Genomic DNA, 57,552 nt, shown 5'->3' with positions numbered 1-57,552 from the left:
CTGGTCGGGCGCCTGGCGGGCCTGCAGGCGATCGCGTTGACCCTCCTGATTCTGCTGATCGGCGCCGCCGCGATCGGCCTGCTGCGCGCCGGGCTTTTGATCGGCGAGTACGAAGGCAGCACGCTCGATACGCTGCGCGACGCCGTGATGCGCGATGAATCCGGCGGCGTGATGCTGCGCCAGACGCCGGAACTGGCCGCATTGCGCGCCGAGCACGCCGACCTCTGGTTCATCGTCCGCGATGCCGAAGGACGCCAGATCTCCGAAGGCGCGGTGCCGGCGCAGTTCGCGCCGATCGCCTCAGCGCTCGATCATGTCAGCGAGGCGCGGCTCAAATGGAACGCGGCGGAGGCGATGCGGCCCGCGGCTCTCGTCAAATGGGTCGACACATCGGCCGGACGGATCCAGATCCTGACCGGCACGTACGGCCAGCTTTCGATGTGGCGCGCGCTGGAGAGCACGCCGCTGCTGTTCCTCAACATGATCCTGCCGATCGTCGTGCTGATGACGCTGGCGACGCTGGTCGCAACTCCGTTCGTGGTGCGGCGGGCCATGACCGGCCTCGCCCAGGTCGCGGCGCAGGCCGAGCGCATCGACATCGACCAGCGCGGCGTGCAACTGCCGCTCGACAACGTCCCGGTCGAGATCACGCCGCTGGTCAAGGCGATCAATGCCGCGCTCGACCGGCTCGACCGGGGTTACGAGCGTCATCGCCGCTTCCTGGCCGACGCCGCGCACGAGCTGCGCACGCCGATCGCGATCCTCTCGACACGCGTCGCTTCATTGCAAGCCGGTCCGGAGAAGACCCATCTGCTCGAAGACGCCACAAGGCTGAGCGTGATGGCCGGTCAGCTATTGGACCTGCAACGGCTCGACCAGCGCACCGACACGTTCGGCCCGGTCAATCTCGTCGGCGTCGCGCGGCAGGTCGTGCTCGACATCGCACCGCTCGCTTTCGCGGCGGGATATGACATGTCCTTTGAGCAGGACGACGACGCGGTCGTGGTGACCGGCGACCAGACCGCGCTTGAGCGCGCCCTCACCAATCTCGTGCAGAATGCCATCGACCACGGGCAGCGCCGCGGCACGATCCTGGTTCGGGTGACGACAGCCGCGCGGATCGAGGTCTGCGACGACGGCGACGGTGTCCCGCCCGACGCGCGCGAGCAGATCCTGGAGCCGTTCCGCCGGCTGCATCCGGGTGGACGCGGCGCCGGCCTGGGCCTCGATCTGGTGCAGACCATCATGCGCCTGCACGGCGGCCGCATCGAGGTCGATCAGGCGCCGTCCGGCGGCGCCTGCATGCGCCTGGTATTCCCCGAGCTGCGGGGTTGAGCTCATACGGCCGGCGGGTTCAGGCGCGCGAAGCCCTCCTGGATGCGATAGGGGTAATATGGATAGGCCGGCATCATCGCGCTCGCTTTGTCGAGACGCGCGATCTGGTCCGGCGAGAGCGACCATCCGACCGCGCCGAGATTGTCGCGCAGCTGCGCCTCATCGCGCGCACCGATGATGACGGATGAAACGCTGGGGCGCGTGAGCAGCCAGCGAAGCGCGACCTGCGGCACGCTGCGGCCGGTCTCGGCGGCGACCATGTCCAGCGCATCCACGATCGCGTAGAGCTTCTCGTCGTCGACCGCCGGCCCGAACTGCGCCGTCTCATGCAAACGGCTGTTCGCCGGCAATGGCTTGCCGCGCCGGATCCTGCCGGTGAGCCGGCCCCAGCCGAGCGGGCTCCAGACCAGCGCGCCGACGCCCTGATCGAGCGCGAGCGGCATCAGCTCGGATTCATAGTCGCGGCCGACCAGCGAATAATAGACCTGGTGCGCCACATAGCGCGGCCAGCCGTGCCGCTCGGCGATGGCGAGCGATTTCATCAAATGCCAACCGGAGAAATTCGAGGCGCCGACATAACGCAGCTTGCCGGCGCGCACCAGCGTATCGAGCGTCGACAGCACCTCGTCGACCGGCGTGAAGGCGTCGAAGGCATGCAGCTGCAGCAGGTCGATATAGTCGGTACCAAGCCGGCGCAGCGCAGCGTCGACCGCCGCGACCAGGCGATATCGCGACGTGCCGGCATCGAGCGGGCCGTCGCCCATCGGCAGGCCGGTCTTGGTCGAGATCAAAACCTTGTCGCGGCGGCCCTTGATCGCGGCACCGAGGATTTCTTCCGACGCGCCGTTCGAATAGACATCAGCGGTGTCGAACAGATTGACGCCGGCCTCGAGACAGATGTCGATCAGCCGCCGCGCCTCGCTGGCGTCGCTGCGGCCCCAGGCCGAGAACAACGGTCCCTGGCCGCCGAAGGTGCCGGTGCCGAAGCTAAGCACCGGTACTTTGAGGCCGGAGGTGCCGAGATTGCGGTATTCCATGGTCATACTCCTTGTGATGCGGCTCATTCGGCCGGGCACTGCGCGGCCAGCACGGCCGGCCGGTCGAGGCGCAGGCTCCACAGCGCGAGCAGCAGTCCGACCGCGGTAATGATTGCGGCGACCAGCGGCAACGCGCCGAGCCCGAGGCCGCGATCGATGGTGACGCCGCCGGCCCAGGCGCCGAGCGCGTTGCCGAGATTGAAGGCTGCGATGTTCAGGCTGGAGGCCAGCGTCCGCCCTTCCGCGCCGGCGGACTCGAGCACGCGCAGCTGCAACGGCGCGACGGTCGCAAATGACGCGATGCCGAGCACGAACAGCAACGCCACGGCCAATGCCTTGATCGAGACCACCGCCACCAGCACGACGAGCACGGCGGCGAGGCCGCCGAGCGACACCAGCAGTGCACGCGCAAGTCCCTTGTCCGCGAGCTTCCCGCCGGCGACGTTGCCGATCGCAAGTCCGGCGCCGAACACCAGCAGGATCGGCGACACCGCGGCGTCGGAAAATCCGGTGAGCCGGGTCAGGATCGGCTGCACATAGGTGAACACCGCGAACAGCCCGCCGAAGCCGAACACCGTCATGGCAAGCCCGAGCAGCACCTGCGGGCGACCGAGCACGGCGAGCTCCTCGCGCAGCGGCGCCGGCTTGTCGTTGGCGCCGACATGACCGGGGACCAGCACCGCCAGCACGATGAACGCGATCACGCCGATCGCCGCCACCGCCCAGAATGCCGCGCGCCAACCGAGCATCAGGCCGAACCAGGCGCCAAAGGGAACACCGAGCAGGGTCGCGACCGTGAGGCCGATGAACATCGTCGAGATTGCCGACGCGCGCTTGTCCTCCGGGACGAGGCTGGTCGCGACCACCGAGCCGACGCCGAAGAAGGTACCGTGTGCCAGCGAGGTGAGGATGCGCGCCGCCATCAGGAGTTCGTAGTTCGGCGCCAGCGCGCAGGCGGCATTGCCGAGCGTAAAGATCGCCATCAGTGCCAGCAGCACCGCCTTGCGCGGCATCCGCCGCGTCCCGAGCGTCAGGATCGGCGCGCCGACGAACACGCCGAGCGCATAGCCGGAGATCAATAGGCCCGCCGCGGAGACCGAGACGTGCATGTCGGCGGCGACCTGCAGCAACAGCCCCATGATGAGGAATTCGGTGGTGCCGATGCCAAAGGCACCGGCGGTCAGGGCAAGGACTGCGAGAGGCATGTGTCGCTCCGGAAGGTGAAGATTCCGCAATGCGAGATAGCGGTCCAGGAAGGACTAGAATGGCCGCAATCCAATCATTTGTGACTTGAATTCAAGATGGCCCGAACAGATACCAACCGCTCCGGCGAGATGGACGTGTTCGTCCGCGTGGTCGATCTCGGCGGCTTCACCGCGGCCGCGAACAGCCTGCGCCTGACGCCGTCCGGCGTCAGCAAGCTGGTGTCCCGGCTGGAGACCCGGCTCGGCACGCGCCTGGTCAACCGCACCACCCGCAAGCTGCAACTGACAGAGGAAGGCCCAGGCCTTCTATCAGCGCGCCCAGCGTATCCTCGCCGACATCGACGAGGCCGAGCGCGAGGCCGCCTCCTGCGTGCCGCGCGGACATCTCACCGTGAACAGCAACATCCCGTTCGGCATGCTGCATGTGATGCCGCTGCTGCCGCGCTTCATGCGGGAGCATCCCGACATCACCCTCGACCTCGTGCTGACCGACACGCTGGTCGATCTGATGCAGGCGCGCGCCGACGTCGCGATCCGCGCCGGCCCGCTCGGCGCCTCACGGCTGATCGCGCGCAAGCTCGGCACCAGCCGGATGGCGGTGGTCGCCGCGCCCTCCTATCTCGCCCGCTTCGGCATGCCGAAGACCCCGGCCGACCTCGCCGCCCATCGCCGCATCGGCTGGACTTTTCCGCGCAGCATCCGCGGCTGGCCGTTCCGCCGCGCCGAAAAGATCGACGAGGCGTTGCCGCCGCCGGTCGCCCGCGCCAGCGACGGCGAGGCCGCGCGCCAGTTGACGCTCGGCGGCATCGGGGTGGCACGATTGGCACTGTTCCACATCGGCCCCGATATCGAGGCCGGGCGGCTGGTGCCGGTGCTGCAAAATCTCAATCCCGGCGACCGCGAGGACATCCACGCGGTCTATGTCGGGCACGCCGGTCCGCTGCCGGCGCGGGTGCGCGCCTTCATCGACTTTCTTGCGCAACACATCAGGGTCGGTGATCCGGCGCTGCGGCGTGGCGCGGATGGCAAATGGAAGATCGTGGGCGACAAGTGAGCATCCGATGACAAGCGAAACCCCGATCTTGCAGACGGTCACCGAGACGATCCGCATTGCCGCGCGGCCGGAACAGGTATGGGACGCGATCATGGCCGCCAATGCGGGCGAGACATGGCGCAATGCGCATTTCAAGACCGACTGGCAGATCGGCGCCCCGATCGAGATCGAGGCGGAGATCGGGGCGAAGCGCTATCGCGACAAGGGACGCGTGCTCCATGTCGAGCCGCCAATGCAGCTCGCATACGCCTATTGGTCACAGGTCTCCGGCCTGCCCGATGTTCCGCAATCCTATGCGACTGTCACGATGACGCTCGCAACTGAGGGCGATGAGACATTGCTGACCGTCACCCAGCAGGTGCCGCCGTCGCCGGTTCGCCGCGGGGACGGATGGGAAATCGGACCTGAGTCCGGCGCGAAGCATGTCGCCTTCTATTGGCGCATGACACTTCCCCGCCTGAAGCAGGCGGTCGAGGAAAGACGCGCTGCGGAGTAGCACGGTCTAGTCTTACTACATCACAGGCGCTTTCCGCTGGTCCTGCGAGGCTATGAACGAATCCAGCCGTCATTGCGAGCGAAGCGAAGCAATCCATCTGTCCGGAAACGCGGTTGGATGGATTGCTTCGTCGCTATCGCTCCTCGCAATGACGACGGAGCCAGAATCGTGACGCAGCAAGACTAGACCCGCTTCAGCAAAAAGAGCTGCGTGACATAAGGAAACACCACCTCGTCGGCCTGACCGAGGGCCGGCCTCGCGCAGGATATCGTCGGTCTTTCCCCGAAGCGCCGCCTTCTCCGCAGCGGGAAGATTGGCGACATAGCTGGTCGATGCGACGCGCTCGAACACGTCCTGGCGCGCCATCCGGTGCGGATGGTCCTGCACGATCTCCTTCTCGAGCACGAAGCGGGGATCCTTCAAGATCCAGCGCCAGCGTCCCGACCGTTGCCGCGGCGTATCTCCCGCGTATTCTTCAATCATGACGGACAACGCGTCGACCCACGGCGCGCGGTCATCCCTGTTGTTCCAGACCAGCGCAAGCGTTCCGCCGGGACGCAAAAGGCGCGCGATCTCGGCGACCGACGCCTCATTGTCGAACCAGTGGAACGCCTGGGCGCAGGTGACCAGATCGACGCTGCCGGTGTCGAGATCGATCGCGTCGGCATGCGTGTTGATGACCTCCACCCGCGCCTCCTTGGCCAGCCTGGCCGACATTTCCGCGACGGGCTCGACTGCGACCAGACGCGCGGTGGTGGGGAGATGCTGAAGCAGCAGGCGGGTGAACTTGCCGGTTCCGGCACCGAGGTCGACAACACAACCCGCGGACTGCAGCGGCAGCGCGGCGATGATCTCCGCAGGGTAGCTGGGCCGCCCCGCCTCATAGGCGGCGACAGCGACGCTGTAATTCCTGGCCGTAGGGTTCAGTGTCATGTGAGCTTCTCCTGCGAGCCGGCAAATCTGGCTGACGGTATAGAACAGTGCCTGCGCAGAACTGGAAGAGCGCGTCGATTCAAAATTCGCCGAAGCTTCGTCACCTTTGCGTCAGCGCGAGGCACCTGGCGTTGCTGCTTCTCGAACAACTGCGCGCAGTTTGAATGATCTTGCTTCGGCAAGCAGCGCAACTTTGCACGCCTGTGTTGCATCAACATCGCAGTTCCAGGTTGCAAGTTACCCATGATTGAACCACAGTTCCTGAAAGCGGACGTGGTCTGTTGCGCTTGCGCGGGACAAGCCCGGTGCCTCTTCCGCACTGGTGCAGCCATGCAGCGATCGCGGGCAATTTTCATCACAGCTATCGTCTACGCCGTGATCGGCGCGGTCATCGCGGGCGGCGGCATCTGGCTCGCCGCACTGGGTGGATCGATCTTCTACGTCATTCTCGGCATCGGCATTCTCGCCACCGCCGCGTTGTTGCTGGCGCAGCGCCGTCAGGCGCTCTGGCTGTTTGCGATCGTGCTGGTCGGCACGCTGGCATGGGCGGTTGCCGAGGTACGATTCGACTGGTGGCCGCTCGCGGCGCGCGGCGACGTCATCTTCCCGATGGCACTCTGGCTGCTGACGCCGGTGATCGTTCGCGGGCTCTCGCGACACCAGCCGGTGTCCTACGGGCGCGCGACCGCGCCGCTCTGGATCGGCGTGGTGGCGGCAGCCGCCGTGCTCGTCGTCGGACTGCTGTCGAGCTATCACGACATCAACGGCACGATTACCGAGGCCGGCGCGGCCGTGCAGCAAAGCGAAGCCGACCCGCAGCCGGATGGCGACTGGCGCGCCTATGGACGCACGCAGTTCGGACAACGTTACTCGCCGCTGAAGCAGATCACGCCCGACAATGTCGGCAAGCTCAAGGTCGCCTGGACTTTCCGCACCGGCGACGTGGCAACGCCGGAGGATTCCGGCGAGACGACCTTCGAGGTCACCCCGATCAAGGTGCGCGACACGCTCTATCTCTGCTCGCAACACCAGGTGCTGTTCGCGCTCGATGCCAAGACCGGCACGGAACGCTGGCGCTACGACCCCAAGCTCGTGCACAACAAGACCTTCCAGCACATGACCTGTCGCGGCGTCTCCTATCACGAGACTGCGGCCGGTGCCGTCGACTCCGGCGGCAGCCCGGCGCCGGCCGAATGCCCGCGCCGGATCTTCCTGCCGGTCAATGACGGCCGCATGATCGCGCTCGATGCCGACAGCGGCAAGCTGTGCGACGGCTTTGCCGATCACGGCATCCTCGACCTCCAGCAGGGCATGGGAATCAAGACCGCCGGCTTCTTCGAGCCGACCTCACCGCCTGTGGTCAGCGACAAGATCCTGGTCGTGGCCGCCGCGGTGATCGACAATTACGCGGTCGAGGTGCCGTCGGGCGTGATCCGCGGCTTCGATGTCTACACCGGCAAGCTGGTGTGGGCCTGGGACTCCGCCGCGGCCGACGAGAACGCGCTGCCGTCGCCGACGCGGCATTACACCAACGGCTCGCCGAACTCCTGGATCACCGCCTCGTTCGATCCGAAACTGAACCTGGTCTACATCCCGACCGGCAACAACGGACCTGATATCTGGGGCGGCAATCGCGATGCGCTGGTCGAGCGCTATTCGAGCTCGATCGTCGCGCTCGACGTCAACACCGGCAAGCGCGCCTGGTCGTACCAGACCGTGCATCATGACCTCTGGGACATGGACGTGCCCTCGCAGCCGAGCCTGGTCGATGTGACGACGGCCAAGGGCGTCGTTCCCGCGATCATCCAGCCGACCAAGGTCGGCAACATCTTCGTGCTCGACCGCAGGACCGGCGAATTGATCGTGCCGGCGCCGGAACGTCCGGTACCGCAAGGCGCCGCGCCCGGCGACCGCAGCGCGCCGACGCAGCCGTTCTCCGAGCTGACCTTCCGCCCCGAGGCAAAGCTGACCGGCGCCGACATGTGGGGCGGCACGATCTTCGACCAGTTGCTGTGCCGGATCATGTTCCACCGCTTGCGCTACGAGGGCACGTTCACGCCGCCGTCGTTGCAGGGCACGCTGGTCTTCCCGGGCAATCTCGGCATGTTCGAATGGGGCGGCATCGCCGTCGATCCCGTCAGGCAGATCGCGATCGCCAATCCGATGTCGCTGCCGTTTGCGTCAAAGCTCATTCCGCGCGGCCCGCAAAATCCACCGGCGCCGACCGCGGAGAAGCCGGTCGGCAGCGAGGTCGGGGTGCAGCCGATGTACGGCACGCCGTTCGGCGTCGATATTTCGAGCTTCCTGTCGCCGCTCTCCGTGCCGTGCTACCGGCCGCCATGGGGCTCGATGGCTGCGATCGACCTGAAGACGATGAAGATCGTCTGGCAGCATCCCAACGGCACGATCCGGGACACCACGCCGCTGCCGCTTCCGTTCAAGCTGGGCGTGCCGATGCTGGGCGGGCCGATCACCACCGCGGGCGGCGTCGCGTTCTACACCGGGACCTACGAGTACACGATCCGGGCCTACGACGTGCGTGACGGCAAGGTGCTGTGGGAAGATCGCCTGCCCGCCGGCGCGCAATCGACGCCGATGAGCTACGAGGCCGACGGCAAGCAATACATCGTCACCGCGGCCGGCGGCCACGGCTCGTTCGGCACCAAGCGCGGCGACTACGTCATCGCCTACGCATTGGGGGATTGAATCGCTTCATCGGGGCCGGGCTCTCTTCTCCTTCCCCTAAAACGGGGAAGGTCGGGATGGGTCAACCACAGGCAACGGTGCAAGTGGAGAGAGCAGATCCCCACCCGCTTTGCTCTGGCGGGCAAAGCGACCTCCCCTTTCCAAAGGGCGGTGGAACTGGCCCAACTCGGATAGCGTCGGCAAGGGTTGGCAAGTCCGGCCAAAGCCGCTAAAGGTCCGCCCCCTTTCACATCATATTCCGAGCATGACATGTCGAGCGCCCCGCCCGCCGTCTCGATTGGCGTCGATTTTGGCACCAGCAACACCGTGGTCGCGCTGTCCGATGCCGACGGCCGCGTTGAGGCCATCCGCTTCGACCATGGCGGCCGCACGCATAGCGTCTATGTGTCGGCGCTGTGCTTCTGGGAGGAGCGGCCCGGCGCCGGCCTGCATCCGCGCGCCGAGGGCGGCCCGTGGGCGATCGAGCAATTCCTCGAAGGGCGCACGATCCATCGCTTCATTCAGTCGTTCAAGACGTTTGCGGCAAGCTCGGCCTTCAACACCACGCAGATATTCCGGCAGCGCTACAAGTTCGAGGACCTGCTGGCGGCGTTCCTGCGCACGCTGACGCGCCATGCCGGCGACGGGTTCGATCTGGGCGCACCGACCATCATGGTCGGCCGCCCGGTGAAGTTCGCCGGCGGCAATCCCAACGACGAGCTCGCGATGCAGCGCTATCGCGCCGCGTTCGAGCGGCTCGGTGCCGGCCATGCGCGCTATGTCTACGAGCCGGTCGGCGCGGCGTTCTCCTTTGCGCGCAGCCTCGACCGCGACGCCACCGTGCTGGTCGCCGATTTCGGCGGCGGCACCAGCGATTTCTCCGTGATGCGGTTCTCGCGCAAGGGCGGCGTGCTGCGCGCCGAACCGCTGGGACATTCCGGCATCGGCATCGCCGGTGACACTTTCGACTACCGCATCGTCGACCACATCGTCTCGCCGCGGCTCGGCAAGGGCACCAACTACCGCTCGTTCGACAAGGTGCTGCCGATCCCCAATCACTATTATTCGAGCCTCGCGCGCTGGCACCAGCTCGCGATGATGCGGGGTAATGGCGATTTGCGCGAATTGCAGCAGCTGGCGCGCACCGCGCTCGATCCGGCGCCGCTGAACGATTTCATCACCATCGTCGACCACGATCTCGGCTTCGCGCTGTACCGCGCCGTCTCCGATACCAAAGTCGCGCTGTCGAGCCACGACCGCGTCGAGTTCCGCTTTGCCCGCGCCGGCATCGATATCGGCGCCACCGTGACGCGCGCCGATTTCGAATCCTGGATCGCCGACGATATCGAGCGGCTGGGCGCGACCGTCGACGAGGCGCTGGCGAAATCCGGCATCACCGCGCGCGACGTCGAGAAGGTGTTCTTGACCGGAGGCACCTCGTTCGTGCCGGCGGTGCAGCGCCTGTTCGCCGAGCGCTTCGGCGAGAGCCGGCTGACCTCGGCGGATCAATTCGAATCGATCGCCTATGGTCTCGCCTTGATCGGCCACACGCCTGATCCCGACCGCTGGACCTTCGCCGAAGCGGCGTGACGCTTCGCTCCGCGCCTTGATCCCGGCTCAATGCGGGATTACATCCATTCGATTATCAATCCCTGAGGATGCCGACGACCATGGATTTCACCCGGACCGCAATGCCCATCAGCCTTGCCCACGGGGATATCCATGCCAGCATCGATCGCGCTCTCCCATCTGACCCTGTCCGCGCCTGACGGCCGGGTTCTCCTTTCCAACATCGATCTCAGCTTCGGACCCGAGCGGACCGGTCTCGTCGGCCGCAACGGCGTCGGCAAGACGACGCTGCTCGGCCTGATCGCAGGCCGGCGCGCGCCGCACTCCGGCGCGGTCTCGGTGCAGGGACGTGTCGCGATGCTGCATCAGACGGTTCAGGTGCAGCCGGACCAATGCGTCATCGATCTGTTCGACGCGCGCGATGCGCTCACTGCACTGCGCCGTGCCGAGCAGGGCCTTGCGAGCACCGAGGAGCTTGCGGAGCTCGACTGGACGCTCGATACGCGCATCGCGGCTGCGCTCGCGCAGGTCGGACTGAGCGACGTGCTCGACGCGCCGCTGTCGATGCTGTCGGGCGGACAGGCCACCCGGGCGCGCCTCGCCGCGCTGACTTTTGCAGAACCCGACTTTCTGCTGCTCGACGAACCCACCAACAATCTCGACCGCCCGGGACGCCAGGCGGTGATCGACCCGCTCGCCGGGTGGCGGCATGGCGCCATCATCGTCAGCCACGACCGCGCGCTGCTCGAGACCATGGATGCGATCGTCGAGCTGACCTCGCTTGAAGCCCGGCGCTACGGCGGCAACTGGAGCCAGTACCGTCTGCGCAAGGCCGTCGAGCTGTCGGCCGCACGCCACGATCTGGCGGATGCCGAGAAGCGCGTCGCCGAGATCGACCGCAAGGCAAGGGAAACCTCCGAACGGCAAGCGCGCAAGGACGGCACCGGCGCGAAGAAGCGCGCCAAGGGCGACATCCCGCGGATCGCTGCCGGACTGCGCCGGGATCGCAGCGAAGACACCGGCGGCGAGAAGGTCCGCCTCGCCGAGCGCCGGCGGATCCAGGCGCTCGAACTGGCCGCCACGACGCGCCAGCGCATCGAGGTGCTGCAACCTTTCTCGGTGCAACTGCCGTCGACGCAGCTGCCGGCGGGCAGGATGGTACTGCGGATCGAGGCGGCCGACGCCGGCTACGCCGCGGACGCGCCGATCCTGCGTGATCTCACCTTCTCGATCTCAGGTCCGGAGCGCGTCGCGATCACCGGCCCCAACGGCGCCGGCAAGACGACGCTGCTCAGGCTCGTCAGCGGCGAGCTGGCGGCGACGCGCGGCAGCGTCGAGGTGATGACCCGCTTTGCGATGTTCGATCAGGCGGTCAGCCTGCTCGATGCACAGGCCCCGATCCTGGATAATTTCCGCCGCATCAATCCGGAGACGAACGAGAACGCGTGCCGCGCGGCGCTGGCGCGCTTCATGTTCCGCGCGGATGCTGCCTTGCAGATCGTTGCGAGCCTCAGCGGCGGCCAGCTGCTGCGTGCCGGCCTCGCCTGTGTGCTGGGCGGCCCAACGCCGCCGCCGCTGTTGATCCTCGACGAGCCGACCAATCATCTGGATATCGAATCGATGGAAGCGGTCGAGGCCGGGCTGTGCGCCTTTGACGGCGCGCTGCTGGTCGTCAGCCACGACGAAGCCTTCCTCGATGCGATCGCGATCACCCGCAGGTTCGAGCTCGGCACCCATCCCCGCCGACGATAGACGAGCCTCCCACCAAAATGGCGAAAACAACCCCATGCAAAGGAGTCCGCGGCGGCCGCGACTGATGGACCGGCGCGCTTCGCTGCCCCAGTGCGCGATTTCCTCGAGACACGCGGCCAGTACCTGGACCAGAAACCCTGCAATCCCTCGACAAGCCGTTCGGCACGAGGCTGTCACCCATGTCTTAGGTACGATCGGTTACCTATGTGTCCGGGCTGGACAGGGCGAAGGGTGGCGGAGAGGGAGGGATTCGAACCCCCGATAGGCTTGCACCTATGCCGCATTTCGAGTGCGGTGCATTCAACCACTCTGCCACCTCTCCAGTGGCCCGGGTGATTTGCGCCACCCGCGGTCGGGGCGTGTTCTAGGCGAGGTTGGCGGGACAGACAAGGCGCTGCAATAATATTTCCGTCACCGGCGGGCCACTCCACCGAAATGCCGGAGCGGCGCAAGAACGTGCGCGGAAACAACGCGCTAGCGGGACGGCGCTGATTCGATCGCCGCCGCGAACCGGAATGAGCAGGAGCGGACCATGGAGCATGTGACGATTCGAGCCAATGGCGCGGCGTTCCACGTCGCGCGGACCGGGAGCGGCAGGCCGCTGTTGCTGCTGCACGGCTGGCCTGAGTTCTGGCTGACCTGGGAGCCTGTCATGGCGCGGCTGGCCGACCGCTACACCCTGATCGCGCCCGACCTGCGCGGCTTCGGCGACAGCGACAAGCCGCAGGGGCCTTACGGTCCAGATCAGCATACCGACGACATGCTGGCGCTGCTGGATGGGCTCGGGATCGACAGAGCCGGCGTGGTCGGCCACGACGTCGGCGGCGCCGTGATGCAGCCGCTCGCCCGCAAGGCGCCCGAGCGAATCGCCGGGCTGTTCCTGTTCGATTTCGTCTATCCCGGCATCGGCCCACGAATGGCCGCGCCGGACCGGCTGAACCACATCTGGTACCAGTCGTTCCACCAGATGGAGATGGCGCCCACGCTGGTCGGCACGAGCCGCGAGAGCTGCCGCACTTACATCGGCCATTTCCTGCACAACTGGACCCACCGCAAGGCTGCGTTCGACGACGTGATCGAGGATTTCGCCGACAATTTCTTCAAGCCCGGCAACCTCGCCGGCGGCTTTGCGCATTACCGCGCCTCACATGCGGGTCGCGTCAAGATGATGCAGGGCGAGGCGCCGGCGCTGCCGCCGATCAATGTCCCGACCTGCATCCGCTGGGCCGAGCACGACCCGCTGTTTCCTTACTCATGGACCGACCGGCTGGGCGAGACCTTCTCCAATCTGGATCTGGAGATGTTTCCCGATGTCGGGCATTTCCCGCATCGCGAGGACCCAGACCGCGCGGCCGCCGAGATCGCCGGCTTCTTCGCGCGGATCAATTGGAAGTGAGAGAAGTGGTGGGACCGCCAGGACGCGACAAAAACTGGCGGTCCCGTGCCGCTTTTCAGTATTGCAGGCCGGGAAGTGCGGCTTCGCCGGTCGGCGGGAGCGACACGGTCCACGGTAGCGGCCGGTGTCGAAACGGCAACGCGAAGCCGATCTTAACCTAACCGATCAACCTTACCGCGCGTCATCGGCACGCAGTGGCCCGACCCGTTTGGCCGGGAGCGTCGCCTGCCCGGATTGCGCGGAGCCTGTCACCGGGCGCGCATTCGCGCGACCCGTTGGCTCCATCCAGGCTACAGGCTAGCCGATCGACCTTACGCGCGATCGCACGAGCACGCGCCGGCTCAGGCCTCGGCCTTCTTGGCTTTCTTGGCCTTTTTCTCGTTCTTGTCGTCGTCCTTGTCCTCGGCCTTCTCGCTTTTGCCGTTGTCCTTCTTGCGATTGGTGAAGCGGGCATTGCCGAGCCCGGTCCCGATGGTCAGCACGCCCCAGCGCGCGACATCCTGCATGAACGGGACCTCGGACAGCCCCTGCACCACGCCGTCATTGTGCATGACGATCGCGGTATCATGATCGCCGATCTGCGGGATCGCCTCGACGAGATTCGCCGGCAGGTTGAATTTGCTGCTCTCCCAATTGCCGGGCAGGTTCTGCGCGCCCTTCTCGATTCCGCCGTCCTCCTTGATGACGCCGGGACAGGCGATGCCGATGAATGGCGCGAGCTTGAGATTTTCCTTCTCGGCGGCGGCGATCAAGTCCTTCAGCATCTTCACCAGCCGCTTCACCGCGCCCTCGCGCGTCGGCTCGTCGTCGGCGTGGCGCCACAGGTCCGACTTCCAGACCGCCGCCTTGGAGAGATCGGGCGCCTTCTTCCAGCGCGTCTCGACGACGCCGCAACGGATATTGGTGCCGCCGATATCGACGGCGAGCACGCCGTCATGGGCCTCGAAGATCCACGAGGGCGCCAGATGCAGCGTGCCGATCAGGCCGGCGTCATCGGGATGAAAGCGGATCGGCGCCAGGTCGACCTTGAAGTCTTCCGACTTCAGGATGATGTCGGTGCGCGCGATGGCGAGCTCGCCGAGCCTGGAGTCGCGGAAGCCGCCGCCGACCACGATGCGCTCGGTCTTGGCCCAGGCCTTGGTGTTGAGGAAGCGCCGCGTCACATAGGCGAGCTCCTGGGCGAACTCCTCGATCGCGCTGTGCACGACCGCGGAGGCCTCGGTGTCGTCGCCGACCAGCATCTCGTCGAGCTTCTTCTTGCTGATCTTGTCCGACGGCTCGTCGCCGAACGGATCCTCGCCGGATTTGCGCAGCGGCTTGCGCCAGCGGTCGAGGATCTTGCGGAACGCGCCCTTGGAGGCGCGATCGCCGAGAAAGCCCTCGTCGTCCTTCAGCTCGATGTTGAAACTGTCGATATCGACGGATGGCAGCCGCGCGGCACCGTGGTGCGCGATGCCCGTGGTCAGTCCAGCCTCTTCTGCCATTCGCCCTTGCCTGCCCGAGAGATTTCCTCCACTAACCGCCGGGAACTCAAATGGTTGCTCTCCGCGCGGCGGAGCCGCCGGCAGCGCCGAGAGCTCCGGTCAAGGTGCCGAATTCGGGCAAAAACACGCCAAACCCTTCATCTTTGGCCGGTTTTTGCCCTGCTTTACCTTGACTCTCGGTGGTTTGCGGCTATAAGTCCGCCCATCCGGCGCGGGGATTTCTCGCGCCGATTGTTTTTGTGCGGGCCATTTGGGAATTCATTCCCTTTCGCGCGAAACACATAACCCATAGCGACTGAACAAAAAGCCGACCCGGGCCATCGGTCCGAGGCCGGAACCGAACACGAAGGAATCAAACGATGTTCGCAGTCATCAAAACCGGCGGCCGGCAGTACCGCGTCGTTCCGAATGATGTACTCGAGATTGGCAAGATCGCCGGCGACGTCGGCACGATCGTGCAGCTAGGCGAAGTTCTGGTGCTCGGCGGTGACACGCCGGTGCTGGGAACGCCCACCGTGGCAGGCGCCACCGTTGCGGCCGAAGTGCTGCAGCACAAGCGCGGCGCCAAGGTGATCGCGTTCAAGAAGCGTCGCCGCAAGAATTCACGCCGCAAGCGCGGCTATCGCGACGAACTCACGGTGCTTCGCATCACCGAGATCCTCGCCGATAACGCCAAGCCGACCATCGGCCCGCGGCCGAAGAAGGAAAAGGTCGCAGCGCCCGCCGATGGCGAGGACGCAGCACCGAAGGCGGCCAAGAAGAAGGCGCCCGCCGCGAAGAAGGCTCCGGCCAAGAAGGCCGCGGCCAAGGCCTAAGAACGCGGCCAAGGCCTAAGAAGAAGTGATCGTCGCGCTCTCGGATGTGAAGCGTGACAAAATGTGAAATGATTCCGTCAAGGAATTGATCTAGAGATCAAAGCGAAGTCGGAGACGAGCTATGGCTCACAAAAAAGCAGGCGGTTCATCGCGCAACGGACGTGATTCCAAGGGCAAACGCCTTGGCATCAAGGCGTTCGGCGGCGAGCGCGTGATCCCCGGAAACATCATCGCGCGTCAGCGCGGCACCACCTGGCATCCCGGCCTTAATGTCGGCATGGGCACCGATCATACCCTCTTCGCCAAGATCGAGGGTCATGTCGAGTTCCGTGCCAAAGCCAACGGCCGCACATTCGTATCGGTTATCCCGATGGCGGAAGCGGCCGAGTAGACGGTGGACACATACGAGTCCGCCGGGTCCTGTTGAACCGGCGGAGTCGCAAAGGGCTCCAAGGGGAGGCGGGATGACCGGCCTCCCCTTTTTGTTGCGCGCGATCCGGTTCGACCGCGCGTGACGTTCCAAGCGTTGCGTAACGATTTTCGCATCACAGGAGCTCGACATGCTGCAGGACATCCCGACGCCGACCTTGCGTGAGGCAAGAGCTTGCGTCCTCGAGACCGAACGGCTGACATTGCGCAAGCCGACGCTCGCGGACGTAAAAGCCATCGCACGCCTCGCCAATGACCGCCGCATCGCGGAGAACACCCGCCGCCTGCCGCATCCCTATACCCAGGATGACGCCATCGATTTCGTGCGCGCGCTCGGCGCCGGCGGACGCGAGACCGTTTTCCTGATCGAGAACAATCACACGCCGATCGGCATGGTCGGCATCGACTGGCGCGAGGAGACATCGGCCGAACTCGGCTACTGGCTCGGCGTCGATTATTGGGGCCAGGGCTTCGGCACCGAGGCCGCGCGCGCCGTGATCGACTACTTCTTCGAGGAGTTCGATCTCGACCAGCTGATCGCGGGCGCCCGCGTCGTCAACCCGTCGTCGCGCAACATCCTCGAGAAGTGCGGCTTCCAGTGGAGCGGCGTCGAGCTGCACCGCTTCGAGGCGCTGGGCTCATCGAGCCCGGTCGACGCCTTCCGCCTGTCACGCGGCGTCTGGACCTCGCTGAAGAGCTGGAACAACTCGACCCGGCGCGAGAGCTGAACACCAGCACATTGCGTAGGGTGGGCAAAGCGCGAGCGTGCCCACCCTCACGAGCACGATCGCGCCACAGGTCGTCGTCCCCGCGAAGGCGGGGACCCAGAGCCACAAATGGTCATTGTTTGGCGGAGCTGTGGCTCCAGCGCAGGTGACGACAAGCAACGGTGGTTATGGTCCCTGCGTTCGCAGGGACGGCAGCTGTTGTGCGGGCGCGCCGTTGCCCACCCTGCACCTTTACGCCGGCGGGTTCACCGCGGAGTCGGTGCGTCCGAGCTGCTGCTCGCGCACGAAGATGTAGAGGCCGGCCGCGATGATGATGGCGGCGCCGACGATGGTGGCCCAGGACGGCACGTCGCCGAACACCACGAAGCCGAAGATCACCGCCCAGACGATCATCGAATACTGATACGGCACCACCACGCTGGCCGGCGCGAGCTTCAGCGAGCGATTCACGCAGAGCAGCGCCGCAACCGAGATGATGCCGGCGGCGAAGAACAGCACCAGGCTGCCGGCCGACGGCGTCACCCAGCCGAACGGCGAGAGCACCAGGCCCAGGATGAAGGTGCCGCCGAATTGCGACGTCGCCAGCACGATATCGGGCGTCGCGCGCAGCGAGCGCGTGATCAGCATCAGCACCGCAAACGACAGGCTGCCGCCCAGCGCGATCATCGCCGGCCAGCTGATGGTCTGCGCCGATGGCCTGAGCGCGATCAGCACGCCGCAAAAGCCGACCAGGATCGCGGTCCAGCGCCGCCAGCCGATCTGCTCGCCGAGCACGAGGCCCGACATCGCGGTGACGAAGATCGGCCCGGCCAAATAGTAGGTGATGACGTCGGCGAGCGGCAGATAGACCGTCGCCAGGAAGAACGCCGCGACCTCCAGCGTCGACAGCGTGACCCGCAGCAATTGCAGCCACGGCCGCTCCAGATGCAGGAAATCCCCGCGCCGCTGCCACACGATCGGCAGCAGCACGAGCAGCGCCGCGCAGGCGCGCAGCCACAACAATTGCCCGACCGAATAGGTGGCGACGATGAATTTGCCCATCGCGTCGCCGAACGAGAACATGAAGATCGACAGCAGCATCAAGCCGATGCCGGCGAGCCGCGCCGATCGATCGTCGTAGGAGGACAGTTTTGCGAACAGGCTCATGGAAGGATTCCCGGGTCGTCCGGTTTAAGAGCCGTGGATGCCCGGGACAAGCCCGGGCATGACGAATTGAACGGATTGCCGCACCCGCATCGCTGCGATACCGGTAGCCGATCCCGGCAACAAAAAGAGCAGGAAACGCCGCATGAGCGAGTTCGACCCCACCCAGCATCGCATGGTCCCCGCGCAACGCTGGTTCGAGGATTTCGTGCTCGGCGAGCGCTTCGTGATCCCGAGCCGGACCCAGACGTCGGCGGTGTTCGCCGCGTTCCAGACCGCGAGCGGCGACACCCATCCGATCCATTACGACGTCGAATATTGCCGCAACCGCGGCATGCCCGATTTGCTGGCGCACGGCTTCCAGACCCTGGTGCATACCGCGCCCGGCGCGGGACTGTTTCCCTATGTCGTCGAGGAGTCGTTGGTCGGCTTCCTGGAGCAGTCGAGCAAGTTCCTCAAACCGGTCTATGCCGGCGACACCATCTACCCGGCGCTGGAGGTGACCGAGCTGTCGCCCGGCAAGACCACGGGCGTCGTGACACTGCGCTCGACCGTGCACAACCAGCGCCGCGAGCTGGTGCTGGAGGGCATGCAGAAATTCCTGGTCCGGCGGCGGCCTGCATAGCCTCTAAAGCGTGGTGATTTTGGCTGAGTCGGGCCGCAAACTCGTTTCGCCTCTCCCGCTTGCGGGGAAGGCCGACGCGCGTAGCGCGGCGGGTGGGGGCTCTCTCCACAATGGGATTCGCGGCGATACCCCCACCCCAGCCCACCCCGCAAGCGGGAGAGCGAGCGCAGCGTGTTCGCGGCGCCAGTTCAACCTAACTTCGTCACGCCTCAGGGCCGCAAAAAGGTCCGAAAATTAAGGCTTTTCGCTGATGTGAGGGCCTTTCCGGGTTGCCGCCGCGGCCACCCTGCCCTAACTAGTGAAAATCATGAAATTCCTCGATGAAGCCAAGGTCTATATTCGCTCGGGCGACGGCGGCAATGGCTGCGTTGCGTTCCGGCGCGAGAAGTTCATCGAGTTCGGCGGCCCCTCCGGCGGCAATGGTGGCCGCGGCGGCGACATCATCATCGAGTCCGTCGACGGGCTGAACACGCTGATCGACTACCGCTACCAGCAGCACTTCAAGGCGCCGAAGGGCGGCAATGGCATGGGCAAGGACCGCCACGGCGCCAACGGCAAGTCGATCGTGCTGAAGGTGCCGGTCGGCACCCAGGTGTTCGACGAGGACCGCGAGACCCTGCTGCACGACTTCACCGAGCTCGGCGAAACCTTCGTGCTCGCCAAGGGCGGCAATGGCGGCTTCGGCAATGCGCATTTCAAATCCTCCACCAACCGCGCGCCGCGCAACGCCAATCCCGGCGCGCCCGGCGAAGAGCGCTGGATCTGGCTGCGGCTGAAGCTAATCGCCGATGCCGGCCTGGTCGGCCTGCCCAATGCCGGCAAATCGACCTTCCTGTCGGCGGTGAGCGCGGCACGGCCGAAGATCGCCGACTATCCCTTCACCACGCTGCATCCGCAGCTCGGCGTCGTGAATTTCGGCGGCCGCGAATTCGTGCTCGCCGACATCCCCGGCCTGATCGAGGGCGCGCATGAAGGCGCCGGTCTCGGCGACCGCTTCCTCGGCCATGTCGAGCGCTGCCGAGTGCTGCTGCACCTGATCGATGCGACCTGCGAGCATGCCGGCAAGGCCTACAAGACGGTGCGCACCGAGCTCGAAGCCTATGCAGGGCAGCTCGCCGACAAGATCGAGATCGTCGCGCTCAACAAGATCGATGCTGTGATGCCCGACGAGCTGAAGAAGCAGAAGGACCGCCTCAAGCGGGCCGCGAAGAAGACGCCGCTGCTGCTGTCGGGTGCGACCGGTGAAGGCGTGCAGGATGCGCTGCGTGCGCTGGTCGACGTGATCGGCGAGGCGCCGGTGTCCAACAAGGCCAAGGGCGGCCAGGCGGAGCCGTGGGCGACGCCGCTGCCGCCGCAGGGCTGAGCGGCGCGAGCCGAACGCCCTTTGGACTTTCCATGCCACTCGTGGCGCCTCTTGCTTCCACCTTCCTGCCAGACCGAACCCATGAAACGCCCCGCGCTCAAGAACTTTCGCCGCATCGTCGTCAAGGTCGGCTCGTCGCTGCTGGTCGACTCGCAGGCCGGCGAGTTGCGCGCATCCTGGCTCGCCGCGCTGGTCGAGGACATCGCAAAACTCCACAAGCGCGGCTGCGAGGTCATGGTGGTGTCGTCGGGCTCGATCGCGCTCGGCCGCAGCCGGCTGAAGTTGCCGCGCGGCCCGCTGAAGCTCGAGGAGAGCCAGGCTGCCGCAGCGGTTGGCCAGATCGCGCTGGCGCGGATCTGGTCGGAGGTGCTCGGCCATCACGGCATCGGGGCCGGGCAGATCCTGGTCACGTTGCAGGACACCGAGGAGCGTCGCCGCTACCTCAATGCACGCTCGACCATCGCCAAGCTGCTGGAATGGGGCGCGGTGCCCGTGATCAACGAGAACGACACCGTCGCCACGACGGAAATCCGCTACGGCGACAATGACCGCCTCGCCGCCCGCGTCGCCACCATGGCGAGCGCGGATCTCTTGATCCTGCTGTCCGATATCGACGGCCTCTACACCGCGCCGCCGGCGCTCGATCCCGACGCCAGACTGATCCCGGTGGTCGAAAGCATCACTGCGGAGATCGAGGGGATGGCGGGCTCGGCCGGCTCCGAGCTGTCGCGCGGCGGCATGACCACCAAGATCGAGGCCGCGAAGATCGCGACCACTGCCGGCACCCACATGCTGATTGCCTCCGGCAAGATCGAGCATCCCTTGCAGGCGATCGCCGACGGCGGCCGCTGCACCTGGTTTCTCACTCCGGCCAATCCCGTCACCGCGCGCAAGCGCTGGATCGCGGGCTCGCTCGAGCCGAAGGGCACGCTGACCATCGATGCCGGTGCGGTGGCCGCGCTGCGCGCCGGCAAGAGCCTGCTGCCGGCCGGTGTTGTCAGGGTCGACGGCCAGTTCGCTCGCGGCGATGCCGTGGTGGTGCGCGGCCCCGACACCCACGAGATCGGCCGCGGCCTGGTCGCCTACGACGCCGAGAACGCAGAGAAGATCATGGGCCGCTCCTCGCCCGACGTGATGACCATTCTGGGCATCAGCGGCCGGTCCGAGATGATCCATCGCGACGACCTCGTGATCGGCCCAGCCGGCGCGATCCCGGCCAAATAGGCCATTGGGCAGGCATTGTGTGGGCCATCGGCCGAGCGCGGCGGCCGGCCGCCCATCTGCCATGCCGGTTCCGCGCCTCGCCACCCCTCAATTGCCATGCTAGAACATGGCCTTAGAGCATGATCCGGAAAAGTGGGCACCGGTTTTCCGAAGAGATCATGCTCAAACAAGAGCTGGGACTTCCATGAGCGCCCCCCTGAAGGCGATCGACGGCAACGCCGATCTCACCGTCCTGATGACCGACCTCGCCGCCAAGGCGCGCGCCGCCGCGCGCGTGCTGGCGCTGGCGCCGGCGGAGCAGAAGAACCGGGCGCTCACCGCGATCGAACGCGCCATCCGCGCAAATGCGCCGGCCATCCTTGCCGCCAATGCCGAGGACGTCGCCGAAGCCCGCGCGGGCGGCATGACCTCGGCCTTCGTCGACCGCCTGACCCTGACGCAGGCGCGCGTCGACGGCATGGCCGATGGCGTTGCGACCGTGCGCGAGATCATCGATCCGGTCGGCGCCGTCACCGAAAGCTGGCAGCGTCCGAACGGCATGACGATCGAGCGCGTCCGGGTGCCGCTCGGCGTCATCGGCGTGATCTTCGAGAGCCGTCCCAATGTCGCCGCCGACGCCGGCGTGCTGTGCCTGAAGTCCGGCAACGCGGTGATCCTGCGCGGCGGCTCCGACAGTTTCCGCTCCTGCCGCGCGATCCATGACTGCCTGGTGCAGGGCCTGCGTGAGGCCGGCTTGCCCGAGGCCGCGATCGCCCTGGTGCCGACCCGTGACCGCGCCGCCGTCGGCCTGATGCTGACCGGATTGAACGGCGGCATCGACGTCATCGTGCCGCGCGGCGGCAAGAGCCTGGTCGCGCGCGTCGAGGCCGAGGCGCGCGTGCCGGTGTTCGCGCATCTCGAGGGCGTCAACCACATCTATGTCGATGCCACTGCGAAGCTCGACATGGCCAAGTCGGTCGTGCTCAACGCCAAGATGCGCCGCCCCGGCGTCTGCGGCGCCGTCGAGACCCTGCTGATCGATCGCAACGCCGCCGCGACGAAACTGAAGCCGCTGGTCGCGCTGCTGCTCGACGCCGGCTGCGAGGTGCGCGGCGACGACGTCGTGCAGGGCGCCGACGCGAGGGTGAAGCCCGCGTCCGACGAGGACTGGAACACCGAATATGAGGACGCGATCATCTCGGCGAAGATCGTCGACGGCCTCGATCAAGCGATTGCGCATATTCAAAATCACGGCTCGCATCACACCGATGCGATCGTGACCGAGGATGCCGCTGCCGCGCAGCGTTTCCTCAACGAGGTCGATTCGGCGATCGTGCTGCATAACGCCTCGACCCAGTTCGCCGACGGCGGCGAGTTCGGCTTCGGCGCCGAGATCGGCATTGCCACCGGCAAATTCCACGCCCGCGGCCCGGTCGGCGCCGAGCAGTTGACCAGCTTCAAATACCGCGTCCACGGCACCGGGCAGACACGGCCGTGATCATTGTCGCACGCACACGGTAGATCCTTGCAGCAAGCTTCCACCGTGCCGTTGTCCGCAGCCCAGGCGCTTCCGTTCTATACCAACGGCATGCGCATCGGGCTGCTTGGCGGCTCGTTCAATCCGCCGCACGCCGCGCATCGCGCCATCAGCCTGTTCGCGCTGAAGCGCTTGCAACTCGATCGCGTGTGGTGGCTGCTGACGCCGGGCAATCCGCTGAAGAACCATGACGGCCTGCATGCGCTTGCCGAACGTGCCGAAGCGGCGCGCCGCGTCGCCGACGATCCGCGCATCGACATCAGCTGTCTCGAAGCTGTCATTGGCACCCGCTACACTGTCGACACGATCATCCACTTGCGCCGTCGTGTCTCCGGCGTGCACTTCGTATGGATCATGGGCGCTGACAATCTCGCGCAATTCCATCGCTGGAAGGATTGGCGGCGCATCGCGTCCGATGTGCCGATTGCCGTGATCGACCGGCCGCCCCAGAGCTTTCGCGCCCTTGCCGCACCGGCGGCGCAGGCGCTCTCGCGCTATCGCATGCCCGAAAATCAGGCGACACGGCTGGCCGACCAGCAGGCGCCGGCCTGGGTGTTCCTGACAGGAATGAAATCCAATCTGTCTTCGACCGGTCTGCGGAACCCGGACGGGAGCTGGAGAACGGCGTGAAGCGCAAAAGGGTTACTGGAATATTGAAACCATTAACCCCACATGCGTAGTATGGTGTGTGGGTGCCGAGGATTCGGCCCCCGCGATACAGTGAAAGGAAATGGTCCCTGGCCACATCTGTATTGTCAAAGTCTGTTTTACCCAAGGTTCCAAAGACTGCGCGTAAAACATCGACGAAAACCGCGGCCTTGCAGGCGCAACCGGACGCCGACAAACCGGATGCCAACAAGACGCTGAGCCTGATCCTCTCCCGCCTCGAGGACATGAAAGCGGAAGAGACGGTCACCATCGACCTCCGCGGCAAATCCGCATATTCCGACTACATGATCGTCACCACCGGCCGGGTGAACCGGCACGTTGGCGCGATCGCGGAAAATGTGACGAAGAGCCTCAAGGAAAACGGGGTCAAGAACATCCATGTCGAGGGCTTGCCCAATTGCGACTGGGTGCTGATCGATTCCGGCGAGGTGATCGTGCACGTGTTCAGGCCTGAGGTGCGCGAGTTCTACAATCTCGAACGGTTGTGGACTCAGAACCCGGCGGTCGCGGCGGTCTAAGGGGTGTCGAAGCCGATGCGAATCGGCTGCAGCGCAGATAGTTTGCGCTGATGCGCCTTGTCGTGATCTGCATCGGCCGCCTGAAGCAGGGCCCTGAACGGGAGCTCGCGGAGCGGTACCGCGAGCGCTTCGAGGATATCGGCCGCAAGCTCGGCTTTCGCGGCCTGGAGATTCATGAGATTGCGGAGAGCCGCGCGCGCGACACGGCTGCGCGGATCGCGGAAGAAGCTGCGGCGATCGCGGCGCTGCTGCCGGACAAGCACATGCTGGTCGCGCTCGACGAACGCGGCAAGAGCATCGACAGCGCAAGCTTCGCGCAGCAGCTCGGCCGCTGGCGCGACGAGGGACAGCCGCATACGGCTTTCGTGATCGGCGGCGCGGACGGACTTTCGCCGGAATTGCAGCGCAAGGCTTCGTTGCGAATTGCATTCGGCTCCGCGACCTGGCCGCATCAAATGGTCCGCGTCATGCTTCTGGAACAGATTTATCGGGCCGCAACCATTTTGGCCGGCCACCCCTATCATCGCGCGTAAGGCGCGGTGGCCGACAGTCGAAAGCGCTGAACGCACGCGAATGCAGCACAAGCGGGACACAGTTTCGTATTTCGGCACCGCGCGCCGCTGGCTGCCGGAGGCTTTGTCGGTCGCAATCTTCGCCGCTCAGCTGTCAGCAGCGCACGCGCAAACGACATCACCTGCGCAGCAACCCGCGCCGCCGGCGCAGCAGGCCGCAACGGCGGAGACCTCGCCCGACGCCATCAAGCAGCGCGAGCAGGAGCTCGAGGCCGCGCGCGAACAGCAGCGCAAGGCGGCCGAGCAGCAGGAGAAGCTGAAGGCCGACATCGCGGCGATCGGCCAGGACCGCAGCAAGCTCAATCAGGAGCTGATCGACATTGCCGGCCAGGTGCGTGGCGTCGAGACCCGGATCGCGGATGCCGAGGCACGCCTGCAGCCGCTCGACGGCCGCGAGCGCGAGATCCGCAGCTCGCTCGATTCACGCCGCTCCGACGTGATCGAGGTGCTGGCCGCGCTGCAACGCGCCGGACGGCGCACGCCGCCGGCGCTGCTGGTGCGGCCGGAGGACGCGCTGCAATCGCTGCGCACCGCGATGCTGCTCGGCGCCGTGGTGCCGGAGCTGCGGGTCCGCGCCGAGAAGCTTGCCGCCGACCTCGGCGAACTGGTCGCGCTGCGCAAGACCATCTCCGCCGAGCGCGATGCGCTGGCGGCCGACCGCGACAAGCTCAGAGAAGACCAGACCCGGCTTGCGGCGCTGGTCGACGAACGGCAACGGCAGCAGAGCGCGGCGGAAAAGGACATGGAGGCGGAAGGCGCGCGCGCCGTCGCGCTGGCCAAGCAGGCCGACAGCCTGCAGAGCCTGATCGCCAAGATGGAGCAGGACCTCAAGAGCGCGGCCAAGGCCGCCGCCACGGCGAGCCTCCAGGGGGCGCCGGCGACGGTTAACGGCAAGCCGAATCTGGGAGCCCTGAAGGATCCCGCCCGCATGAGCCCGGCGGTCGCCTTCGCCTCGGCCAAGGGCCTGTTCTCGTATCCCGTGAATGGCACCAAGATTCGCGAATTTGGCGGTTCCGATGGCGCGGGAGGCGTACAAAAAGGCATTTCTTTGGCGGCCAAGCCGGGCGCGCAGGTCACAACCCCGTGTGACGGCTGGGTAGTTTACGCTGGTCCTTTCCGCAGCTATGGACAACTCTTGATCCTCAATGCCGGGGGCGGGTATCATGTCCTGATCGCCGGGATGGAGCGTATTTCGGTAAACATCGGCCAGTTTGTACTGACGGGGGAGCCGGTTGCGACCATGGGGTCGACGTCCCAGGTTGCATCCATTCTCGCGACCAATGCGAGCCAGCCAGTGCTCTATGTCGAGTTCCGGAAAGACGGCACTCCAATCGATCCAGGTCCATGGTGGGCCGCAAATGAAGGCGAAAAGGTTCGCGGATGATGCGCAAGACTTCGGTAATTCTCCTGAGCGCCGCCACCGGCGCGGCCCTGACGCTTTTCGTCACGCAGCCCCGCGCTGTGCTGATGGGATCGAGCGCGCGCGCCGCGACGTCGGACACCTACCGCCAGCTCAATCTGTTCGGCGACGTGTTCGAGCGGGTGCGCAGCGACTATGTCGAGAAGCCGGATGATTCCAAGCTGGTCGAATCCGCGATCTCGGGCATGCTGTCCGGCCTCGATCCGCATTCGAGCTACATGGACGCCAAGAGCTTCCGCGACATGCAGGTGCAGACCCGCGGCGAATTCGGCGGCCTCGGCATCGAAGTCACGATGGAAGACGGCCTGATCAAAGTGGTCTCGCCGATCGACGACACTCCGGCCTCGAAGGCCGGCATCATGGCCAACGACATCATCACCACCCTCGACGACGAAGCCGTGCAGGGCCTGACCCTGAACCAGGCCGTCGAGAAGATGCGCGGTCCGGTCAACACCAAGATCAAGCTCAAGATCATCCGCAAGGGCCAGGACAATCCGATCGACGTCACGCTGGTGCGCGACAACATCCGCGTCCGCTCGGTGCGCGCGCGCGTCGAGGCCGACGACATCGCCTATATCCGCATCACCACCTTCAACGAGCAGACCACCGAAGGCCTGAAGAAGGAGGTCGCCAATCTGCAGGGCCAGATCGGCGACAAGCTGAAGGGCTATATCATCGACCTCAGAAACAACCCCGGCGGCCTGCTGGAAGAAGCGGTCACCGTGTCCGACTCCTTCCTGGAGCGTGGTGAGATCGTCTCGACCCGCGGCCGCAATGCCGAGGAAACCCAGCGCCGCGCCGCCCATCCGGGCGACCTGACCAAGGGCAAGCCGGTCATCGTGCTGATCAACGGCGGCTCGGCCTCGGCGTCTGAGATCGTCGCGGGCGCGCTGCAGGACCACAAGCGGGCAACGCTGGTCGGCACCCGTTCGTTCGGCAAGGGCTCGGTGCAGACCATCATCCCACTCGGCTCGGGCAACGGCGCACTGCGCCTGACCACCGCGCGCTATTACACGCCGTCGGGCAAGTCGATCCAGGCCAAGGGCATCGTGCCCGATATCGAGGTGCTGCAGGACGTGCCGGAAGAGCTGAAGGCGCGCACCGATACCAAGGGCGAGGCCTCGCTGCGCGGCCATCTGAAGAACGATGGCGACGAGAAGACCGGTTCGCAGTCCTACGTCCCGCCGGATGCCAAGGACGACAAGGCGCTGAAAATGGCCGACGATCTGCTGCACGGCATCAAGTCGACCTCGAACGCCACGCCGGCACCGGCCGGTGACAAGGCGCCCGGCGACAAGGCCGCGGCCGACAAGCCGGCCAACAAGTCCGCGAACTAATCCGATCCGATCGATTCGGTGAACAGGGCGGCCCTCGGGCCGCCCTTTCTGCTTTCGGATGTCCACCCGTAACCGTGCTTTGACGGGGCGGCCGGTGCGCGGGAATGCACCGCATCGTGCTATCGTTCGCGCTGTTGATTCGGGGAGGGTCATGGCAGAAGCGGCCGACGAACTGAGCACGCCGCTTGGGCAGAAGACCGTGGGCAGGACGCGCTGTATCCGCCTGCCATTCACGGCGATGCAGGCGCTCGCCGTGCTGCTGGGCCTCGTGCTGGTCGGCTTCGCCGGCGTCGCGCTGTTCAACGACAACCCGCTCGGCGGCGAGCCGATGGCCCGGATCGCGCTCCGCAATGCGCCGCCCGCAGCCGGCGACGACAAGCACGCCCCGGCCGCCCAGCCGGCCGAGCCGGCGGTCAAATCCGCCGCCAAGGCGCCGGCCGCATCGAGCGACGCCAGAACGGTCACCATCATCGACGGCTCCAGCGGCAAGCGCCAGGATGTCGTGATCGGCGCCGGCGATCCGGGGGACAAGGCCGATGGCGAGGCATCTCCGGTCGCGATGGCCGGGGTCGACCCGCGCCTGTTGGAAAAGTCGCGCTACGGCATGATCCCGATGGTCGCCGACGGCCTGAAGCCGTTCACGGTCTATGCGGCCGAGGCCGACCGTGCCAAGGCGGCCCGGATGCCCGTGGTTGCCATCGTGGTCGGCGGCCTCGGCGTCGGCGCCGCCAAGACCGCCGACGCCATCATGAAGCTGCCGCCGGCCGTGACGCTGGCCTTCACGCCCTATGGCGTCGACCCCGGCAAGCTTGCGGAACGCGCCCGCGCCCAGCGCCACGAGATCCTGCTGCAGATCCCGATGGAGCCGTTCGACTATCCCGACAACGATCCGGGCCCGCAGACCCTGCTGACCACCCTGGGCAGCGAGCAGAACCTCGACCGGCTCTATTGGCATCTGAGCCGCCTGCAGGGCTATGCCGGGATCGCCAATTTCATGGGGGCGCGGTTCGTCGCGACCGATCTCGTGATGCAGCCGATCGTGCGCGAAGCGGCCAAGCGCGGCCTGAGCTGGTTCGACGATGGTACCACCCCGCGCAGCGTGGCGCAGACGCTCTCCGCGGGCCAGTCGCTGCCGTTTGCCAAGGCCGATTTCGCCATCGACGCGGTGCCGACGTCGGCAGAAATCGACCGCGCACTGGTCAAGCTGGAAACCATCGCCAAGGAACGCGGCACCGCCGTGGGCGTCGCCTCGGCGCTGCCGGTCTCGATCGAGCGGCTCGGCGCCTGGCTCAAGACACTGGACTCCAAGGGCATCATGCTTGTGCCATTGACAACGGCGATGCTGAAATCAAAATCGGGCTAGAAGATCAATCTGTTGGTGCGACTTGAGACCTTGCCGGGGGGCCGGGTCTGGTGGCGCCGGGAACTGGGCGAGGTAGCGGCAGCATGGCACGTTATGAAGACCTGCCCTATCGAACCTGCGTCGGCATCATGCTGCTGAATACCGCCGGGCTGGTCTTCATCGGACGCCGCGCCGGCGGCATCGAGCATGTCGACGACGCCCATGTCTGGCAGATGCCGCAAGGCGGCGTCGATCCCGGCGAGGATACGTTTCAGGCGGCCAAGCGCGAGCTTTACGAGGAGACCAGCGTCAAATCGGTGGAGAAGCTCGGCGAGGTCGCGGACTGGCTGATCTACGACATCCCGCGCACCGTCGCCGGGCGCGCCTGGAAGGGCCGCTATCGCGGCCAGCGGCAGAAGTGGTTCGCGTTGCGCTTCACCGGCAAGGACAACGAGATCAACGTCGCCAACCCCGGCGGCGGCCACAAGGCCGAGTTCATCACCTGGCGCTGGGAGCCGATGAAGAATCTGCCGGAGCTGATTGTGCCGTTCAAGCGGCCGGTCTATGAGCGCGTCGTGAAGGAATTTGCCGCGCTGGCAGCCAAATAGACCCACGACGCAGCGCCGAAATGTCATCAGATAAGCCCTATCGGCCCAATGTGGGCATTGCGCTGTTCAACGCGGCCGGACGCGTGCTGATCGGCCACCGGATCAAGGACGACGGTCCGGAGATCGTGCTGCCCGGCCTCGACTGGCAGATGCCGCAGGGCGGCATCGACGACGGCGAGGATCCGCGCCAGGCCGTGATGCGCGAATTGTGGGAAGAGACCGGAGCGGTCAGCGCCGATTATCTCGGCGAGACCGACTGGATGACCTACGAATTCCCCGCCTATGACGGTCCGGCCTCGCACCGGCTGGCGAAATTCCGCGGCCAGCGGCAGAAATGGTTTGCGCTGCGCTTCACCGGACAAGACGCCGAGATCGATCCGTTGACGCCGCGCAACGGCCAGCCCGCCGAGTTCGATCAATGGCGCTGGGAGCGGCTCGACCGTGTCGCCGATCTGGTGGTGCCGTTCCGCCGCGACGTCTATCGCACGGTCGCGACCTGGTTCGCCGAATTCGCCGGCTGATCCGGCGGCGGAATCCGCCGCGCATCGCCCGGCGTCATGCCGTAGGTCGCGCGGAACACGCGATAGAAGGTCGCGATGCTGTCGAAGCCGCAGGAGAATGCGATCTCGTCGATGCCGCGCTCCCGCGTGGCATAGAGCAGCCGCCTCGCCTCTTTCAACCTCGCCGCCGTCAGCGTCCGCGCGAACGACAGGCCGGTCGGCTCGAATAGCGCATGCACTTGCCGCAGCGAAATGCCGAGCTCGGCGGCAACAGTGGCCGGCGAGAGCGAGGTGCGATGCAGATCGCGCAACAGGATTTCGCGCGCGGCGTGGAGGTAGCCGGCATGCAGCGCGGCCCGGACCTCATCCTGGCGCGGCCGCACGCGCCCGCGCGCGAGCAGCGCCAGGCGCACCATATGCGTGACCTCGGCAGTGAACTGGCCGGCTTGCGCCGGATGCTGCGTCATGGCGCGGAACATGGCGCCGACCAGCCGGGTCAGGCCCGCGCCCCGCGTCAGCATGACCGGCGGGGCATCCTCGATCCGCGCACCAAGGGCGAGGTCGGCGGTGACGGGGATCTTGAGGCTGAAGAAGTGGAAGCCATCGGTCCGGTCGGGCGTCGACGCAAACGGAAGATTGGAGTGGCCGAACACCAGATCCCCGTTGTCCACCCACTGAACACGATCGCGGCCGATATTCAGATGACCGGGGCCGCGCACCTGCCAGGCGAGTTGCAGGCTGTTGCTCGGGACGCGCGCGATATCGGACGACGTGCGGCTGACGCGATAGGACGACGCCGACATTTCCGCCAGCACGGCATCGCCGATCGGCGTCGCGGAAAAGCGCCCGCGGAAGTCGGGCCGTTTGTCGCGCTCGAGCTCGATGGTGACCCCGAACAGGCTCTTGCCGCGCACGTCGCACCAATGCTCGAAGCGGTCTTGCGGGCGGAGCGCGTCGGTGGAGAAAGTCAGCACTTCAGAATGACCCGTTACGTGGGAGAGACGTCGCGATGCTGCGAGGCCAGTTCGTCATCGCGCCGCAGCTTGTCATGTGTGCGTGATCCCTGCTGTAAGCTGCCTCACATTCGGATCATGTTCTAGTCTTGCTGAGGCACGATTCCTTCTCTTTCGCTCGCAATGACGGCAGGATTCGTTCAGAGCCTTTCGTGACCAAAAACCTCCATTGACGCAGTAAGATTAGTTCGGGCCGACCGTGAACGGGCCGATCGCGATGACATGGCAATCGCTGTCGCGCTTGACGCAGTCCGCGAGCGCGGCGTTGACCGCGCTTTGCTCGTTCTCCGCTTTCAGGCCCAGTCCGGGCCGTCCCTGGGTGCCGACCGCGACCGCATTCCAGCCGGTCGTCGCATCGGCAAGCTTGCGCACGACATCGCCGCGCTCGTTCGGCATGATGACCGAGCTGTCGGCGGGCTTGAAGAAGCCGGTCACGCGCAATGTGGCCGGGATCGGCACCACAAAGACGTCGTCGACCGCGACGATCGTGCACGGCACGCCCGCGACCGCGCCGCAGGCCTGCAGGTTGCGACGCGCGGATTCCTCCAGTGAATCGATGCCCGAATTGAAGAAGTAGTGGCCGCCCGGGCCGAGCGCGATGGTTCGCGTCTTGCGTCCCGGCACGAACAGGCTTTCGAGCCTTGCCCTGGCCGGCTCGCGCAGCAGCGGAACGTCCTTGGTCGTATACGGCTTCTCAACCAGCGCATCGCGCTTGACCCATGGCAAGGGCGGCACCGGCGGCAGGCCGTGGCTATACACGATCGTATTGCCGACGGCGTACAACTCGCATTTGCGCGGCGAGCCTGCATTGTCGGCGCGCTTCTGGCACAGGTCGAGCGCGGCCGTCTTCGCCGCGTCCTCGCTCGGCTGCGCCACGCTCCAGCCGACGAAACCATTGATGTTGAGGGCAAGCGCCTTGGAATCGCCCGCGGGCAGATATTCGGTCGCGAGCCCGTTGCGGGTGCGATCGCTGACAAAGGGTGTCATGCCGGCGACGAGCTTGTCGCCCGATGTGATCGATGGCGGCGGCTCGGACACTGGCGCGGCCAATGTGGGTGCCGGTGGGGGTTTGACAGACGGCGCCGCCGATGGCGACGGCGACGGTGCGACCAATGGTGCCGGTGCAGCCGAGACCAGGGACCCGGGCGCCGGCGTCGAGCTTGTCACGACCGCAGGCTTCGCCGCCGACGTTTCCAGCTTGGTGTAATACAGGAAGCCGCCGACGCCGATGGCGGCCAGCAGCACCAGCGTGATTGCGGCGGGCCACATCCAGGCCGGTGCGGCCGCACGCGCGGCCTTGGCCGGCTTCTTGACCTGGGGCGTCGCGTAGCTGCCGTCCTCGCGCCGCATCGCCACCATGTAGGCGTGCACGGGGGTCGGAATGTTCTTCACTTCCTGCGCGCCGATGTCGGCGAATTGCACCGACAGCTTGTTGGCGACCTGCTCATGGACCGCGCGCGACACGCAGATGCCGCCGACCTCGGCGAGGCCCTCGAGCCTTGCTGCGATGTTGACGCCATCGCCGAGCAGATCGCCGTCGCGCTCGACCACGTCGCCGATCGTGATACCGATCCGGAACGCCATCTGCCGGCTCGGCGGATAGGCCATGTTGCGCGTGCGCAGGCTTTCCTGGATGTCGATCGCGCAGCGCACGGCTTCGACGGCGCTGGGAAATTCCGCCAGCACCGCGTCACCCGCGGTGTTGAAGATGCGGCCACCGCCCTTGGCAATGAAATCGTCGGTGACCTGGCGGTAGGACGCGAGCCGCCGCAGCGTCTCTTCCTCATCCTCGGCAACCAGTCGACTATAGCCTGCAATATCGGCTGCGAAGATCGCTGCGATCTTGCGCTTCATGAGCACCAGCCCCGGAACCCGAATGTGCCGGGCAGCATGCCGCCAGACGCTCGCGGGTGCAATAAACATTCAATGCCCGCCGGGGCGCGGCGAGCGTTGAATCGTTCAAGGCTTGATCGATGAAGGCAGAAAGTGTGAGCGATTTCACAAAGCCGCGCCCGACTTGAGCGCATGGCGCGATCACAGATCAGCAATCGCCTTAAAGGGCGATGTGATTAGGTTGAACCGTCATCGCGCCTTGGTTTGTTGTCTAAGCATGATCTTTTCGGAAAACCGCTTCGCACTTTTCCGGATCATGCTTTAGTGCATCGCCGTCGCGTTGAGCTCGTGCTGGATGCTCTTGAAGTGGTCAAGCCGCTCGATCGCGTGGTCGAGCTCGGTGCCCTCGTGCTCGGCAAGCTTCTCTTCCATCTCCTTGATGGTCTCCGCGAACTTGGCGCGGTCGAGCTCCGCAATCGCGGTCGCGACGTCGGCGAGCACGGTGAGGCCCTTGTCCGACACTTCGGCGAGACCGCCGAGCACGATCACCTTCTCCTTCTTGCCGGCGGTCGTGATCGTCAGGATGCCCGGACGAACCGTGGCGACGACAGGCGCGTGGCCGGCGAGCACACCGAAATCACCCTCAACGCCGGGGACGTCGACCTGATCGACCTCGCCGGAGAAGGCGAGCTTTTCGGGAGAGACGAGATCGAAGTGGAAGGTGGCCATGGAGCGCCCGTAGTTCAGACTGGTTTCGACTGGTGAGAGGCGAATAGCGAATGGCGAGTAGCGAATGCGCTCGTCACTCTTTCCCTATTCGCCGCTCCCTATTCGCTATTCGCTAACTCAGGCGGCTTCGGCCGCCAGCTTCTTGCCCTTCTCGACGGCTTCTTCGATGGTGCCGACCATGTAGAACGCCGCTTCCGGCAGGTGGTCGTACTTGCCCTCGCAGAGGTCGCGGAAGCCCTTGATGGTGTCGGCGAGGTCGACGAACTTGCCCGGCGAGCCGGTGAAGATTTCGGCGACGTGGAACGGCTGCGACAGGAAGCGCTCGACCTTGCGGGCGCGGGCGACCGTCAGCTTGTCCTCTTCCGACAGTTCGTCCATGCCGAGAATGGCGATGATGTCCTGCAGCGACTTGTAGCGCTGGAGGATCTGCTGGACCATACGTGCGGTGTTGTAGTGCTCGTCGCCGACCACCAGCGCCGACAGCATGCGCGAGGTCGAGTCGAGCGGGTCCACCGCCGGATAGATGCCCTTTTCCGAGATCGCGCGCGACAGCACCGTGGTGGCGTCCAGATGCGCGAACGAGGTGGCGGGCGCCGGATCGGTCAGGTCGTCGGCCGGCACGTAGATCGCCTGCACCGAGGTGATCGAGCCCTTCTGGGTGGTGGTGATGCGCTCCTGCAGCGCGCCCATGTCGGTCGCCAGCGTCGGCTGATAACCCACGGCGCTCGGGATGCGGCCGAGCAGCGCCGACACTTCCGAACCCGCCTGGGTGAAGCGGAAGATATTGTCGACGAAGAACAGCACGTCCTGGCCCTGGTCGCGGAAATGCTCGGCGACCGTCAGACCGGTCAGGCCGACCCGGGCGCGGGCGCCCGGCGGCTCGTTCATCTGGCCGAACACCAGCGCGCACTTCGATTTCACGCTCGGATCCGGATTGTGCGGATCGGCGTTGACCTTCGATTCGATGAACTCGTGATAGAGATCGTTGCCCTCGCGGGTACGCTCGCCGACGCCGGCGAACACCGAGTAACCGCCGTGCGCCTTCGCGACGTTGTTGATCAGCTCCTGAATCAGCACGGTCTTGCCGACGCCGGCGCCGCCGAACAGGCCGATCTTGCCGCCCTTGGCGTACGGAGCAAGCAGGTCGACGACCTTGATGCCGGTGACGAGGATTTCGGCCTCGGTGGACTGATCGGTGTAGGTCGGCGCTTCCTGGTGGATGGCGCGCACGCCGTCGGACTTGATCGGACCGGCTTCGTCGATCGGCTCGCCGATCACGTTGATGATGCGGCCGAGCGTGCCTTCGCCGACCGGCACCCGGATCGGTTCGCCGGTGTCGGTCACTTCCTGGCCGCGCACCAGACCTTCGGTGATGTCCATCGCGATGGTACGGACGGTCGATTCACCGAGATGCTGGGCGACTTCGAGCACCAGGCGGTTGCCGCCGTTCTTGGTCTCGAGCGCGTTCAGAATCGCCGGAAGGTGGCCTTCGAACTGCACGTCGACCACGGCGCCCGTGACCTGGGTAACGCGACCGATCGGATTGGCTGCTGTAGCCATGGACTGTTCTCCTTCGAAAATCTGCCTTAGACCGCCTCAGCGCCGGAGATGATCTCGATCAGCTCCTTCGTGATCTGGGCCTGACGGGTTCGGTTGTAAATCAGGGTTTGCTTGCGAATCATCTCGCCGGCATTGCGGGTCGCGCTGTCCATCGCGCTCATCTGCGCGCCATAGAACGAGGCGTTGTTTTCGAGCAGCGCGCGGAACACCTGCACCGCGAGGTTGCGCGGCAGCAGGCTGCCGAGGATCTGATCCTCTTCCGGCTCGTATTCATAGGACGTGGAGGGAGCCGCGCCCGCGGCGGGCGCGGCGACCTCGAGCGGGATGATCTGCTGCGCGGTCGGGATCTGCGCGATCACCGACTGGAAGCGCGAATAGAACAGCGTGCAGACGTCGAACTCGCCGGCCTCGAACCGCGCCAGCACCTTGTTGGCGATGTCCTCGGCGTTGGCGAAGCCGATCTGGCGCACCGAACGCAGGTCGAGATGCTCGACAATCCGCTTCTCGAAGGTCCGCCGCAGCTGCTCGTAGCCCTTGCGGCCGACACAGAAGAATTTGACGTCCTTGCCCTGCGCGAGCAGCGACTGCGCCCGCTCGCGCGCCAGGCGCACGATGGCCGAGTTGAAGGCGCCGGACAGGCCGCGCTCGCCGGTGCAGACCAGCAGCAGGTGAACCTGGTCGTTGCCGGTGCCGGCGAGCAGCGCCGGTGCGCCCGGCGTGCCATTGGCCGCGGCGGCGATGTTGGAGATTACCGCATCCATCTTGGTGGCATAGGGCCGCGCCGCTTCGGCGGCGTTCTGCGCGCGGCGCAGCTTCGAGGCTGCGACCATCTGCATGGCCTTGGTGATCTTCTGCGTCGCCTTGGTCGAGGCGATGCGGACCCGCATGTCTTTTAGTGACGCCATTCTTCGTTCACCCCGGCGATCCGACCACAATGGTCAGATCGCAAGCCTCCGTTCGTCACGCCCGGCGGCGAGCCGGGCGACGCCCCATTCGTTATGCAAACGTCTTGGCGAAGCCGTCGACCGCCGCCTTCAGCTTGGCGGCGCTGTCGTCGGACAGATCGCGGCTGTCGCGGATCGCGTTGAGGATGTCGACGTGCTTGCCGCGCAACAGCGACAGCAGGCCATCCTCGAACGCCTTCACCTTGTTGAGCGGCAGCGCATCGAGATAGCCGTTGGTGCCCGCCCAGATCACGCAGACCTGCTCTTCCATCTTCAGCGGCGAGAACTGCGGCTGCTTCAGGAGCTCGGTCAAGCGCGAACCGCGGTTGAGCAGGCGCTGGGTGGACGCGTCGAGGTCGGAGCCGAACTGCGCGAACGCCGCCATTTCACGATACTGCGCGAGCTCGCCCTTGATCTTGCCGGCGACCTTCTTGGTCGCCTTGGTCTGCGCCGACGAACCGACGCGCGACACCGACAGACCGACGTTCACCGCCGGGCGGATGCCCTGGAAGAACAGGTCGGTTTCCAGGAATATCTGACCGTCGGTGATCGAAATCACGTTGGTCGGGATGTAGGCCGACACGTCGTTGGCCTGGGTTTCGATGACCGGCAGCGCGGTCAGCGAGCCCAAACCGTGCTCCTTGTTGAGCTTGGCCGCGCGCTCGAGCAGGCGGGAATGCAGATAGAACACGTCGCCCGGATAGGCTTCGCGGCCCGGCGGGCGGCGCAGCAGCAGCGACATCTGGCGGTAGGCGACGGCCTGCTTGGACAGATCGTCATAGATGATCACGGCGTGCATGCCGTTGTCGCGGAAGTATTCGCCCATCGTGCAGCCGGTGAACGGCGCAATGTACTGCATCGGCGCCGGGTCGGACGCGGTCGCCGCAACGACGATCGAGTATTCCAGCGCGCCCTGCTCTTCGAGCACCTTGACGAACTGGGCAACGGTGGAGCGCTTCTGGCCGACCGCGACATAGACGCAGTACAGCTTCTGGCTCTCGTCCGGCTGGGCGTTGAGCGGCTTCTGGTTCAGGATGGTGTCGAGCGCGATCGCGGTCTTGCCGGTCTGACGGTCGCCGATGATCAGCTCGCGCTGGCCGCGGCCGATCGGGATCAGCGCATCGATCGCCTTCAGGCCGGTGGCCATCGGCTCGTTGACCGACTTGCGCGGAATGATGCCGGGCGCCTTGACGTCGACGCGCTTGCGTTCGGTGGCTTGGATCGGGCCCTTGCCGTCGATCGGATTGCCGAGCGCATCGACGACGCGGCCGAGCAGGCCCTTGCCGACCGGCGCGTCCACGATGGCGCGGGTGCGCTTGACGGTCTGGCCTTCCTTGATCTCGCGGTCGGCGCCGAAGATCACGACGCCGACGTTGTCGGTTTCGAGGTTGAGCGCCATGCCGCGCGTGCCGTTCTCGAACTCGACCATTTCACCGGCCTGGACGTTGTCGAGACCGTAGACGCGGGCGATACCGTCACCGACCGACAGCACCTGGCCAACTTCGGTGACCTCGGCTTCCTGGCCGAAATTCTTGATCTGGTCCTTGAGGATCGCAGAAATTTCTGCGGCGCGGATGTCCATCAGCCTGCCTCTTTCATCGCGTTCTTGATCGAATTGAGTTTGGTGCGAAGCGAACTATCCACCATCCGGCTGCCGAGCTTGACCACCAGGCCACCAATAATGGAGGGATCGACCTTCACGTTGAGCGCGACGTCCTTGCCCGTCACTGATTTCAGTGCGGTCTTCAGGGCGTCGAGATTCTTGTCACTGAGCTGCTCGGCGACGGTGACGTCCGCAGTCGCCTCGCCCTTGAACTTCGCCACCAGCGCGCGATAGGCGCGGATCACATCGGCAATTGCGAACAGCCGGCGGTTGGCGGTGAGCACCTTGAGGAATTTGGCCGACGTGCCGGCGATGCCAGCCTTGTCGAGCACCACGGTCAGCGCCTTCAGCTGGGCGTCCGCGGAAAACACCGGGCTGCGGACGAGGCGCTTCAGATCGGCGCTCTCGTTGAGCATGGCCTCGAATTTGTCGAGGTCGGCCCGGACTTGATCGACGGATTGCTCGTCGCGCGCCAACTCGAACAGGGCCGTTGCGTAACGACCGGACACTCCCGAAACGGACGGATCTTCAGCAGCCACGAGCTCGCTCTTTTTTGCTGTCAAATTCGCAAGGGAAAAACCGTCGCCACCAAAGCAGCGCCTAGCGATCCAAGCCCTTGGAATTCAAGCGGGACTTCGATTTTCGACCGGCACAGGACATGCCGGGACCGTTAAAATCGCGGCTTTGCTAACATAGCAATCGCGCAGGTGCAACATGACGGCATCGTGAGAGCCGCCTTGTCGCACGCGGTTTTCGGTGACCGCAGCCGACCGCAAATCGGGACGAATTCGGCCCGCGGAAAATCGACCCAGCGACGCCCGATTTACATCTCGCGAATTTGTTCCATCGAATTTTGCATGGGCCTAGGGCCGAGCGCGCAAGGAACCCGCGACAGCCGTGATTTCCATTTGGCGAATACTTACCGAAAACTTACCACTGCATCGATATTCAGTATTCGTAAGTATAACATCGGTTAAAAATTGATTAAAGCACAAGCTTAGGCAACTTCGATCGAGTACCCCAAGGCGGTAACAAGATATTTCAGCCGGAGACATTCGGGATTTACTGCCTAATTCGTGCCTCAATGCGAAACCAAACGGCCTAGGTCAACGAAGGGACGGGGGTTCCACTTGCCGCGTTAGCGGCAATACTGTCTGAGGGTCTTATCAATGCTGAATATCAAGAAAGCAGCGGGCAACGTCACCCGCTCGCGTACGGCGCTTGCGTTTGTAGCCGCAACTGTTCTGGTCGGGGGCAGCGTGACCGAGGCGTCCGCGAAGTCCCGGCACCACCATCATCGCCACCATCACCACCATGCCCGCGCCGAAGGCTCGTCCTGGCGCGACGCCAACGCATCGGTCCAGTCGTCCGGCGGCCACACGTTCTCGGGGATGGCCTCCTTCTACGGCAATGAATCGGGAAGCCGCACCGCTTCCGGCCAGCGCTTCAACCAGAACGCCATGACCGCGGCCCACCGCTCGCTGCCGTTCGGCACCAAGCTCCGCGTCACCCATGGCGGCCGCAGCGTCGTCGTCACCATCAACGATCGTGGCCCGTTCATCCGCGGCCGCGTGCTCGACCTCTCCACCGGCGCAGCCCGGGCCATCGGCCTGACCGGTGCCGGCGTCGGCCGCGTCACGGCCGAGGTCATCTAACGCTTTCAGTAAGCGTTGCGTTGCGTACCGGCCGCGAGGCCTGCCTCGCGCCAAAGGGCCTGCCGTCGCGAATGACGGCAGGCTTTTTTTCGTCATTCCGGGGCGCGCGAAGCGCGAGCCCGGAATCCATTTGTCACCAACGTTGCGGCCTGATGGATTCCGGGCTCGTCGCTTCGCGCCGCCCCGGAATGACGGCTGTGAGAACTACAAAAAGCTCTGTGGATCGACGTCGACCTCGAGCTTCAGATTGCCGGTGGTCTTCGGACCGGCCTCCAGCCATTCGCGCAGATATTGCGACAGGTCGACATTGCGCAGCGACTTCACCAGCAGGCGAAAGCGGTAGCGGCCCTTGATGACGGCAAGCGGCGCCTCGGCGGGGCCGAGCACCTGAATCCGTTCGTCGAGCGGCGCCACCGCGGCGAGCTTGCGGGCAAAGCCTTCCGCCGTCGGGCGGTCGCCGGCGGAGATGATCAGGCTGGCCAGCCGGCCGAACGGCGGATAGCCGGTGCGCTCGCGGATCTCGATCTCGCTGGCGTAGAACGCCTCGCGGTCGTTGGCGATCAGGGCCTTGATGACCGGATGCTCCGGCTGGTGGGTCTGCAGATAGCCGACGCCGCGGCCCTGCTCGCGGCCGGCGCGGCCGACCACCTGGTTCAAAAGCTGGAACGTCCGCTCGGCGGCGCGCGGATCGCCGTTGCTCAGGCCGAGATCGGCATCGATGACACCGACGAGGTTGAGCCGCGGGAAGTTGTGCCCCTTCGCCACCAGCTGGGTGCCGATGATGATATCGACGCGGCCCTCGGCGATCTCGTTGAGCTCGCTGCGCATGGTCTCGATCGAGGTGATCAGGTCGCTCGACAGCACCATGGTGCGGGCCTCGGGGAAGATGTGAGCTGCCTCCTCCTGCAAGCGTTCGACGCCGGGACCGACCGCGACCAGCGATTCCTCGGCCGCGCAATGCGGACAGATGTTCGGGCGCGGCATCGAGAAGCCGCAGTGATGGCAGACCAGCCGCTGGCGAAACCGATGGTCGACCAGCCAGGCGTCGCAGATCGTGCAGGCGAAGCGGTGGCCGCAGGCCCGGCACAGCGTCAGAGGCGCATAGCCGCGGCGGTTGAGGAACAGCAGCGCCTGCTCGCGGCGCTCGATCGCGTGACGAATCTGCTCGGCCAGAACCGGCGAGATGAAGCGGCCGCGCGGCGGCGGCGCGCGCCGCATGTCGATCGCCTCGATATGCGGCATGTGCTGGCCGCCGAACCGCGACGGCAGCGCCACGCGCTGGTAGCGCCCCTTGCGCGCATTGACCTCGCTCTCGACCGACGGCGTCGCCGACGCCAGCACGATCGGGATTTTGGCGATATGGGCGCGAACCACCGCCATGTCGCGCGCGTGATAATGCGCGCCGTCATCCTGCTTGTAGGCCTGGTCGTGCTCCTCATCAACGATGATGAGGCCGAGCTCGGCATAGGGCAGGAACAGCGCCGAGCGGGCGCCGACCACGACCGGCGCCTTGCCCTCCGAGATCGCGGCCCAGTTGCGCGCGCGGGTGCGCGGCGTCAGCTCGGAATGCCATTCCAGCGGCCGCACGCCGAAACGCTGCGCGAAGCGGTCGAGGAACTGGCCGGTCAGCGCGATTTCCGGCATCAGGATCAGGGTCTGCTTGCCGCGGCGGATATTCTCGGCGATCGCCTCGAAATAGACCTCGGTCTTGCCCGATCCGGTGACGCCGTCGAGCAGCGCGACATGAAAGCTGCCGCTCGCCGCAAGCGTCCGCAGCACGTCGACCGCGCTGCGTTGCTCGCGCGAGAAATCCGGCTGCGCATAGGAGGGATCCGGAACCGGCGGCGCGGCTGGCGGCGGCATCGCCTCGACCGTCAGCGTGCCCTCATCGACCAGGCCGTCGATCACGCCGGAACTGACGCCGGCCTCCCGCGCCGCGTCCGACTTGCCGTGCAGCAAGCGGTCCGACAGCACCTCGATCAGGCGCCGCCGCGCCGGTGTCAGGCGCCGCGGCGGCTCGCCGACCAGTCGCACACCGAGGCGCATCCGCTCCGGCCCGAGATTGTCGCCCATCCGCAGCGTCATCCGCAGCACCATGCCGCGCGCCGATAGCGTGTAGGTGGAGACCCAGTCGACGAGCTGGCGCAGCTCCGCCTTCAGCGGCGGAACATCGAGCTTCTCGCTGACGTCCTTGAGCCGGTTGTGCAGCCGCGGATCGGGCCTGGCGTTCTCGGCCCAGACCACGGCTATGACCTCGCGCGGTCCGAGCGGAACCGAGATCACGTCGCCGGGCGCGAGCTCCATGCCGCGCGGCACGCGGTAGGAATAGGTCTGGTTCAGCGCGACAGGCACCAGCACGTCGACGACGCCTGTCGTCGATGCGGAGGCCAAGCTGGGGCGCGTGGTGTGATCCATGAAATCGGAGCTTTTGAATCCGGACTTTGCACCGGGCTAGCACCGTCGTGCGGTCTTAGCGATCGGTAAACGAAGGCAGTGCGATATAATCAGGAGATTCGTAGCGCCAATAGCCCCTAACAGATGGCCCGGACCGATCAGCCCATCGCACCGCTCGAGCTCGACTGCGCCGATCCATCGGTGACGCAGGAGATGATGCGATGGCTGTCGCATCTGCGCGCCGAGCGGCGGCTGTCGCCGAAGACGCTCGAGGCCTACGCCCGCGACGTCAGGCAATGCCTGGCCTTCCTGGCCGAGCACTGGGGCGCGCGCGTGACGCTTGCGGCATTTTCCGCGCTCGAGGCGAGCGACGTCCGCGCCTTCATGGCGATGCGCCGTGCCGACGAGATCGGCGGCCGATCGCTGATGCGGGCGCTGGCCGGCCTGCGCTCGTTCGGACGTTTCCTGGAGCGCGAAGGCAAGGGCAAGGTCGGCGCTCTCTCAGCGATCCGCGCGCCGAAGGTGGCGAAGAGCCTGCCGAAACCGATCCACATGGAAGCCGCGAAGCGCTTTGCCGACGCGGACGAGCGTGCCGGCGAGGAGCGCGAGACCTGGATCCTGGTGCGTGACGCCGCCGTGATGGCGCTGCTCTATGGCTCGGGCCTGCGCATCTCGGAGGCGCTGGGGCTGAAGCGCCGCGACGTGCCGAAGCCGGGCGAGGGCGACGTGCTGGTCGTGACCGGCAAGGGCAACAAGACCCGCATGGTGCCGGTGTTGCACAACGTGCTGCAACTGATCGCGGACTACGCGGCGATCTGCCCGCACCAGCTCAGCCCGACCGGGCCGATGTTCGTCGGTGCGCGCGGCGGCCCGTTGAGCCCGCGCATCATCCAGCTCACCATGGAGCGGCTGCGCGGAGCGCTCGGCCTGCCCGACAGCGCCACGCCGCATGCGCTGCGGCACTCCTTCGCCACCCATCTCTTGAGCCGCGGCGGCGATTTGCGTGCGATCCAGGAATTGCTCGGCCACGCATCGCTGTCGACCACGCAGATCTACACCGGCATCGACAGCGAGCGCCTGCTCGAAGTCTATCGCTCCGCGCACCCGCGAGGCTGATCGCATCGCTGTCAGCTCAAAGTCAGGCGCAGGCCTCGCCTGCCGATCCGCCGTTCATCTTGCGCCGTTCATCTTCGTTCATACGGCTGCCACATACCGCGCGGCCCTTGCCTTGTGCGCCGCATTCGGCAATCGTGGCGCGGTCTCATCCGGAGGGGAATCATGAGCGCACATGAAAGTATGGAGCACGCGGAGCATGCCGAGCATGCGTCGGGCGAGAACAGGAAGATCGCGCTCCTGATCGCCGTGATCGCGCTCTGCCTGGCGCTGTCCGAGACGCTCGGCAAGGGCGCCCAGACCGAATCGATCAGCAAGAATGTCGAGGCCTCCAACCTCTGGGCCTTCTTCCAGGCCAAGAGCATTCGCCGCACCGCGGTGCAGACCGCCGCCGAGCAGGGCAAGCTGAACCTCGCCACCACCACCGACGAGGCGGCCAAGGCCGCGCTGCAGAAGCAGATCGACGACTGGCAGAAGACCGCGGCGCGCTACCGCTCGGAGCCGGAGACCGGCGAGGGTTCGGAGCAACTCTCCGAGCGCGCCAAGCACGCCGAGCATGAGCGCGACGAGGCCACCGCGAAGTATCATCACTTCGAGCTTGCCTCCGCCGCCTTCCAGATCGCGATCGTGCTGGCATCCGCAACTATCATCACCGGCATCGCCGCGCTGGCCTGGGTATCCGGCCTGGTGACGCTCGCCGGCGTCCTGATGACCGTGCTCGGTCTATTCCAGCCGCACCTGCTGCCTTTGCATTGAGGCGGACGAATCCGCTCTGTAACCGTCATCCTGAGGAGCCGCGAAGCGGCGTCTCGAAGGATGAATCGGCCACCGGCCGGGCCGTTCATCCTTCGAGACGCGCGCAAAAGCGCGCTCCTCAGGATGACGGGATTGAGAGCTATGCTCAAAGCACCTTGCTGGTCTGGTGCACGCTTTTGCGGAAGCGTGCGATCAGGCGCAGCGTGCGTGCGGTCCAACCCTCGCCGTCGCCGGTGATCATCTCGCGGATGCGCCGCTTGACCGGCTCGACCAGCGCGGTGGCCTTGGCGCGCAGCGCCATCACGAAATTATAGAGCGCCTCGAACCAGGGCATCTCCAGCAGCTTCGACCGCGTCACGTCGAACAGGAAGGCCGTGACGCCGACGCCGACGATCTTGGCGAACAGGATCAGCGAGACCGCACTGAACCAGTATTGATTCGCCAAGAGCCAGAGCCCGACCAGCTTCAGCGGAAACAACGGGATCAGCGGCACGACGAAGACGATCAGCGTCATCGCCGGCGACAGCGAATCGACCCGGTCGGCGAGCCATTGCTTGAGCGCATGCAGCGGAATCCACGCCACCACGCGGGCCACGATCGGCTCGAGGTGATCCCACAGCCAGGCCTCGATCAGGAAAATGATCGCAAGCAGGACCCAGAACGGCTGAAGCAGGCGGCGCAACATCGCTATGATCTTGAAGCGCGATGAATCATCGCGCTTCAGCTCCTCGTTTGAGCATGATCCTCTCGGAAAACCGCTTCACACTTTTCCGGATCACGCTCCAGCCGGCTCGCGCCGGACGTTCGATCACATATGGATGGCGCGCTTGCCCACCGCAAGCGCAGCTTCCTTGATCGCCTCGGAGCGGGTCGGATGGGCGTGGCAGGTGCGCGCCAGATCTTCGGCCGAACCGCCGAATTCCATCAGAACGCAGGCTTCATGGATCATTTCGCCGGCCTCGATGCCGACAATGTGCACGCCGAGCACCCGGTCGGTCTTCGCATCTGCGAGAACCTTCACGAAGCCGTCGGTGGTCTGGTTGACCTTGGAGCGGCCGTTCGCGGTGAACGGGAATTTGCCGACGGTATAGGCGACGCCGGCCTGCTTGAGGTCTTCCTCGGTCTTGCCGACCGACGACACTTCCGGGGTGGTATACACAACACCTGGAATGACGTCGTAGTTCACATGGCCGGCCTGGCCCGCGATGATCTCGGCGCAGGCCACGCCCTCGTCTTCCGCCTTGTGCGCGAGCATCGGCCCGGCCACGACGTCGCCGATCGCGTAGATGCCCTTCACATTGGTCGAGAAGTGCTGATCGATCGCGACGCGGCCGCGATTGTCGAGCGCAACGCCGGCTTCCTTCAGCCCGAGACCCTCGGTGTACGGCACGCGGCCGATGCAGACCAGCACGACGTCGGCCTCGATGGTCTCCGCGGCACCGCCGGCGGCCGGCTCGACCTTGGCCTGCAACGTCTTGCCAGACGTGTCGACCGAGGTGACCTTGGCGCCGAGCTTGAACGCAAAGCCCTGCTTCTCAAGGATGCGCTGGAATTGCTTGGCCACTTCGCCGTCCATGCCGGGCAGGATGCGGTCGAGGAATTCCACCACGGTGACCTTGGCACCGAGACGGTGCCAGACCGAGCCAAGCTCGAGCCCGATCACGCCGGCGCCCACGATCAAGAGGCTGCCCGGCACCTTCTCCAGCGACAGCGCGCCGGTCGACGACACGATGCGCTTCTCGTCGATCTCGATGCCCTTCAGCCGCGCGATGTCCGAGCCGGTGGCGATCACGATGTTCTTGGTCTCGACGGTCTCGGCCTTGCCGTCGCCGGAGACCTCGACCTTGCCGGCACCGAGGATCTTGCCGGTGCCCTTGAGCACGTCGATCTTGTTCTTCTTCATCAGGAACTCGACGCCCTTGACGTTGCCGTCGATGCCCTGCTGCTTGAAGTTCATCATCGCCGGCAGATCGAGCTTCGGCGCCGGGACGCTGACGCCCATCTTGGCGAAGGAGTGCCCGGCTTCCTCGAACATCTCGGAGGCGTGCAGCAGCGCCTTCGAGGGCATGCAGCCGACGTTGAGGCAGGTGCCGCCCAGCGTCGCGTTCTTCTCGACGACGGCAACCTTCATGCCGAGCTGTGCCGCGCGGATCGCGCAGACATATCCGCCGGGTCCGGTGCCGATGACGACGAGATCGTAAGAAGCCATGATGGACGGTCCTGTAGCTAAACTCTGTGACAGTTACGCGGGCGCGATCTTGTTGGCAGACCGGCGCCCGCTCTTGAATGTGGCCTAGCGACCGCCCGACACGTCGAGGATCGCGCTGGTGACGTAGGACGCCTCGTCCGAGATCAGCCAGACGATGGCGTTGGCGATTTCGTCCGCGGTGCCGACGCGCTTCATCGGCACCAGATGGGCCAGCCGATGCGCGCGATCAGGCTCGCCGCCGGCTGCATGGATGTCGGTATCGATCAGACCGGGACGAATTCCGGCGACGCGGATGCCTTCATTGGCGACTTCGTAGCCGAGGCCGATCGTGAAGGAATCGATCGCGCCCTTGGAGGCGGCATAATCGACATAGGTGTTGGGCGCGCCGAGCTTGGCCGCGACCGAGGACAGGTTGACGATGACGCCGCCCTTGCCGCCATGTTTGGTCGACAGCCGCTTCACCGCCTCGCGCGCGCACAGGATGCTGCCGGTGACGTTCACCGCCATCATCTGCTGGATGCGCTCGGCCGACATCTCGTCGACGCGCACGCCGCTCTTGCCGACGATGCCGGCATTGTTGACCAGCGCACCGAGCGTGCCGAAGCCATCCGCAGCCTTGAACAGCGCCAGGATGTCCTGCTCGCTGCCGACGTCGCACTTCACCGCGATCGCCTTGCCGTTCTTCGCTTCGATCGCGGCGACAACCTCGTTGGCCGCGGCCTGGTTCGTGGCGTAGCCGACCACGACGCGATAGCCGCGCGCGGCGGCAGCAAGCGCGGTAGCGCGGCCGATGCCGCGGCTGCCGCCGGTGATGACAACGACCTTATCCGTCACATTGATCCCCGATCATGAGCACCCAACAAATCGCGACGCCCGAGCCGGTCGGGCGTCGCGCGCGAACGACCTCAGAGATCCAGCACCAGGCGGGCCGGATCTTCCAGGCTCTCCTTGACGCGCACCAGGAAGGTGACCGCTTCCTTGCCGTCGATCACGCGGTGATCGTAGGACAGCGCCAGATACATCATCGGGCGCACCTCGATCTTGCCGCCGACCACCATCGGCCGCTCCTGGATCTTGTGCATGCCGAGGATGCCGGACTGCGGCGCGTTGAGGATCGGCGTCGACATCAGCGAGCCGTAGATGCCGCCATTGGTGATGGTGAAGGTGCCGCCCTGCATCTCGTCGATCTTGAGCTGACCGTCGCGGGCGCGGCGGCCGAAGTCGGCGATCGACTTCTCGATCTCGGCGATCGACTTGTGGTCGCAGTCGCGCACGACAGGCACGACGAGGCCACGGTCGGTGCCGACAGCAACGCCGATGTGGTAGTAGTTCTTGTAGATCAGGTCGGAGCCGTCGATCTCGGCGTTGACGGCCGGAATGTCCTTCAGCCCCTGCACCACCGCCTTGGTGAAGAAGCCCATGAAGCCGAGCTTCGAGCCGTGCTTCTTCTCGAACGTGTCCTTGTAGAGCGCGCGCAGCTTCATCACCTCGGTCATGTCGACCTCGTTGAAGGTGGTCAGCATGGCGGCGGTGTTCTGCACGTCCTTGAGGCGGCGCGCGATGGTCTGGCGCAGCCGGGTCATCTTGACCCGCTCCTCGCGCGCGGCATCGTCGGCCGGCGAGGGCGCACGGACCTGCACGGCGGCCGCCGGCTGGTTGACCGGCGTTGGCGCCGAGGCGGCCTTCTCGATCGCAGCGAGCATGTCGCCCTTGGTGACGCGGCCGTCCTTGCCGGAGCCCGGAACGGTGGAGGCATCGACGCCGCTTTCGGCCGACAGCTTGCGCACCGACGGCGCCAGCGGCGCGTCCGCCGGCGGAGCCTTGGGCGCGGCAGGCGCCGCCGCGGGAGCGGCGGCAGCGGGCGCGGCGGCAGCGTGCGCGGCGGCCTTGGCGGGAGCGGCGGCAGCAGCAGCCGGCTTGGCGGCAACAGCGCCGTCATTGATCTGGCCGAGCAGCGCGCCCACGGCGACGGTCTCGCCATCCTTGGCGATGATCTCGCCGAGCGTGCCGGCGACCGGCGCAGGCACCTCGATGGTGACCTTGTCGGTCTCCAGCTCCACCAACGGCTCGTCCACTGCGACGGCCTCACCGGCCTTCTTGAACCAGCGGCCGATGGTGGCCTCGGTCACGGATTCGCCGAGCGTTGGAACGCGAATTTCAGTCATGGTCTTTTCCTCGATAACCTTGCGGTCGAAAAATTTATCCGGCCACCACCCGCCAAAGCGGACGACCCGGTCCTCCGTGACGACAGCACCTGTGCTGAATGACGCGGATACCGGATGCCCCGCCCCGGTGCGCACTTGCGCACAGGGCGGGGCATGGCTGCAGTGAAGATCGTTAGTTCAGTGCGTCGTCGAGCAGCGCCTTGAGCTGCGCCAGGTGTTTCGACATCAGACCGGTGGCGGTCGCTGCCGATGCCGGACGGCCGGCATAGCGCGGACGCTTGTTAGCTGCGTTGACCTGGTTCAGCACCCATTCCAGATAGGGCTCGATGAAGTGCCAGGAGCCCATGTTGCGGGGCTCTTCCTGGCACCAGACCATCTCCGCGTTCTTGAAGCGGCCGAACTCCTGCACCAGCGCCTTGAGCGGCACCGGGTAGAGCTGCTCGATGCGCATCAGATAGATGTCGTCGATGCCGCGCTTCTCGCGCTCCTCGTACAGGTCGTAATAGACCTTGCCGGAGCACAGCACGACGCGACGGATCTTGTCGTCCGGCACCAGCTTGATCTTCTCGTCCGGCAGCATCTGCGCGTCATCGTACAGGATGCGGTGGAACGTGGCGTTCTTGCCGAGTTCGTCGAGCCGCGACACCGCGCGTTTGTGGCGCAGCAGCGACTTCGGCGTCATCAGGATCAGCGGCTTGCGGATCTCGCGATGCAGCTGGCGCCGCAGCACGTGGAAGTAGTTCGCCGGCGTGGTCGGATTGACCACCTGCATATTGTCCTCGGCGCACATCTGCAGATAGCGCTCGAGGCGCGCGGAGGAATGCTCCGGTCCCTGCCCCTCATAGCCGTGCGGCAGCAGGCAGACGAGGCCCGACATGCGCAGCCATTTGCGTTCGCCGGAGGAGATGAACTGGTCGAACACCACCTGGGCGCCGTTGGCGAAGTCGCCGAACTGGGCTTCCCAGAGCGCCAGCGCATTCGGCTCGGCCAGCGAGTAGCCGTATTCGAAGCCGAGCACCGCCTCTTCCGACAGCAGCGAGTTGATGACCTCGTAATGGCCGGTGTCTTCGCCGCCGAGATGGTTGAACGGCGTGTAGCGGCTCTCGTCCTCCTGGTCGATCAGCACCGAATGGCGCTGCGAGAAGGTGCCGCGCTCGGAATCCTGGCCGGACAGCCGCACATGATGGCCTTCCTGCAGCAGCGTGCAGAACGCCAGCGCCTCGCCGGTCGCCCAGTCGATCCCGATCCCGCTGTCGATCGCCTTGGCGCGGTTGTCGAGGAAACGCTGGATGGTGCGGTGGACGCGGAAGCCGTCCGGCACCTTGGTGATCTTGCGGCCGATGTCCTTGAGTACGGCAACATCGACGCCGGTGACGCCGCGGCGGGCGTCTTCTTCCTGATCGGCCGACTTGAACCCGGCCCACTTGCCGTCGAGCCAGTCGGCCTTGTTCGGCTTGTAGCCCGAGCCGGCTTCGAGCTCGGCATCGAGCCGCGCGCGCCAGTCGGCCTTGGCCTTCTCGACCTCGCCGTCGGTCAACACGCCGTCAGCGACCAGCCGCTTGGCGTAGATTTCCAGCGTCGTCGGGTGCGCGGCGATCTTCTTGTACATCACCGGCTGGGTGAACGCGGGCTCGTCGCCCTCGTTGTGGCCGTGGCGCCGGTAGCAGAACATGTCGATCACGACCGGCTTGTGGAATTTCTGCCGGAACTCGATCGCGACCTTGGCCGCGAACACCACGGCCTCCGGATCGTCGCCGTTGACGTGGAAGATCGGCGCATCGATCATCTTCGCGACGTCGGACGGATAGGGCGACGAGCGCGAGTAGCGCGGATAGGTAGTGAAGCCGATCTGGTTGTTGACGATGAAGTGCAGCGAGCCGCCGGTGCGATAGCCCTTCAGGTCGGACAGGCTGAAGCACTCCGCCACCACGCCCTGGCCCGCGAACGCCGCGTCGCCATGCATCAAAAGCGGCAACACCGAGATGCGCATGTCCGGCGGATCGCCGTGCTGGTCCTGCTTGGCGCGCACCTTGCCCATCACGACCGGATCGACGATCTCGAGATGCGACGGATTTGCGGTCAGCGACAGATGGATGCTGTTGCCGTCGAACTCGCGGTCCGAGGAGGCGCCGAGGTGATACTTGACGTCGCCGGAGCCTTCGACCGAGTCCGGGTTGGCCGAGCCGCCCTTGAATTCATGGAACAGGGCGCGGTGCGGCTTGCCCATCACCTGGGTCAGCACGTTGAGGCGGCCGCGATGCGGCATGCCGACCACGATCTCCTTCACGCCGAGATTGCCGCCGCGCTTGATGATCTGCTCCAGCGCCGGGATCAGCGATTCGCCGCCGTCGAGGCCGAAGCGCTTGGTGCCGGTGAACTTGGTGTCGCAGAACTTCTCGAAGCCGTCGGCCTCGATCAGCTTGTTGAGGATCGCGCGGCGTCCCTCGGGCGTGAAGCTGATCTCCTTGTCCGGACCCTCGATGCGCTCCTGGATCCACGCCTTCTGCGCGGCATTGGAGATGTGCATGAACTCGACGCCGAGCGTCTGGCAGTAGGTGCGCTCGCAGATCTGCACGATCTCGCGCAGCGTGCCGTATTCGAGGCCGAGCACGTGATCGAGGAAGATCTTGCGGTCGAAGTCGGCTTCGGTGAAGCCGTAGGAGCGCGGATCGAGCTCCTCGCGATCGCGCGGCGCCTCGATGCCGAGCGGATCGAGCTTGGCGTGGAAATGGCCGCGCATGCGGTAGGCGCGGATCAGCATCAAGGCGCGAACCGAATCGCGGGTCGCCTGATGCACGTCGGCGTCGGAAAGCTCGGTGCCCTTGGCCTGCGCTTTCGCCGCAAGCTTGGTGCCGACCGCCTTCTCGACCTGGGCCCAGTTGCCGTCGAGCGCCGAGGTCAGCTCGTCGCGCGGCGTCACCGGCCAGTTGGCGCGGCCCCACGAGGCCCCCTCGGCGTTCTTCTGCACGTCGGCCGGGGCGTCCTTCAGGCTCTTGAAGAAATCCTGCCATTCGGCGTCGACCGAGGATGGGTCCTGCTCGTAACGGGCATAGAGGTCGTCGATGTAGGCGGCGTTGGTGCCCTGCAGGAATGAGGAGAGTGCAAAAGCGGCGTTCGCGTCTTGGCGAGACATGGGGCAGTCCTGGTGATTTTTTCGGTTCGCGCGTAGGAGACGGCGCTGATGCCGGTCTGGAAGTGCGCCGGCTGGATGGGATATCCTTTACCCTATCTAGGACGGATATTCCTGCCTAAAAGAACTAAGAAATGAATATATTTTCAATTCTTATCGAGCGGCCGCCGCGCCGTTAACATGCTCAAATAGATGTGGTTCCGGACGGAAATCCCGCCGGAACCATGTCGTGATCCAGGTAAGTTCCGCGTGGCGGCGGTTACTTCAGCATCTCGGCGAGCGTATGCCCGAGCCGCGCCGGCGACGGCGAAACCTTGATGCCGGCCGCTTCCATCGCCGCAGTCTTGGAACCGGCGTCGCCTTTGCCGCCCGAGATGATCGCGCCGGCATGGCCCATGCGGCGGCCGGGAGGTGCGGTGACACCGGCAATGAAGCCGACCATCGGCTTCTTGCGGCCGCGCTTGGCCTCGTCCTTGAGGAGCTGGGCGGCATCCTCCTCGGCGGAACCGCCGATCTCGCCGATCATGACGATCGATTTGGTGTTCTCGTCGGCCAGGAACATTTCCAGCACGTCGATGAATTCGGTACCCTTGACCGGGTCGCCGCCGATGCCGACTGCGGTGGTCTGTCCGAGGCCTTCCTGGGTGGTCTGGAACACCGCCTCATAGGTCAGGGTGCCGGAGCGGGAGACGATGCCGACCGAGCCGGGCTTGAAGATGTTGGCCGGCATGATGCCGATCTTGCATTCGCCGGCGGTCATCACACCGGGGCAGTTCGGCCCGATCAGCCGCGACTTCGAGCCGGACAGCGAGCGCTTCACGCGCACCATGTCGAGCACCGGGATGCCCTCGGTGATGCAGACGATCAGCGGGATCTCGGCGTCGATCGCCTCGCAGATCGCGTCCGCCGCGCCGGGCGGCGGCACATAGACCACGCTGGCATCCGCGCCGGTCTTGGCGCGCGCCTCGGCGACGGTGTCGAACACCGGCAGATTGAGATGGGTCGAGCCGCCTTTGCCGGGCGCAACGCCGCCGACCATCTTGGTGCCGTAAGCGATCGCCGCTTCCGAATGGAACGTGCCGTTCTTGCCGGTGAAGCCCTGACAGATGACCTTGGTGTTCTTGTCGATCAGAATGGACATGGTTCGAGATGCTTTCGCGAGACAGCGGTGAAGGGTTTAGTGGATACGCCGGTACACGCCGGTGAGCACGTCGGCCCACCCTTCCGCGTCAGGCGAGAACTGGATCTTCATGGTGTAGGTGTTGTCGTCGACGACCTCGTAGACGTGACGGGCATTGCCGCGCAGCGAGCCGCGCACCAGGATCAGCGACTTGCCCGCCCAGCCGCCGGAGGCCGGCGACGGCGGGTAGTAGCCGAGCGAATCGTGCCAGAACAACCGGTAGGCGCGATCCTCGCGGTCGTAGGTGAAGACGCCGTGGGTGGCGAAGCTCTCCTTGCCGTCGCGGGTCTGCACGCTGTCCTGGATCAGGTAGAAGCCGTTGAGCGCGATGCGCGCAACGACATGCGAGGTGGCCGGACCGCCCGCGGTCCAGCGCGACGGATAGACCATCTCTTCGCCGTTCCACTCGCCCGCGAAGACCGCAAGCTTGCGGTGTTCATCCAGCGGCGTCGGGGCGTCGAGATGATCGGCCATCGTTAGCCTCCCTTGACGGCTTTCACGATCTTCTGCGCGGCGTCGTCGAGATTGTCGGCAGCCAGGACATTGAGACCGCTGTCGCGGATGATCTTCTTGCCGAGCTCGACATTGGTGCCTTCAAGACGCACCACCAGCGGCACCTTGAGGCCGACCTGCTTCACCGCGGCGACCACGCCCTCGGCGATCACGTCGCACTTCATGATGCCGCCGAAGATGTTGACCAGGATGCCCTTCACGTTCGGATCGGCGGTGATGATCTTGAAGGCGGCTGCGACCTTCTCGACGCTGGCGCCGCCGCCGACGTCGAGGAAGTTCGCCGGCTCCATGCCGTACAGCTTGATGATGTCCATCGTCGCCATGGCGAGGCCGGCGCCGTTGACCATGCAGCCGATCGTACCGTCGAGCGCGACGTAGTTGAGGTCGTATTTCGACGCCTCGATCTCCTTGGCGTCTTCCTCGGTCTCGTCGCGCAGCGCGACCACGTCCGGGTGGCGGTACAGCGCGTTGCTGTCGAACGACACCTTGGCGTCGAGCACGCGGAGCTGGCTCTGCTTGGTGACGACGAGCGGATTGATCTCGAGCATCGCCATATCCTTGGCGACGAAGGCATTATAGAGCTGGGCCGTCAGCTTCTCGGCCTGCTTGGCGAGATCGCCCTTCAGCTTCAGCGCCTCGGCGACGGTGCGGCCGTGGTGCGGCATGATCCCGGTGGCGGGATCGACCGAGAAGGAGATGATCTTTTCCGGGGTCGAATGCGCGACGTCCTCGATGTTGACGCCGCCTTCGGTCGACACCACGAAGGAGATTTCCGAGGTCTCGCGATTGACCAGGATCGAGAGGTAGAACTCCTTGTCGATGTCGGAGCCTTCCTCGATGTAGAGGCGGTTGACCTGCTTGCCGTGCGGGCCGGTCTGCACCGTGACCAGCGTCGCGCCGAGCATCTGCTTGGCGAATTCGTCGACCTCGGCGACCGATTTGGCGATGCGGACGCCGCCCTTGTCGCCGGCGGATGCTTCCTTGAACTTGCCCTTGCCGCGGCCGCCGGCATGGATCTGGCTCTTCACCACCCAGATCGGGCCGGGGAGCTGCTTGGCCGCCGCGTCGGCGTCTTCCGGCTTCAGCACCGCGACGCCACGCGAGATCGGCACGCCGAATTCGTGCAGCAGTGCCTTGGCCTGGTATTCATGGATATTCATGGAAAGAGGCTCCCAAACCCTCGTGCGCCGAACTTCGCGTCAGACTTGACGCTGGCATACCATATACCAAAGCGCGCGCAACTACAAAATCCGCCGGAATTTCATCACCTTGCGCCCGACAGGCGATCGAAATCGCCTATCGGGCGATTGCCGAACGCGATTACTTGCCGAGCAGATCGGGCGCGATCTTCTTGCAGGCGTCGACCAGGCCCTGCACCGCGCCGACCGACTTGTCGAACGCTTCGCGGTCCTTGCCGGCAAGCTCGATCTCGACGACGCGCTCGACACCCTTGGAGCCGATCACGGTGGGCACGCCGACATACATGTCCTTCACGCCGTACTCGCCGTTGAGATAGGCGGCGCAGGGCAGCACGCGCTTCTTGTCCTTCAGATAGCTCTCGGCCATCGCGATCGCGGATGCGGCCGGCGCGTAGAAGGCCGAACCGGTCTTGAGCAGATTGACGATCTCGGCGCCGCCGTTGCGGGTGCGGTCGACGATCTCGTCGATGCGCGCCTGCGAGGTCCAGCCCATCTTGACGAGGTCGGGCAGCGGAATGCCGGCAACCGTCGAGTAGCGGGTCAGCGGCACCATGGTGTCGCCGTGGCCGCCGAGCACGAAGGCGGTGACGTCTTCGACCGAGACGTTGAATTCGTCGGCCAGGAAATAGCGGAAGCGCGCGGAGTCGAGCACGCCGGCCATGCCGACCACCTTCTTGTGCGGCAGGCCCGAGGCCTTCTGCAACGCCCAGACCATCGCGTCCAGCGGGTTGGTGATGCAGATGACGAAGGCGTCCGGCGCGTACTTCTTGATGCCGGCGCCGACCTGCTCCATGACCTTGAGGTTGATCGAGAGGAGATCGTCGCGGCTCATGCCGGGCTTGCGCGGCACGCCGGCGGTGACGATGCAGACCTTGGCGCCGTCGAGCGCTTCATAGGAATTGGCGCCGACCAGGTTGGAGTCGAAGCCGTCGACCGGCGACGACTGCGCGATGTCGAGTGCCTTGCCCTGCGGCACGCCCTCGGCGATATCGAACAGCACGACGTCTCCGAGCTCCTTGAGGCCGACGAGGTGCGCCAGCGTTCCGCCGATCTGTCCGGAGCCAATCAGTGCAATCTTGTCGCGTGCCATGGGAAATCAGTCCTTTGAACTGGTGCAGGAGGGAGGGAAGTCGGTTGCAAGGGTGGTTATCCCTTTCGAATGATCCATTCAAGTCGGCCTGCAAGTCGCGGGCCTGCCCCGATTGCGGACCCTGCCTGCAATTCGATCAGGCATGCCAGCAGCATCCTCCCGGAGACACGAAAAGTTGCTCCGAACCGGGCCACGCGCAAGAGCGAATTTCGAGCTGGATTTCAGGTCTCGACCAGCCCGGTCGTCGCGCCGCTTGCGGAAGAATCCTTCCGGCCGTGCGGCAGCGCCAAATAGGATTCCGAGCTCATTTCGATCAGGCGCGAGGCCGTGCGCTTGAACTCCATCGCCTCGACGCCGTCGTCGGCAAGGTACAGCGACACCGGATCGGCTGCCGCCGAGGCCATCAGCTTCACGGCATTGTCATAGAGCGTGTCGATCAGCGAGATGAAGCGCTTGGCGGCGTTGCGCTCGGCGTAGTCCATCACCGGAACGTGGTCGATCAGGATGGTGTGGTAGTCGTGCGCCAGCCTCAGATAGTCGGAGGCGGCAAGCGGCTTCTCGCAGATCTCGGCAAAGCTGAACCGCGCGACGCCGTGCGACGAGCACGGCACGTGCAGCACACGTCCCTTGATCGCGATGTCGCGCGCCTTGCACGGCGCATTGCCGGTCATCTTGCGCCAGGCCGCGTCGAGCTCGGCATCGGCGGCTTGATCCGCCGGCACCAGCCACATCTTGACGCCGAACAGTTTTTCCAGCCGGAAATCGGTGCGCGCATCGAGCCGCAGCACGTCCATATGGTCGGAGATCTGCGCGATGAACGGCAGGAACAGCGCGCGATTGAGGCCGCCCTTGTAGAGATCCTCAGGCGCGACGTTCGAGGTCGCGACCACGACGGTGCCGAGATCGAACAGCCTCGCGAACAGCCGCCCGAGGATCATCGCGTCCGCGATGTCGGTGACGTGGAATTCGTCGAAGCAGAGCAGCCAGGCCTCGTCGAAGATCGCCTGCGCGGTGAGCGCGATCACGTCGCCGTCTGCAATCTCGCCGCGCGCGATCTGCTGACGATAGCCGTAGATCCGCTCATGTGCCTCGGCCATGAATTCGTGGAAATGCGCGCGGCGCTTGTGCTCGACCGGGCTCTGCTGGAAGAACAGATCCATCAGCATGGTCTTGCCGCGGCCGACCTCGCCATGGACGTAGAGACCGCGCGGCGGCTTGTCGTCCTTGTCGCCGCCGAACAGCCGGCCGAACAGGCCCTGCTTGCGCTGCGGCTTGTAGCTCGCGAGCCGCTCCTCCAGCGCGCCGAACGCATCGGCAGCGCGGGCCTGCGCGGGATCAGCCTCGATCGCGCCGGAGGCGACCAGGGCTTTGTAGTGCTCGAGAAAGGAACTGGGCGAGGTGGACAGCATGGGCCCACCTTACGGCCCTACTGCGCGACAAATTGCAAGCCGTGAATTGTGCCATTGGGGTATGCAAGCGCGAACCCTTGCATACCACGGCCGGCCACACGGCCTTGCCAGGTGCCTGGCACCACGATCTGCGAGCCCTTACGCGCAGAGGTCGTAGGAATCCTCGACCACGTAAGGGCCGCCGCCTGTCGACGCGCGCGACGAGAACAGCACGAAGCGGTCCGCCATGAAGCTGCGGCTCGGGAAGTAGCCGCGCACCGACAGATAGTCCGCGACGTCCCGGCTCGATGCATCATGCAGACGCGCGAGCGTGACATGTGGCGTGAATTTCCTGCCCTCGGGATCGAGCCCCATCCGCTGCATCATCCGCTCGAGCTCGGCTTGCAGTTCGATCAACGGCCGGCTGGGCTCGACGGCGGCAACCACCGCGCGCGGCTTGCGTCCGCCGAAGCTCGACAGGCCCTGCAATTTGACCTCGAACGGTTTGCGGTTCACCCGAAACAGCATCGTCGCGATCTCGTTGGCCCAGAGGCCGTCGATATCGCCGATGAAGCGCAGGGTGACGTGATAATTTTCGGGATCGATCCAGCGAGCGCCGGGAAGGCCACCACGCAAGCTGGAGAGGGATTGGCCGATATCGGCCGGAATTTCCAGACCAGTGAACAGACGCGGCATCGCTTTAATCCTCGATGCTTGGCGCGGGTTTTGGGAGCCCGCACCCTGTAACAAGCCCGGCGACGAATCACCGATGCCTATTTGTACCCGAGATATGTGACTCTGCGAAGCATGACCCGTTAACAGCTCGTAAACCTACGGACCCGACACGGCGCACTGCCTGCGTTTCAACTGCGTTGCCCGGATAATGCGCCGAGAAGTGCCTCCACCGTGGGCAGGATATTCTTCACAACGATGTCCACACCTTCCGCCGTCGGATGCATGCCGTCGGCCTGGTTGAACTTCTGATTAGCAGCAACGCCATCGAGGAAGAACGGATAAAGCGGTACGCCGAGGGATTTCGCCAAATCCGGATAGATCGCGTTGAACTTCGCTGCATACTCACTGCCATAGTTCGGCGGCGCAAGCATGCCGCACAAGAGCACGGCAATCTTGCGCGCCTGCAACTTTGTGATGATGTCGGAGAGCGCGGCACGCGTCACCGCGGGATCGATGCCGCGCAGGGCATCATTGGCACCGAGTTCGACGATCACCGCATCGGTTCCATCGGCGACCGACCAGTCGAGCCGCTCGCGGCCGCCGGAGGCGGTATCGCCGGACACCCCCGCATTGGTCATATCGACCTTT

49 protein-coding genes, 1 tRNA gene and 1 pseudogene (2 of these 51 only partly in view) are annotated in these 57,552 nt (G+C 65.5%); 25 read left to right on the top strand and 26 right to left on the bottom strand.

Annotation, left to right across the window (positions count from 1 at the left end):
• Nucleotides 1-1,335 carry the 3' portion of a sensor histidine kinase gene (locus ACVW17_RS09065; protein WP_456756380.1) on the top strand. The gene continues 27 nt to the left of window position 1, outside the view, so only the last 1,335 of its 1,362 coding nucleotides appear in the window; its start codon lies beyond the left edge, outside the window; it ends in the stop codon at nt 1,333-1,335.
• Nucleotides 1,336-1,337: 2 nt separating this feature from the next.
• Here the strand turns inward: ACVW17_RS09065 and ACVW17_RS09060 are convergent, their stop codons facing one another.
• Both ACVW17_RS09060 and ACVW17_RS09055 read right to left on the bottom strand, forming a co-directional pair.
• Nucleotides 1,338-2,372, bottom strand: coding sequence for an aldo/keto reductase (locus ACVW17_RS09060; RefSeq protein WP_456751560.1), 1,035 nt, complete (start codon nt 2,370-2,372; stop codon nt 1,338-1,340).
• 23 nt (nt 2,373-2,395) lie between these two features.
• On the bottom strand, nt 2,396-3,577 hold the full coding sequence (locus tag ACVW17_RS09055) for an MFS transporter (protein ID WP_456751559.1): 1,182 nt from the start codon (nt 3,575-3,577) through the stop codon (nt 2,396-2,398).
• Between the two features lie 96 nt (nt 3,578-3,673).
• Between ACVW17_RS09055 and ACVW17_RS09050 the strand changes: the two are divergent.
• Nucleotides 3,674-4,631, top strand: a pseudogene (locus ACVW17_RS09050) (LysR family transcriptional regulator).
• Nucleotides 4,632-4,638: 7 nt separating this feature from the next.
• On the top strand, nt 4,639-5,127 hold the full coding sequence (locus ACVW17_RS09045; RefSeq protein WP_456797039.1) for an SRPBCC domain-containing protein: 489 nt from the start codon (nt 4,639-4,641) through the stop codon (nt 5,125-5,127).
• Between the two features lie 69 nt (nt 5,128-5,196).
• Here ACVW17_RS09045 and ACVW17_RS09040 read toward each other — a convergent pair whose 3' ends face one another.
• On the bottom strand, nt 5,197-6,060 hold the full coding sequence (locus tag ACVW17_RS09040) for a class I SAM-dependent methyltransferase (RefSeq protein WP_456797038.1): 864 nt from the start codon (nt 6,058-6,060) through the stop codon (nt 5,197-5,199).
• Nucleotides 6,061-6,390: 330 nt separating this feature from the next.
• On the opposite strand from ACVW17_RS09040, the gene ACVW17_RS09035 reads away from it, so the two are divergent.
• The 3 genes from ACVW17_RS09035 to ACVW17_RS09025 all read left to right on the top strand — a co-directional run bounded on the left by ACVW17_RS09035 (nt 6,391) and on the right by ACVW17_RS09025 (nt 12,066).
• Nucleotides 6,391-8,766, top strand: coding sequence for a glucose/quinate/shikimate family membrane-bound PQQ-dependent dehydrogenase (locus ACVW17_RS09035; protein WP_456751555.1), 2,376 nt, complete (start codon nt 6,391-6,393; stop codon nt 8,764-8,766).
• A gap of 249 nt (nt 8,767-9,015) precedes the next feature.
• Entirely contained in the window at nt 9,016-10,335 is a 1,320-nt protein-coding gene (locus tag ACVW17_RS09030) for an Hsp70 family protein (protein WP_456797037.1), read from the top strand.
• Nucleotides 10,336-10,467: 132 nt separating this feature from the next.
• A complete protein-coding gene (locus ACVW17_RS09025) occupies nt 10,468-12,066 on the top strand; it encodes an ABC-F family ATP-binding cassette domain-containing protein (RefSeq protein ID WP_456797036.1) in 1,599 nt (532 codons plus the stop codon).
• Nucleotides 12,067-12,298: 232 nt separating this feature from the next.
• Here the strand turns inward: ACVW17_RS09025 and ACVW17_RS09020 are convergent.
• Nucleotides 12,299-12,388 (bottom strand) — tRNA-Ser (locus ACVW17_RS09020).
• A 210-nt stretch (nt 12,389-12,598) separates the two neighbouring features.
• On the opposite strand from ACVW17_RS09020, the gene ACVW17_RS09015 reads away from it, so the two are divergent.
• Nucleotides 12,599-13,462: an alpha/beta fold hydrolase gene (locus ACVW17_RS09015; RefSeq protein ID WP_456797035.1), complete on the top strand. Its 864-nt coding sequence runs from the start codon at nt 12,599-12,601 to the stop codon at nt 13,460-13,462.
• Between the two features lie 341 nt (nt 13,463-13,803).
• On the opposite strand, the gene ACVW17_RS09010 is transcribed toward ACVW17_RS09015, so the two are convergent.
• Nucleotides 13,804-14,946 (bottom strand): ROK family protein, encoded by a 1,143-nt coding sequence (locus tag ACVW17_RS09010; RefSeq protein WP_456797034.1) that lies wholly within the window; start codon nt 14,944-14,946, stop codon nt 13,804-13,806.
• A 359-nt stretch (nt 14,947-15,305) separates the two neighbouring features.
• Between ACVW17_RS09010 and rplU the strand changes: the two genes are divergently transcribed.
• From rplU to ACVW17_RS08995, 3 genes are all read left to right on the top strand, one after another.
• Nucleotides 15,306-15,761, top strand: a complete 456-nt coding sequence (rplU, locus tag ACVW17_RS09005; protein ID WP_456751550.1) for a 50S ribosomal protein L21 — start codon at nt 15,306-15,308, stop codon at nt 15,759-15,761.
• A 121-nt stretch (nt 15,762-15,882) separates the two neighbouring features.
• A complete protein-coding gene (rpmA, locus tag ACVW17_RS09000) occupies nt 15,883-16,152 on the top strand; it encodes a 50S ribosomal protein L27 (RefSeq protein ID WP_028336337.1) in 270 nt (89 codons plus the stop codon).
• 169 nt (nt 16,153-16,321) lie between these two features.
• Entirely contained in the window at nt 16,322-16,918 is a 597-nt protein-coding gene (locus ACVW17_RS08995; RefSeq protein ID WP_456751549.1) for a GNAT family N-acetyltransferase, read from the top strand.
• A 231-nt stretch (nt 16,919-17,149) separates the two neighbouring features.
• Here ACVW17_RS08995 and ACVW17_RS08990 read toward each other — a convergent pair whose 3' ends face one another.
• The gene (locus ACVW17_RS08990; protein WP_456797033.1) at nt 17,150-18,064 is read right to left on the bottom strand and encodes a DMT family transporter; all 915 of its coding nucleotides are present in this window, start codon (nt 18,062-18,064) and stop codon (nt 17,150-17,152) included.
• Between the two features lie 142 nt (nt 18,065-18,206).
• On the opposite strand from ACVW17_RS08990, the gene ACVW17_RS08985 reads away from it, so the two are divergent.
• The 12 genes from ACVW17_RS08985 to ACVW17_RS08930 all read left to right on the top strand — a co-directional run bounded on the left by ACVW17_RS08985 (nt 18,207) and on the right by ACVW17_RS08930 (nt 29,776).
• Nucleotides 18,207-18,686, top strand: coding sequence for a MaoC family dehydratase (locus ACVW17_RS08985; protein WP_456797032.1), 480 nt, complete (start codon nt 18,207-18,209; stop codon nt 18,684-18,686).
• A gap of 307 nt (nt 18,687-18,993) precedes the next feature.
• The gene (gene obgE / locus ACVW17_RS08980; protein ID WP_456797031.1) at nt 18,994-20,049 is read left to right on the top strand and encodes a GTPase ObgE; all 1,056 of its coding nucleotides are present in this window, start codon (nt 18,994-18,996) and stop codon (nt 20,047-20,049) included.
• Nucleotides 20,050-20,130: 81 nt separating this feature from the next.
• Complete coding sequence (gene proB / locus ACVW17_RS08975; RefSeq protein ID WP_456751545.1) at nt 20,131-21,273, top strand: glutamate 5-kinase; 1,143 nt, start codon at nt 20,131-20,133, stop codon at nt 21,271-21,273.
• A gap of 184 nt (nt 21,274-21,457) precedes the next feature.
• Nucleotides 21,458-22,750, top strand: a complete 1,293-nt coding sequence (locus ACVW17_RS08970) for a glutamate-5-semialdehyde dehydrogenase (protein ID WP_456797030.1) — start codon at nt 21,458-21,460, stop codon at nt 22,748-22,750.
• A gap of 45 nt (nt 22,751-22,795) precedes the next feature.
• Nucleotides 22,796-23,419: a nicotinate-nucleotide adenylyltransferase gene (locus ACVW17_RS08965; protein WP_456756379.1), complete on the top strand. Its 624-nt coding sequence runs from the start codon at nt 22,796-22,798 to the stop codon at nt 23,417-23,419.
• A gap of 188 nt (nt 23,420-23,607) precedes the next feature.
• Complete coding sequence (gene rsfS, locus ACVW17_RS08960; RefSeq protein ID WP_016847840.1) at nt 23,608-23,976, top strand: ribosome silencing factor; 369 nt, start codon at nt 23,608-23,610, stop codon at nt 23,974-23,976.
• A gap of 50 nt (nt 23,977-24,026) precedes the next feature.
• Entirely contained in the window at nt 24,027-24,509 is a 483-nt protein-coding gene (gene rlmH / locus ACVW17_RS08955) for a 23S rRNA (pseudouridine(1915)-N(3))-methyltransferase RlmH (protein ID WP_456751543.1), read from the top strand.
• A gap of 40 nt (nt 24,510-24,549) precedes the next feature.
• Nucleotides 24,550-25,932 carry a murein hydrolase activator EnvC family protein gene (locus tag ACVW17_RS08950; RefSeq protein WP_456751542.1) on the top strand — a complete coding sequence of 461 codons (1,383 nt, stop codon included), beginning with the start codon at nt 24,550-24,552 and terminating at the stop codon, nt 25,930-25,932.
• Nucleotides 25,929-27,305 (top strand): S41 family peptidase, encoded by a 1,377-nt coding sequence (locus ACVW17_RS08945; protein WP_456751541.1) that lies wholly within the window; start codon nt 25,929-25,931, stop codon nt 27,303-27,305. Before ACVW17_RS08950 ends, ACVW17_RS08945 begins: the two co-directional genes overlap by 4 nt.
• 151 nt (nt 27,306-27,456) lie before the next feature.
• On the top strand, nt 27,457-28,668 hold the full coding sequence (locus ACVW17_RS08940; protein ID WP_456797029.1) for a divergent polysaccharide deacetylase family protein: 1,212 nt from the start codon (nt 27,457-27,459) through the stop codon (nt 28,666-28,668).
• 83 nt (nt 28,669-28,751) lie between these two features.
• Nucleotides 28,752-29,255 (top strand): RNA pyrophosphohydrolase, encoded by a 504-nt coding sequence (locus ACVW17_RS08935; protein ID WP_456751539.1) that lies wholly within the window; start codon nt 28,752-28,754, stop codon nt 29,253-29,255.
• 20 nt (nt 29,256-29,275) lie between these two features.
• Complete coding sequence (locus ACVW17_RS08930) at nt 29,276-29,776, top strand: RNA pyrophosphohydrolase (protein ID WP_456751538.1); 501 nt, start codon at nt 29,276-29,278, stop codon at nt 29,774-29,776.
• On the opposite strand, the gene ACVW17_RS08925 is transcribed toward ACVW17_RS08930, so the two are convergent.
• The 7 genes from ACVW17_RS08925 to ACVW17_RS08895 form a co-directional block, all read right to left on the bottom strand.
• Nucleotides 29,734-30,729 (bottom strand): AraC family transcriptional regulator, encoded by a 996-nt coding sequence (locus tag ACVW17_RS08925; RefSeq protein WP_456751537.1) that lies wholly within the window; start codon nt 30,727-30,729, stop codon nt 29,734-29,736. The two genes, ACVW17_RS08930 and ACVW17_RS08925, sit on opposite strands and share 43 nt — an antisense overlap.
• 222 nt (nt 30,730-30,951) lie before the next feature.
• The gene (locus tag ACVW17_RS08920; RefSeq protein WP_456751536.1) at nt 30,952-32,622 is read right to left on the bottom strand and encodes an adenylate/guanylate cyclase domain-containing protein; all 1,671 of its coding nucleotides are present in this window, start codon (nt 32,620-32,622) and stop codon (nt 30,952-30,954) included.
• A gap of 300 nt (nt 32,623-32,922) precedes the next feature.
• A complete protein-coding gene (locus tag ACVW17_RS08915; RefSeq protein ID WP_456751535.1) occupies nt 32,923-33,330 on the bottom strand; it encodes a F0F1 ATP synthase subunit epsilon in 408 nt (135 codons plus the stop codon).
• A gap of 117 nt (nt 33,331-33,447) precedes the next feature.
• Nucleotides 33,448-34,890, bottom strand: a complete 1,443-nt coding sequence (gene atpD / locus ACVW17_RS08910; RefSeq protein ID WP_456751534.1) for a F0F1 ATP synthase subunit beta — start codon at nt 34,888-34,890, stop codon at nt 33,448-33,450.
• Between the two features lie 26 nt (nt 34,891-34,916).
• Nucleotides 34,917-35,795, bottom strand: a complete 879-nt coding sequence (locus ACVW17_RS08905) for a F0F1 ATP synthase subunit gamma (RefSeq protein ID WP_456751533.1) — start codon at nt 35,793-35,795, stop codon at nt 34,917-34,919.
• Nucleotides 35,796-35,886: 91 nt separating this feature from the next.
• The gene (gene atpA / locus ACVW17_RS08900) at nt 35,887-37,416 is read right to left on the bottom strand and encodes a F0F1 ATP synthase subunit alpha (RefSeq protein WP_456751532.1); all 1,530 of its coding nucleotides are present in this window, start codon (nt 37,414-37,416) and stop codon (nt 35,887-35,889) included.
• Nucleotides 37,416-37,976 carry a F0F1 ATP synthase subunit delta gene (locus ACVW17_RS08895; protein ID WP_456751531.1) on the bottom strand — a complete coding sequence of 187 codons (561 nt, stop codon included), beginning with the start codon at nt 37,974-37,976 and terminating at the stop codon, nt 37,416-37,418. Before ACVW17_RS08895 ends, atpA begins: the two co-directional genes overlap by 1 nt.
• 630 nt (nt 37,977-38,606) lie before the next feature.
• Here ACVW17_RS08895 and ACVW17_RS08890 point away from each other — a divergent pair.
• Complete coding sequence (locus ACVW17_RS08890; protein ID WP_456751530.1) at nt 38,607-39,092, top strand: septal ring lytic transglycosylase RlpA family protein; 486 nt, start codon at nt 38,607-38,609, stop codon at nt 39,090-39,092.
• Nucleotides 39,093-39,296: 204 nt separating this feature from the next.
• On the opposite strand, the gene ACVW17_RS08885 is transcribed toward ACVW17_RS08890, so the two are convergent.
• The gene (locus ACVW17_RS08885) at nt 39,297-41,507 is read right to left on the bottom strand and encodes a primosomal protein N' (protein ID WP_456797028.1); all 2,211 of its coding nucleotides are present in this window, start codon (nt 41,505-41,507) and stop codon (nt 39,297-39,299) included.
• 123 nt (nt 41,508-41,630) lie between these two features.
• Here ACVW17_RS08885 and ACVW17_RS08880 point away from each other — a divergent pair, with 123 nt between their 5' ends.
• Together ACVW17_RS08880 and ACVW17_RS08875 are read left to right on the top strand one after the other, a co-directional pair.
• Nucleotides 41,631-42,602, top strand: coding sequence for a tyrosine recombinase XerC (locus tag ACVW17_RS08880; RefSeq protein WP_456751529.1), 972 nt, complete (start codon nt 41,631-41,633; stop codon nt 42,600-42,602).
• 162 nt (nt 42,603-42,764) lie between these two features.
• A complete protein-coding gene (locus ACVW17_RS08875) occupies nt 42,765-43,355 on the top strand; it encodes a DUF4337 domain-containing protein (RefSeq protein ID WP_456751528.1) in 591 nt (196 codons plus the stop codon).
• 145 nt (nt 43,356-43,500) lie between these two features.
• Here ACVW17_RS08875 and ACVW17_RS08870 read toward each other — a convergent pair whose 3' ends face one another.
• The 12 genes from ACVW17_RS08870 to ACVW17_RS08815 form a co-directional block, all read right to left on the bottom strand.
• Complete coding sequence (locus ACVW17_RS08870; protein WP_456751527.1) at nt 43,501-44,040, bottom strand: hypothetical protein; 540 nt, start codon at nt 44,038-44,040, stop codon at nt 43,501-43,503.
• A 123-nt stretch (nt 44,041-44,163) separates the two neighbouring features.
• Nucleotides 44,164-45,564: a dihydrolipoyl dehydrogenase gene (gene lpdA, locus ACVW17_RS08865; protein WP_456751526.1), complete on the bottom strand. Its 1,401-nt coding sequence runs from the start codon at nt 45,562-45,564 to the stop codon at nt 44,164-44,166.
• Nucleotides 45,565-45,648: 84 nt separating this feature from the next.
• On the bottom strand, nt 45,649-46,398 hold the full coding sequence (locus ACVW17_RS08860; protein WP_456751525.1) for an SDR family oxidoreductase: 750 nt from the start codon (nt 46,396-46,398) through the stop codon (nt 45,649-45,651).
• Nucleotides 46,399-46,469: 71 nt separating this feature from the next.
• Nucleotides 46,470-47,729, bottom strand: coding sequence for a 2-oxoglutarate dehydrogenase complex dihydrolipoyllysine-residue succinyltransferase (gene odhB, locus ACVW17_RS08855; protein ID WP_456797027.1), 1,260 nt, complete (start codon nt 47,727-47,729; stop codon nt 46,470-46,472).
• Nucleotides 47,730-47,901: 172 nt separating this feature from the next.
• A complete protein-coding gene (locus tag ACVW17_RS08850) occupies nt 47,902-50,862 on the bottom strand; it encodes a 2-oxoglutarate dehydrogenase E1 component (RefSeq protein WP_456751523.1) in 2,961 nt (986 codons plus the stop codon).
• Between the two features lie 256 nt (nt 50,863-51,118).
• A complete protein-coding gene (gene sucD / locus ACVW17_RS08845; protein ID WP_456797026.1) occupies nt 51,119-52,000 on the bottom strand; it encodes a succinate--CoA ligase subunit alpha in 882 nt (293 codons plus the stop codon).
• 36 nt (nt 52,001-52,036) lie between these two features.
• Nucleotides 52,037-52,513 carry a DUF1579 family protein gene (locus ACVW17_RS08840; protein ID WP_456751521.1) on the bottom strand — a complete coding sequence of 159 codons (477 nt, stop codon included), beginning with the start codon at nt 52,511-52,513 and terminating at the stop codon, nt 52,037-52,039.
• 2 nt (nt 52,514-52,515) lie between these two features.
• The gene (gene sucC / locus ACVW17_RS08835) at nt 52,516-53,712 is read right to left on the bottom strand and encodes an ADP-forming succinate--CoA ligase subunit beta (protein WP_456797025.1); all 1,197 of its coding nucleotides are present in this window, start codon (nt 53,710-53,712) and stop codon (nt 52,516-52,518) included.
• A gap of 160 nt (nt 53,713-53,872) precedes the next feature.
• The gene (mdh, locus tag ACVW17_RS08830; protein WP_021078790.1) at nt 53,873-54,841 is read right to left on the bottom strand and encodes a malate dehydrogenase; all 969 of its coding nucleotides are present in this window, start codon (nt 54,839-54,841) and stop codon (nt 53,873-53,875) included.
• 221 nt (nt 54,842-55,062) lie between these two features.
• A complete protein-coding gene (zapE, locus tag ACVW17_RS08825; RefSeq protein WP_456751520.1) occupies nt 55,063-56,250 on the bottom strand; it encodes a cell division protein ZapE in 1,188 nt (395 codons plus the stop codon).
• A gap of 138 nt (nt 56,251-56,388) precedes the next feature.
• Nucleotides 56,389-56,925: an RNA 2',3'-cyclic phosphodiesterase gene (gene thpR / locus ACVW17_RS08820; RefSeq protein ID WP_456751519.1), complete on the bottom strand. Its 537-nt coding sequence runs from the start codon at nt 56,923-56,925 to the stop codon at nt 56,389-56,391.
• Nucleotides 56,926-57,092: 167 nt separating this feature from the next.
• Nucleotides 57,093-57,552, bottom strand: partial view of an arylesterase gene (locus ACVW17_RS08815; protein ID WP_456756378.1) — the 3' portion only. It continues 212 nt past the right edge of the window; 460 of the gene's 672 nt are visible here — the last part of the coding sequence; the start codon falls outside the window, past its right edge — the gene reads right to left on this strand; its stop codon occupies nt 57,093-57,095.

This window comes from Bradyrhizobium sp. USDA 4473, assembly GCF_054063335.1.
Note: the sequence above shows the minus strand (reverse complement) of the source record. Positions and strands in the feature narration are given on the sequence as shown.

Coding starts and splice junctions, on each gene's coding strand:
- ACVW17_RS09060 (WP_456751560.1), bottom strand. CDS start 2,372: ATGGAATACCGCAATCTCGGCACCTCCGGCCTCAAAGTACCGGTGCTT.
- ACVW17_RS09055 (WP_456751559.1), bottom strand. CDS start 3,577: ATGCCTCTCGCAGTCCTTGCCCTGACCGCCGGTGCCTTTGGCATCGGC.
- ACVW17_RS09045 (WP_456797039.1), top strand. CDS start 4,639: ATGACAAGCGAAACCCCGATCTTGCAGACGGTCACCGAGACGATCCGC.
- ACVW17_RS09040 (WP_456797038.1), bottom strand. CDS start 6,060: ATGACACTGAACCCTACGGCCAGGAATTACAGCGTCGCTGTCGCCGCC.
- ACVW17_RS09035 (WP_456751555.1), top strand. CDS start 6,391: ATGCAGCGATCGCGGGCAATTTTCATCACAGCTATCGTCTACGCCGTG.
- ACVW17_RS09030 (WP_456797037.1), top strand. CDS start 9,016: ATGTCGAGCGCCCCGCCCGCCGTCTCGATTGGCGTCGATTTTGGCACC.
- ACVW17_RS09025 (WP_456797036.1), top strand. CDS start 10,468: ATGCCAGCATCGATCGCGCTCTCCCATCTGACCCTGTCCGCGCCTGAC.
- ACVW17_RS09015 (WP_456797035.1), top strand. CDS start 12,599: ATGGAGCATGTGACGATTCGAGCCAATGGCGCGGCGTTCCACGTCGCG.
- ACVW17_RS09010 (WP_456797034.1), bottom strand. CDS start 14,946: ATGGCAGAAGAGGCTGGACTGACCACGGGCATCGCGCACCACGGTGCC.
- rplU (WP_456751550.1), top strand. CDS start 15,306: ATGTTCGCAGTCATCAAAACCGGCGGCCGGCAGTACCGCGTCGTTCCG.
- rpmA (WP_028336337.1), top strand. CDS start 15,883: ATGGCTCACAAAAAAGCAGGCGGTTCATCGCGCAACGGACGTGATTCC.
- ACVW17_RS08995 (WP_456751549.1), top strand. CDS start 16,322: ATGCTGCAGGACATCCCGACGCCGACCTTGCGTGAGGCAAGAGCTTGC.
- ACVW17_RS08990 (WP_456797033.1), bottom strand. CDS start 18,064: ATGAGCCTGTTCGCAAAACTGTCCTCCTACGACGATCGATCGGCGCGG.
- ACVW17_RS08985 (WP_456797032.1), top strand. CDS start 18,207: ATGAGCGAGTTCGACCCCACCCAGCATCGCATGGTCCCCGCGCAACGC.
- obgE (WP_456797031.1), top strand. CDS start 18,994: ATGAAATTCCTCGATGAAGCCAAGGTCTATATTCGCTCGGGCGACGGC.
- proB (WP_456751545.1), top strand. CDS start 20,131: ATGAAACGCCCCGCGCTCAAGAACTTTCGCCGCATCGTCGTCAAGGTC.
- ACVW17_RS08970 (WP_456797030.1), top strand. CDS start 21,458: ATGAGCGCCCCCCTGAAGGCGATCGACGGCAACGCCGATCTCACCGTC.
- rlmH (WP_456751543.1), top strand. CDS start 24,027: ATGCGCCTTGTCGTGATCTGCATCGGCCGCCTGAAGCAGGGCCCTGAA.
- ACVW17_RS08950 (WP_456751542.1), top strand. CDS start 24,550: ATGCAGCACAAGCGGGACACAGTTTCGTATTTCGGCACCGCGCGCCGC.
- ACVW17_RS08945 (WP_456751541.1), top strand. CDS start 25,929: ATGATGCGCAAGACTTCGGTAATTCTCCTGAGCGCCGCCACCGGCGCG.
- ACVW17_RS08940 (WP_456797029.1), top strand. CDS start 27,457: ATGGCAGAAGCGGCCGACGAACTGAGCACGCCGCTTGGGCAGAAGACC.
- ACVW17_RS08935 (WP_456751539.1), top strand. CDS start 28,752: ATGGCACGTTATGAAGACCTGCCCTATCGAACCTGCGTCGGCATCATG.
- ACVW17_RS08930 (WP_456751538.1), top strand. CDS start 29,276: ATGTCATCAGATAAGCCCTATCGGCCCAATGTGGGCATTGCGCTGTTC.
- ACVW17_RS08920 (WP_456751536.1), bottom strand. CDS start 32,622: ATGAAGCGCAAGATCGCAGCGATCTTCGCAGCCGATATTGCAGGCTAT.
- ACVW17_RS08915 (WP_456751535.1), bottom strand. CDS start 33,330: ATGGCCACCTTCCACTTCGATCTCGTCTCTCCCGAAAAGCTCGCCTTC.
- atpD (WP_456751534.1), bottom strand. CDS start 34,890: ATGGCTACAGCAGCCAATCCGATCGGTCGCGTTACCCAGGTCACGGGC.
- ACVW17_RS08905 (WP_456751533.1), bottom strand. CDS start 35,795: ATGGCGTCACTAAAAGACATGCGGGTCCGCATCGCCTCGACCAAGGCG.
- atpA (WP_456751532.1), bottom strand. CDS start 37,416: ATGGACATCCGCGCCGCAGAAATTTCTGCGATCCTCAAGGACCAGATC.
- ACVW17_RS08890 (WP_456751530.1), top strand. CDS start 38,607: ATGCTGAATATCAAGAAAGCAGCGGGCAACGTCACCCGCTCGCGTACG.
- ACVW17_RS08885 (WP_456797028.1), bottom strand. CDS start 41,507: ATGGATCACACCACGCGCCCCAGCTTGGCCTCCGCATCGACGACAGGC.
- ACVW17_RS08880 (WP_456751529.1), top strand. CDS start 41,631: ATGGCCCGGACCGATCAGCCCATCGCACCGCTCGAGCTCGACTGCGCC.
- ACVW17_RS08875 (WP_456751528.1), top strand. CDS start 42,765: ATGAGCGCACATGAAAGTATGGAGCACGCGGAGCATGCCGAGCATGCG.
- ACVW17_RS08870 (WP_456751527.1), bottom strand. CDS start 44,040: ATGTTGCGCCGCCTGCTTCAGCCGTTCTGGGTCCTGCTTGCGATCATT.
- lpdA (WP_456751526.1), bottom strand. CDS start 45,564: ATGGCTTCTTACGATCTCGTCGTCATCGGCACCGGACCCGGCGGATAT.
- odhB (WP_456797027.1), bottom strand. CDS start 47,729: ATGACTGAAATTCGCGTTCCAACGCTCGGCGAATCCGTGACCGAGGCC.
- ACVW17_RS08850 (WP_456751523.1), bottom strand. CDS start 50,862: ATGTCTCGCCAAGACGCGAACGCCGCTTTTGCACTCTCCTCATTCCTG.
- sucD (WP_456797026.1), bottom strand. CDS start 52,000: ATGTCCATTCTGATCGACAAGAACACCAAGGTCATCTGTCAGGGCTTC.
- ACVW17_RS08840 (WP_456751521.1), bottom strand. CDS start 52,513: ATGGCCGATCATCTCGACGCCCCGACGCCGCTGGATGAACACCGCAAG.
- sucC (WP_456797025.1), bottom strand. CDS start 53,712: ATGAATATCCATGAATACCAGGCCAAGGCACTGCTGCACGAATTCGGC.
- mdh (WP_021078790.1), bottom strand. CDS start 54,841: ATGGCACGCGACAAGATTGCACTGATTGGCTCCGGACAGATCGGCGGA.
- zapE (WP_456751520.1), bottom strand. CDS start 56,250: ATGCTGTCCACCTCGCCCAGTTCCTTTCTCGAGCACTACAAAGCCCTG.
- thpR (WP_456751519.1), bottom strand. CDS start 56,925: ATGCCGCGTCTGTTCACTGGTCTGGAAATTCCGGCCGATATCGGCCAA.